This window comes from Enorma sp., assembly GCF_982429025.1.
This window is the reverse complement of the sequence record NZ_CEWCAA010000012.1, coordinates 1-52,067: the sequence shown is the minus strand read 5'-3', so window position 1 is coordinate 52,067 and position 52,067 is coordinate 1. Positions and strand designations below refer to the sequence as shown.

Here is a 52,067-nt window from a genome sequence, read left to right as displayed (position 1 = left end):
CATCTAACTGAGTGACGCTTCGCCGCGTTGTGCGGCAACCACGGGGCAACGCGCCCTACTCGCCATCTCCATCGCGCACACCGGTGTCGTGGTGCTCGATGGCATCCGCCACGGTGAAGCCCTGGTCCTCGCCAAGCGAGCGCCACTTGGGCGTTACGATGCGCTGCGCCGGGTACACGCCGCGGTGTCCCGCCACCAGATAGCTCACAAACGAGACGATAACGAAGTACGGAGCCGCCAAACCCCCGAAGAGGTCCACGCCGAGCAAGATCGTCGTCATGGGCACGTTGAGCGCCGAACCGAACACGCCCACCATGCCGAGCGCCGCACCGAACGCCGGCGTAACGCCAAGCGAATAGCCAAGCGCCGCGCCGAGCCAACCACCGAGCGAGGCCCCGATGCCGAAGATGGGCGTGACCTCGCCGCCCTGAAAGCCCGCCCCCAGCGTAAGCGCCGTCATGGCGAGCTTGAGCAACGCATCGACGGGCGTCGCGGCCCCCGTGAACCCAGCCTCCACAAGCCACGAGGAAAGTCCTCCGTAATCGTATAAGCCAAAGACCACATAGGTCCCGAGCACCACGAACGCGCCAACCAGCGCCGCTACCAAGTAGTTCGTGATATGGGCGGCATAGAATCGCTTGACAACGCGAATCGCCCCCGAGAACATGCGCGCCGCGATACCGAAGACCACCGCGGCCAGCACCGCGAACGCAAGCGAGGAAGGCCCGAGCTGCGGGACCATGCCGATGGAGTAGCTCTCGCGCGGGGCTCCGAGCGCCGTCGTCACGGCATCGCCGACAAACGAGGCGAGCAAACAGTACACGCCAGCGCGATATTGCAGCTTGCCCACGAAGCACATCTCCATACCGAAGAAAGCACCCGCAAGCGGCGTGCCGAACACCCCGCCGAACGCAGCGGAAATGCCCGCCATGAGGAGATCTTGATGATCGTATTCGCCAAGCTTGAAGAGACGCGAAACGGCATCGGCAATCGTCCCCCCAATCTGGACCGCCGTGCCCTCTCGGCCCGCCGAACCGCCGGCAAGATGCGTGGCAACCGAGCACACAAAGGTGAACGGTGCCATAACGGGCGGAATGCGCCTGCCAGAGACCGCGCAATCAATCACCAGGTTATTTCCGCGCGCAGCGTCCTTGCCGTACCTGCGATAGAGCCACGCGGTGAAGACGCCAACCGCCGGCAGCAGCGCGAAGCAGATGAGATGGGCTTCGCGAAAACCCGTAACCGCATCTAGGCACGTGAGAAACGCCCAAGCAGCAACGCCCATGAGCGCTGCGACAAGCGCGACGAGCGAGAAGAGACGCAGGCTCTGCCATGCGTTGCGAGCCCCTCGAATCGTATCCTCGGCGAACACATGCTCGCGAGCTCGCAGGTAGCCACCGATGGCGGCAGATGTACGAGCAGGTGCCCCGGCTCCGTCGAACTCAGAGACGGATCGCTCTTCCATACCGGCTGCGGTGTCGCTCTCCTTCATTATTGCGCCCCTAGAAAACGAGGTGCTTGGCTGCGTTGTACACGCAGATGAGCACGATGACGACCATGAGCCCGCTGAAGAGCTTGTCCACGTGGCGCTCGTCGATATGCTTGTTGATGGCGCGCCCGCAGATGCCGCCCAAGATGCCGCAGCAGATCATGCCCGCGATGAGCAAGGGGTCGATGACAGAGAAATCGACGGTAGGAATGCTCGTGACGGTACTCGTCGCCTGCGAGCACAGGATGATGAAGAGCGAATTCTGCGCCGCCTGCTTTGTGCCCATGCTGAAGAAGAAATAGAGCACGACGAGGTTGATGGGGCCTCCGCCGATGCCAAGGAACGACGACATGACGCCGAGTGCGAAACCGATGACCACACACGCCGCAGCACCCGAGATGCTGAGCGTGGAGATACGGCTCTTGTTGAGGTTATAGACGAGCGTCCCGATCGTGATGATGCCGAGGGCGACCGCCTGAACGGCACCTGCGAGCTCGGGCGTGGGAAACAGCCCCTCCACGATATCGAAGAGCTGCTTTCCCGCGAGGCCGCCCACCGCTGCTCCAACCGCCAGGGGCACCGCCGTCTTGCCCTCGATGGAAGTTGCGCCCGAGAGACGGTTGCGCAGCACCGAATAGCAGGTCATGGCCAAGACCGTGCAGCCCGAGAGGAAGTTGATGGTACCGGGCAAGAGCGCACCCGAGGCATCGAGTACGGGCTTGATGATCACGCCGCCGCCGATGCCGCAAATGGCCCCGATAATCGAGGCGCCGAAGCTGATGATGAAGAACAGGGCGTACATGAAACCTCCCGTTACCCGAGCCATACGGTTTCCCAGTATAGCGCGGATAACGGGAGGTCCAGAAACTTCGTCCTACGCAAAATGAGGACAGAGGAGATTTTACCCGAGCAGACCAGCTACCTATGCGGCGCGGTAAACGCGGCGTGGCTGCTCCTCGCCGCGGACGGCGGCGGCGGTCACCACGACCTTGGCCACGCCCTGCTCGCTCGGCAGGTCGAACATCGTGCGCTGCAGAACGTCCTCGCAGATGGAACGCAAGCCGCGGGCACCGGTCTTCCGCTCGAGCGCGAGCTTGGCCACGGCGCGCAACGCCTCGGGCTCAAACTCGAGCTCGCAGTCTTCGAGCTGGAACATGCGGCGGTACTGCTTCACGATGGCGTTCTTGGGCTCGGTGAGAATCGAGACCAAATCGTCTTCGTCAAGCGCCTCGGTGTGCGTGATCACCGGCGTGCGTCCGATGAACTCCGGAATCATGCCGAAGCTGTTGAGGTCCTGCGGCAGAACCTGGCTCAAGAGGTCGTTCTCGTCGGTGGAGGTGGGGCCGGCGAGCTCGGAGTTGAAACCGATGCCCTTGTTGCCCACGCGGTCCGCAATGATCTTGTCGAGCCCCACGAACGCGCCGCCGCAGATGAAGAGGATGTTCGTGGTATCGATCTCAAGGAGCTCCTGCTGGGGGTGCTTGCGCCCGCCCTGGGGCGGCACGCTCGCCACGGTACCCTCGAGGATCTTGAGAAGCGCCTGCTGTACGCCCTCACCCGAGACGTCGCGCGTGATGGAGAGGTTCTCCGCCTTGCGCGCCACCTTGTCGATCTCGTCGATGTAGATGATGCCCACCTGGGCGCGCTCGATGTCGCCGTCGGCTGCGGTGATGAGCTTCAGGAGGATGTTCTCCACGTCCTCGCCCACATAGCCTGCCTCGGTGAGCGCCGTGGCGTCCGCGATGGCAAAGGGCACCTCGAGGATGCGCGCGAGCGTCTGCGCTAAAAGCGTCTTGCCCGTACCCGTGGGGCCCAGAAGCAGGATGTTCGACTTGGCGAGCTCGACATCGGCCAGATCGTCCGCCGGAGCAGCATGTTTTCCGAGCGGAGCCTGGGGGGTGCGCCCGTCGCTCGAGTCGAACGCCCCCTCGGCAGCCCCGCCCTCGAGCACGCGGCGGTAGTGGTTATAGACCGCTACCGACATAGCGCGCTTCGCGTCCTCCTGGCCCATCACGTACTGCGAGAGCTCATCGTAAATCTCATGCGGCGTGGGCACGCGGGTGATGACCTGACGGCCCGAGCCCTCCGCCTCCTCATCAACCGCCTCGACCTCAGGCGTCGCGAAGGCATCTGCGCCGAAGGCGTTCTCCCCCATCATGTAAGGATAGCCGGGGTTCTGCTGCATGAAATCGTGGGCGAGCGATTCCTCGAGGATCTCGACGCATGCCGAGACGCACTCATCGCAGATAAAGGTGTTGTTGGGCCCCTTCACGAGCTTGCGCACCTGCCCCTGCTCCTTCCCACAGAAGGAGCAGCGGATGGTGCCGCCTTGCGATTCGCCCTGGTTGCCGGTCATGCCGGAGCGGGGATCCATGGCCATTATTCTGCACCCTTCGCAGCCTCGGAGCGGTTCGCGATAATCCGGTCAACGAGGCCGTACTCGAGGGCGTCGGTGGCGCGCAGGTAATGGTCGCGCTCGGTGTCCTGCTTGACCTTGTCGAACGGCTGGCCGGTAGCATCGGCGAGAATCTGGTTCAAGTTCTTGCGGATGCTCTTGATCTCCTCAGCCGCGATCTCGATCTCGGTCTGCTGCCCCTGAGCGCCGCCGCTCGGCTGGTGAATCATCACCATGGAATTCGGCAGGCAGAAGCGCTTGCCCTTGGCGCCACACGCGAGCAGCACCGCCGCCATGGAGGCGGCCATGCCTACGCAGATGGTGGAGACGTCGGGCTTGATGAAGTTCATGGTGTCGAGAATGGCAAGACCGGAGTACACCTCGCCGCCGGGAGAGTTGATGTAGAGCGAGATGTCCTTCTCGGCATCCTGGCTCTCCAGGTGCAAAAGCTGGGCGATCACGAGATTCGCGGTCACGGAGTTGATCTCTTCGCCCAGAAAGACGATACGGTCGTTCAAGAGGCGGGAATAGATGTCGTAGCTGCGCTCGCCGCGCGGGGTCTGCTCGATGACATAGGGCACGAGCGCGGAATCGGTTCGAAGTAGCGCCATGGGGCTCCTTTCTTCATGCGTTTCAAAGACGTACGGTGCCCGGCCTGCTTGCGGGCCTGGCACCGTACGGAAGACGCCGGTTTACCGGTATGATACTGTACCCAGAACACGGGCTGCTACACCAACGGGCAGCTCGCCGAAAAACATCGGCAAACGCCCCGGCAGCGGAAGCGAGCTACTCGGCAGCGCTCTCGGAATCGTCGGCGGTATCGCCCTCGTCCTGCTTCGCGCTCTCGTCGACCTCGGTAACCTGGGCGTTCTCGACCAGCCAGTCGCAAGCCTTGGAGCGACGGATGGAGTCGCGGATGGCGGGCATGCGGCCCTCGGCGATGAAGCTCGCCTTCGAGGCCTCCACGTCCTCGACGCCGGCGTTCTCGAACTCCTTGTCCACGTCCTCGTCGGTGACCTCGACCTTGAGCTCGCGGGCCAGAGCATCGAGCGCGAGGGACTCGCGGGCCACGTCGTTGGCCTGACGATGCAGGTCGGCGATGAACTGGTCGGAGGTGATCTGCGAGGCCTGGAGCCACTGGTCAAGGCTCATGCCGCGCTGGGCAAGGTTGTTCAGGAAGGTCTGGCCGAGCTCCTGGAAGACGGACTGCTCGTAGTCGGCGTCCATCTCCTCGAGCTCAAGGCGCTCGGCGAGCGCGGCAACAGCGCGGTTCTCCTTGAGGGACGGCAGGCGGGAAGCCTTGTCCTGCTCGATCTCGATCTTCACGGCGTCACGCATGGCGGCGATGTCATCGAAGCCGAACGCGCTCTTGGCGAGCTCGTCAGTGAGCTCGGGCACCACGCGGGCCTTGATGTTCTTGACGGTGAACTCGGCGCTGGCCTCCTCGGGCTCCTCATCGCCCTCGGCCTCAGGCGTCCAGCTGACCTCCTTGACCTCGTCAACCTTCATGCCCTTGAGGGCCTCCTCGACAGCCTCGGGAAGCACGCCGGAGCCCATGGCGAACATGCGGTCATCGCCGGCAAGCTTCTCGGCACCCTTCACGTCCTTGACGGAGAGGGTGATGAAGTCCTCGGCATCGATGCCGCGGTCCTCGACGTCCTCGAAGCGGGTCTGATAGCCCATGAGCATCTCGACCTGAGCGTCGATCTCGGACTCGGTGACCTCCGCCGGGGGCATCTCGATCGCGACGGGCTCATAGGAGCTGAGCTCGGGCGTGGGACGGAGCGTGTACTCAACGGAGAAGGTGTACTCCTCGCCGTCCTTCACGATCTCCTCGACCTTGAAGTCGCCGTCCTTGACGGGCACGATATCGAGCTCGTTCAGGATGGCGGGAGCCGCCTCGTTCACAACGGCCTCGGTGGCGTTGGCCAGGGCAAACTGCGCGCCAAGCGTACTGTCGATGACGGGACGCGGGGCCTTGCCCTTGCGGAAGCCCGGGAAGCGATACTGCTTGGCAGCTTCCTTGTACGCCTGCTTGATCGCGCGGTCGACGTCTTCAGCGGCGATGGTGACCGTAGCGGTGAGCTTGCCGTTCTCGACATCAGATGCAGAGATGTTCAACGTTCCTCCTCTTACCTTGCCAGCGTATCGTTGGGTGCTGGAAACCCTGGTATACCTAAAATAAGCCGCCTGCGGCCAAAGCGCGGAGCGCCTGCGCGCTGGTGCGGGCGAAAGGACTCGAACCTTCACGGGAAGCCCACTGGAACCTAAATCCAGCGCGTCTACCAATTCCGCCACGCCCGCAATGTGCGCACAGCCTTAGCATGATACCAGATAACGCCTGCTTGCAACTGATGAACGTGAAGCTGCACAAATGAGACGGTTGCGGGGAGCACGCTCAGCCGCCGCTCCCCCGTTCGGGCGCCCTTCACGGATGTTCGCCGCATGTTTCGGCCCTAGATGCGTAAGAGCGCCCGAACGCAGGGACGTATCACGCAAGAGCTTCCACACGGGGGCATGCCGCTGACGCAGCGCTACAGGTCGAACATATAGGAGCCGCACGCGTTGACGATACGCGTGCCGGCGGGATGCTCGATCACGCGATCGATGCGCCCGTACTCCATATGGATGTGCCCGTGAACGAGATAGGCTGGCCGCAGAATCTCGATCGCGGTGTTGAAGGCATCGAAACCGGTGTGCGCGTAATCGTCCATGTCGCCATAGCCATACGGCGGCGCATGGGTCACCACGATATCCACGCCGCCGGTGAGCTTCGCCTGAAACGCAAGGCGTATCACCCTCCGGCGCATCTCCTGTTCGGTAAACCCGTAGACGCGCTCGTTATAGCGCATGGACCCGCCGAGCCCCATGATGCGCACGCCCGCCACCTCGCGAATGCGGCCGTCGATGCCATCGCAGCCCTCGGGCGCGTGCGAGCGATAGGCGGTATCGTGATTTCCCGGTACGTAGAGAAGCGGGAGATTGGCCATCGTAACCACATGCTCGAGGTATCGTGCCGGCAAATCGCCGCATGAAAGGATCATGTTCACGCCGCGCAGGCGCTCCGGGTCAAAGCCCGTCGTCAGCCAGCTCTGCTCAACATCTGCGATGGCGAGGATCTTCATGCGAGTGTTCCCTTATGCGGCAGCTTCGCGATATCGACGGGGATGAGCCCGCTGACCTCGACCTTCTCCAAGCCTTCCTCGGAAAGCTCTCGTTGCTCGGGCAAGCGGCCCACCACGTTCGCATTGAGCCAGCTCATGCGCACGATCTCTTCGCTCGAAAGGCGGCCCGCCTCGGCGGCCTTCACCGGGCCCTCCTGGCTTGCAAGCTCACCGGCAAAGGGATCGATGCGCCGCGTGAGCACCGACTGCCGCAGCACCTCGATGAGCGCCCGCTGGCCATAGGGCAGTCCGTCCGAGAGCCCCACATCGAGCACGCCAGAAGACATTCCCCACCAGTAATTGAGCGCAAGGCCCGAAAGCTCGCTCTGTTCCTTGTGCCACGTCTCGCTGCGGATAGACTGCACGATGAGCTGGTAGTAGCGCCCCCATTTCAGCACGGGCTCGGCAAGGTGCGTGGTCGTTCCGTCTTCCTCCACGCGGTAGAGCCCCCATGCCTCGTCCGGGTCCGCCGGGTTGGGATAGTCTCGCGCCGAGACAATCCGCACCTCGTCCTCGGCAAGCTCACGCTTCCAATCGTAATCCTTCGCCGAGAACCACTTGAGATAGACGGTCACGAGCGGGTCGACCATGGCCGCGCCGATGGCGAAGGCGTTGATCTCAGACACGCTGCCGAAGACCGGGGTCTCGGCGACATACCCGACCTTATGGTTTTCCGCCATGCTCGCTGCGAGCGCTCCAAGCAGGAACTTCGCCTCGTACAAGCGGATGCTGAACGTGCGCACCGCGCTATGCGAGAGGCTCACCGAGCAGTTGATGAACGTGCATTCCGGATGCGCCACCGCGGCACGCAGGCTGTCGCGCATCTGGGTGGGCGCGATGGTCACGATGAGATCGGACCCCTCGGCCAGTGCGTCGTCCACGGCAAGGTCGAAATCGGTCGCATCGACGCAATCGCGGTAGGCTCGGGTCGAGATGGTCGCCCCCAGGCGCCGCTCAAGCTCGAAGCGCCCCTGCTCATGGAGGGCCGTCCAGCCGTCAACGAGCGGGTTTTCCCCGTAGATGAACGAAGCCCGGAACGGCTTCGAGCGCACGACATCCTTATAGAGGTTCTTAAGCTCGGGAATGATGGCGGCGCGGCTTGTGCGCGGGTCTTCCAGATAGGCCACCTTGCCGCCGTCGCGCTTGACGACGAACTCGTCCCACATGCGCTTGACGTGCCGATCGACCTCGCTCGGCAGCGCGCGCACCGCCTCGTCATAGCCGAAGACGCCAAGGTAGGCAAGGAAGGCCTCCCCCGCCGTGAGCCCCAGATGCTCGCCCCCGCGCTTGCGGAAGGCGCCGAGGAACGTCTCGAACGCGGAGCTAAAATCGCGCACGACCTCCTGCGGCCAGGCATGCTCGAGGTCCTGCCCCGCAAATGCCGCCAGCCGCACGTAGTCGCCCTCGCGGGTGAACACGATACCGTAGATGGGCGCTACGCTGAAGAAGCGCATGAACTCCTGGTAGATGCGATAGGTCTCAGTATCGGAGGGCATAGGCACCACGCGCGTAACGGACGCGAGAATCGTCGGCTGCCCCAGATAGCGCAGAACGGAAACGCGCTTATTGCCCTCCTGCACATAGAAGCGCTGCATGAACTCATAGACGACGATGGGGTCGCGTATACCCTCAGCGCGCTGCGAGTCGATGAGGTCGCTCCACTTCATCGAGAACTCGGAGCCGCTCTCGGGCAGGGGCATGAAGTTCGTCGCGAAGGTGTTCTGACGCCCGCGCGTGCGCGTGCCCGCGATGAGGTCGATATCGATCTCCATCGTGCCCATGGGGACCTCGCCCTGGTACCCCTCGCCCTTGAGGATATCGTCGAGGGCGGGCAGGTACGGGTAGCGGCCCGCAGAAACGTCCGTCTGAAGCTGCTTATGGCCGAGCTTGCGCGCACGGCGATAATCGTCGAGCATCTTCCCCACCTCACTCGTTTCGCGGTCCGGCACCACCGGCGGCAGCGCCCCCACCGATTAGCGCGCTCGAACAGCCCGCAGGCAGACGGCGCGCGACCACCCCCTGCTAGGCGTCGACACGCTCGAAGCGATACATCACCGCAGCATTCGCGTCGAGCCCCACCGGCAAGGGGAATCCAGCATCCATGAGAGCGTCGGCCGGATAGACCACGCCCGTGTCCAGATTCCGATAGAGCGCTCCCGGGGTGAGGCCGCGCGGAACGACATAGTTCGCTACGCCGTACCCGTTAACCGAGAGCAGCACTGCGCTCACCACGGCACGTGACCCGTCCTCGGCAACGTACTCCCACGCGCACACGGCATCCGTAAGCGGTGAGCTCAGACGGTAGAACAGGCCCTCGCGCACCAGGTCCTCGACCTCGTGATAGCGCTTCACCTGATTGCGGATGTGCTCGCAGGCGCGCTCGGGCAGCTTGAGCAGATCGAGCTCGTAGCCGAAGCCGCCCCCCTGCATGGCAACGATGCCGCGCGTCGTGATGGGCGTCTCGCGCCCGTTGACCTCGTTGGGGCATGCCGAGACGTGCGCGCCCATGGCAGACGCCGGGAACCCGAACGAGGTGCCGTACTGGATGGTCAGGCGATTGATGGCATCGGTGTTGTCACTCGTCCAGATCTGCGGCGTGTAGTAGAGCATGCCCGCATCGAACCGGCCACCGCCCGCAGAGCAACCCTCGAAGAGAATCCGGGGATAGCGCTGGACGAGACGCTCGAGCAGGTCGTACAGGCCGAGCATGTAGTCGTAGAGCACCTTGCCCTGATCGTTCGATGCGCGGGAATAGGTGTCCACGATGCTGCGGTTGTAATCCCACTTCACGTACTCGATGTTGGCCTGATCGAGCACGGCGCAAAGCTGCGCATAGAGGTTGTCGCGCACCTCCTCGCGCGAGAGGTCGAGCACGAGCTGATCGCGACCGAGCACGGGGCCCTTCCCCGGCACCGCAAGCACCCAGTCGGGATGTTCGCGGTAGAGCTCGCTGTCCTCGCTCACCATCTCCGGCTCCACCCAGATGCCGAACTTGAGCCCCAGGGCGTTCACGCGGTCAACGAGTTCCTTCAGGGTGCCGCCGAGCTTCCCCTCATTCACCGTCCAGTCGCCGAGCGCCCGGAAATCATCGCGCCGCGTGGAGAACCAGCCGTCGTCCATGACGAGCATCTCGATACCCAGGCTTGCGGCCTGTTCGGCGAGGCGTACCAGGCTCTCGCCCGTGAAATCGAAATAGAAGGCCTCCCAGCTGTTGAGCAGCACCGGACGCGGACGGTCGCGCCACATGCCGCGGCATACGTGCTTGCGGATGCAGCGGTGGAAGTTTTGGGAGACGCGCTCGATGCCCGCATTCGAATAGGTCATGATGACCTCGGGCGCGACCAGCTGCTCGCCCGGAGCAAGCGGATAGGAGAACCGATCGTCGGAAAGGCCCATCTGCATGCGCGTCTGGTTGTACTGCTCGCAGGTGACCTCGGCCTCGAACCCACCGCTATAGACGAAGTTCATGCCCCAAGCACGACCCGTAGATTCCGTTGCCCGCTCATCGCAGAGCACCATCACCGGGCTGTACTGGTTGGAAGACATGCCGCGACGACTTCCCACCGAGAAGGTCCCATGGCCAACATGGTGGCGATCCGGGGTGCGCTCCATGGCATGGCGCCCATAGAAGGAGATCACGTCGTACTCGCCGTGCACGAAGTCGAGGCATGCCGTCTGGGCACGGTCGACCGTTACGACGCCGGTGCCTTCGTTCTTGATGATCGCGGCGCGCGTGATGATGTCTATCTCGGGGAGGACGCCGTATAGCAACTCAACGGTAATGCCCACGCGCTCGTCGGCAAGGCGGATGACGAGCGTCTCAGCTCCATCCGACTCATCCTCGCTATAGACCGCGGGAAGCCCGGGAAGGTCGTACTTGCCGGGCCGAATCTCGTAATCGCGGTAGCGAAGGTCGCAGCCGAACGCGCCGTGGTCGTCGCGAACGACCAGCAAGGGGCTCCTCATGTCTCCCGCGCCTTGGAAGGGGTACTCCTGGGGCAGCACGTCGAGCGAGTACGTGCGGTCGTGAACATCGTAGGGGCAGCCGCACATTCCGCTCCGGTCGGCGTAGGTCACCAAATAGGCCATATAGCCGTCCGTGCGTGCCCCGTAATACAGATGCAGCAAAAAGCCGTACGAATCGGCCTGCATCTGGTACGTCGAGTTCTTGGTATTGATGGTGAAGATCTTTGTCTCTTCGTCAACGACGATCGGCATGATACCTCCCCTTTAGTTGATGCTCACGCGGTGTGGGCGCCCAAGGGGAAGCAGCCGCAGCCGCCACCCGAACGACACCTCGGTCAAGCAGGCAAAACCCTGCCCGTTGCATTATAAACGCGCATACCTCGCAATAAATCGCAGAGTGAACCAACACAAGCTTAGCAAACTTATCGGGCTGGCGCGGCCCAGCGTTCGGCGAGGTGCGGCTCGGAGGGCCCGGCGTCCGGCGAGAGGCGATGTTGGGCAGGGCGTGGCATGCGAAATAGCTTGGCGCCTCTCGGAGCGCAGCATTCAGTGAGGCAGAATCGAGCGGGTCGCAGCGTGCAGCGCGAGGGCAGCGCTTGACAACGTGCGGAAAACCGCGGGTCGCAGCGCGGCAATCCAGCCCCGTCACTCGATATGTGATGAAACTGTGACTAAGTTATGGAACCGTTTCCATGAACTATCTACCAACGTTATTTAGCCTATAGTACAGATTTATGGAACCGTTTCCATATCACAGGTATAAGGAGGGGCATGAACATCAGGGACATCGCGAAGCGTGCCGGCTACGGCGTCAGCACGGTCTCGCGCGTCATCAACGGCCAATCCAACGTGAGCGACCAAGCACGCGAGCGCATCCTCGCCGTGATGGACGCCTGCGGGTACGAGCCCAACACCAACGCGCGCTACCTCAAGATGCGCTCGCCCTCCCCTGTCGCCGTCTTCGTCATGGGAACGAGCAACCGGCTCTTCGGCGACATCCTCGCCCGCATCCAGGCGCGATTCTGGGCCCTGGGCGAAGAGGTAGCCGTCACGCACCTGGAAGACGATGCCAACGAGGTCCAGTTCGCCATCGGCTACCAGCAGACGCGCCATCCCAAGGCGATGCTGTTCCTTGGTGGCGAGCGCACCTACTTCCGCGAGGCCTTCGGCCAGATTACGGTTCCGAGCGTGCTCATCACCAACACCGCAGAGGGCCTGGGCTTCGAGAAGCTCTCGAGCGTTACGATCGATAACGAGGCAGCCGCCGCGCGCGCGATCGATTACCTCCATGCCGCCGGCCACCGCCGCATCGGCATCCTCGGCGGCACGCGCTCCCCGGAACAGATCGGCGGACGCCGTCTCGAGGGCGCGGAGAGCGCGCTCATGGCCCACGGCATCGTCTTCAGCCGCGACCAGGATTATGAGCCCTGCGACTTCACCGAAGAGGCGGGATACCGCGCCATCGGAAGGCTTCTCTGGCGCTCCCCGGACCTTACCGCCGTCCTCGCGCTTGGAGACGTCATCGCCTTTGGCGCCATTCGCTCCATCTACGACCGAGGGGGCAGCGTTCCCGACACCCTCTCCATCATGGGCTTCGACGGCACCGCGCTCTCGCGCTACTCCGTCCCTCGCATCACCACCGTGCGGCAGGATACCGATGCCCTCGCAGACCGCAGCGTGGACCTGCTCCTCCAGGGCATGCAGGGGCCCGCGCAAGCCCTGCACGAACTTGCCCCCTTCAACATCCTCGAGCAGGAGAGCGTGGGCGCGCCCAACACCAGCGGCGTCGCGGACCTTCTTGCCGCCGCTCGCGATACGCACCGGCCGCACCGCTAGGAGAAGGGAACCGTCCTCATGAGAAAAGCCGGAATCCTCATGCCCATCACCGCGCTTCCCTCGCCATGGGGCGTGGGCACCATGGGAGCAGAAGCGCGCTCGTTCATCGACTTCCTCGCCGAGGCAGGCGTATCGGTCTGGCAGGTTCTGCCCATCGTGCCCACGAGCTTCGGCGATTCGCCCTACCAATCGTTTTCCACGTATGCGGGCAACCCCTACCTCATCGACCTCGACGACCTCGCCGCCGAGGGGCTTCTCGACCGCGCGGAGTACGCCGGCCGCACCTGGAGCTCCCAGGCCGACCGCGTGGACTACGGCGCGCTGTACGAGGCGCGATTCGATGTGCTCGCCTGCGCAGCGCGGCGGCTTACCAGCATGCACCCCGACGAGTTCTGCGCCTTCTGCAAGCGCGAGGCCTCCTGGCTGGATGGCTATGCCCTCTTCATGGCCCTCAAGGAAGCCCATGGCGGCGCCTCGTGGAACACCTGGGAGGCAGCGCTCCGTCATCGCCAGCCCGTCGAGCTCGCTCGCGCGCGCATGGAGCTCGCCGACCGCGTGCGATTCTGGCAGGCGGTCCAGTGCCTGTTCTTCCGCCAGTGGGAGAGCCTGCGCATCTACGCCAGGACCGCAGGCATCCGCATCATGGGAGACCTCCCCTTCTATGTAGCCCTCGACAGTGCGGACGTCTGGGCGCACCCCGAGCAGTTCCAGCTCGACGAAGAGCTGCGCCCCACCGAGATCGCCGGCGTTCCCCCCGACGGGTTCTCGGCCATCGGGCAGATCTGGGGGAACCCGCTCTTCGCATGGGACCGTATGAAAGCGGAGGGCTACGCTTGGTGGATCGACCGGATCTCGTTCCAGCTGCGCCTCTACGACATCCTGCGCATCGACCATTTCCGCGGCTTCGACTCCTATTTCGCCATCCCCACCGGGGCGGCAACCGCTGCGGGAGGACGCTGGCGGAAAGGCCCGGGCAAGGCGCTCTTCCAAGCGCTGAGGCTTGCCGTGGGCGATGTGAGCATCGTGGCAGAAGACCTGGGATACCTCACCCCGTCGGTGCGCCAACTCCTCGACGACACCGGGTTCCCCGGCATGAAGGTGCTCGAATTCGCCTTCGACACGCGCGATTCCGAGGCCGGAGACGACACCTATCTTCCGTTCGCGTATCCCGAAAACAGCGTGGCCTACGTTGGCACCCACGATAACGACACCGCGCTCGGATGGCTCGCCAACGCACCCGCGCCCGATACCCGCACGGCACGCGAGTACCTCCGTCTCGACGACCGCGAGGGCGAGGGCTGGGGCATGATGCGCGGCATCTGGGCGAGCGCCTCGGAACTCGCCGTCGTGCAGATGCAAGACGTGCTGGAACTCGGCAGCGAGGCGCGCATCAACACTCCTTCAACCCTTGGAGGCAATTGGACTTGGCGGGCGCGTCCCGGCTTTGCGAGCAGATCGCTCGCAGCGCGCCTGCGCCACCAACTTCACCTCTACCACCGCATTCCAGCCGATGAGGCGCGCGTGGCAACCGCCGCGAACGGCGCCGCAGAACCCACGAGCAAGGAGGACTAACATGGACCTCGAAACCAGCCTGGCAAGCACGCTCGACGCCATGGGGACGAACCTCGACCAAGCAAGCCCGGAACAGCTGTTTTGCGCGCTTCTGCGCGTTACCCGCGACGTCGAGCTCAAGCAGCAACCGGCGCAGGGCGACCGAAAGCTCTACTACTTCTCCGCCGAGTTCCTCATCGGCAGGCTCCTCCGGGCAAACCTGCAGAACCTCGGCTTGCTCGACGATGCCGAGCGCATACTCGCCGAGCACGGGACCTCACTCGCCGAGGTCGAGGACCGCGAGCCCGAGCCCTCGCTCGGCAACGGCGGGCTGGGGCGCCTAGCGGCATGTTTTCTCGACTCCATCGCCTCGCTGGGCCTTCCCGGCGACGGCGTGGGGCTCAACTACCACTTCGGCCTCTTCCGCCAGGACCTTTCGCAGGGCGTGCAGCTCGAGAAGCCGAATCCCTGGATTGAGCCGGATTCCTGGCTCATCGAGACGGGCTCCTCGTTCACGGTGCCCTTCGGCTCGGGCGACCTTTCGGCCCGTATGTTCGACATCCAGATTCCCGGCTACAAGAACGGCGTGTGCAACCGCCTGCATCTCTTCGATGTCATCGACCCTGCGCCCGCACCCGAAAACGGCATCGCGTTCGATGCATCCGATGTGGCGCATCAGCTCACCTCGTTCCTCTACCCCGACGATTCCACCGAGGAAGGGCGTCTTTTGCGCGTATACCAGCAGTACTTCATGGTCTCGGCGGGGGCGCAGCTCATATTGAGTGAGCTTGCGGAGCGCGGGCACCAGCCTTCAGAGCTTGACCGCTACGTGGCAATCCACATCAACGACACGCACCCCTCGATGGTCATCCCCGAGATGATCAGGCTCCTCATGGAAGACGGCATGCCATTCGACCAGGCGGCCGATGTGGTCGAGCGCACCTGCGCCTACACGAACCACACCATTCTCGCCGAGGCGCTCGAAACATGGCCCATGCGCTTCATCGAGCAAGTGGCCCCCGGCATCGTGCCCATCATCCGCAAGCTCGATGAGCGCGCCCGATCCCGCAGCAACGACGAGCGCGTTGCCGTCATCGATTCGAGCGACTGCGTGCACATGGCCCATATGGACGTTCACTTCTGCCATGCGGTGAACGGCGTGGCGGCGCTCCACACCCATATCCTCACGAGCTCCGAGATGCGCCCCTTCGCAGAGCTCTACCCCGATAAGTTCTCCAACAAGACCAACGGCATCACCTTCAGGCGTTGGCTCCTCGACGCCAACCCCGCACTCGCCCGCTGCATCACCGAGCGAATCGGCGATGGCTGGGTAACTGACGCCCAGCGGCTGAGCGGCCTGCTCTCGGTAGCCGATGCCGACGCGCTTACCGGCGAGCTCGAAGCGATCAAGCAGCACAACAAGCGCGCGCTCGCATCCTGGCTGCAGCGGACGCAGGGCATCAAGGTCGATCCCGAATCCGTCTTCGATATCCAGATCAAGCGCATGCACCAGTACAAGCGCCAGCAGATGAACGCCCTCTACGCCATCTGGAAGTATCTGCGCATCAAACGTGGAAACGTTCCCACGCGCCCCGTCACCATGATCTTCGCCGCGAAGGCCGCACCCGCCTACGAGCTCGCCAAAGACACCATCGCGCTCCTCCTCGCACTCTCGCGCCTCATCGAGCGCGACCCCGCGGTCTCGCCCTGGCTGCGCCTTGTGATGGTCGAGAACTACAACGTCACCGCGGCCGAGCACCTCATTCCCGCCGCAGACATCTCCGAGCAGATCTCGCTCGCGTCGAAGGAGGCCAGCGGCACCTCGAACATGAAGTTCATGGCAAACGGCGCCGTGACGCTCGGCACGCTCGACGGCGCGAACGTCGAGATCGCCAACCTCGTGGGCGCAGAGAACATCTATCTCTTCGGTCGCTCGTCAGAAGAGGTCATCAAGCTCTACGAGACGGATGGCTACCACCCATGGGACCTCTGGCAACACGATTCCGAGATGGCCGAGGCGATCGACTTCATCGTCTCGCCCGAGCTTCTCGCATGCGGCAATGCCGCCGCACTCGCTCGCGTGTACAGAGACTTCGTGGCGAAGGACTACTTCATGGCCCTGCTCGATGCTCGGGACTACGCGGCCACCAAGGAGCGCTGCCTCGCCGACTACGAAGACCGAGCGGCATGGGGGCGCAAGATGCTCGTGAACATCGCGACATCAGGTTTCTTCTCGTCGGACCGAACGATTCGCGAATACAACGACGAGATCTGGCATCTGGGTTAGCTGGGGCGTGCGCCCAACGGTTGAAAGGAGCTTTTCATGACCAACGCACATGCTGATTGGTGGAAGCAGGCGGTAGTGTACCAGGTGTACCCGCGCAGCTTCTACGACGCCAACGGGGACGGCCTAGGCGACATCGCAGGCGTCACGGCAAAGATCGATTACCTGGCCGCGCTTGGCGTCGATGCCATCTGGCTCTCGCCGTTCTACCCGTCTCCCCTTATCGATGGCGGATACGATGTGGCGAACTACCGCGACGTGGACCCGCGCCTGGGCACGCTCGAAGACTTCGACAAGATGGCTGAAGCCGCCCACGCCGCCGGCATGAAGGTGATCGTGGACATCGTGCCCAACCATACGTCCACCGAGCACGAATGGTTCCGCGCGGCGCTCGCAGCGGGCCCCGGCTCTCCGGAGCGCGACCGCTATATCTTCCGTCCGGGCCGGGGCGAGCACGGGGAGCTGCCCCCCAACGGTTGGAAGTCAACCTTCGGCGGCCCTGCATGGGAGCCGGTTGGCGACGGCGAGTGGTATCTGCACCTCTTCGCTGTAGAGCAGGCCGACCTCAACTGGAAGAACCCCGAGGTCCACGAGGACTTCAAAACCACCCTGCGCTTCTGGAGCGACCGCGGCGCCGACGGCTTCCGCATCGATGTGGCCCATGCTCTTGCCAAGGACATCGACAGCCGCCCGCTTGAAGACTGGCCCGACGACCCCGGCCAATCGAGCCTCGCGCAGAGCGGCAGCGACGACGAGAACCCGCTCTGGGATCGCCCGGAGGTCCACGACATCTACCGCGAGTGGCGCCAGGTGTTCAACGAGTACGAGCCGGCGCGCTTTGCAGTCGGCGAAGCATGGGTGGCACCCGAGCATCAGTGGATGTACGCCTCCACCGATGAGCTTGGCCAGGTCTTCAACTTCGAATTCGCCAAGAAGAACTGGTTCGCCGCCGACTTCCGGCTCGCCATCGAGGAGGGCCTCGATGCTGCCGAGCGCTCGAAGTCAACGACCACATGGGTCCTTTCCAATCACGATGTCCCGCGCCACGCAACCCGGTTCGCCCTTCCGCAGGTGCCTTCGAGCACCCACCACCAGATTGCAACCGACTGGCTGCTGCGCGACGGCACGACCTACTACGAGGACCGCGAGGCGGGCACCCGGCGCTCTCGCGCGGCGCTCCTCATGGAGCTCGGGCTCCCTGGATCGGTCTATCTCTATCAGGGCGAGGAGCTCGGCCTCTTTGAGGTCGCCGATATCCCGTGGGGGGCGCTCGAGGACCCTCAGGCGCAGATGACCGCCCACGGTGACGCCATCAAGGGCCGCGACGGGTGCCGCGTTCCGCTCCCGTGGACATCGCTCGATGCGACAGGCGACTTCGGCTTCTCCGGCCCTGCCGACCACGCCGCCCCGCACCTTCCGCAACCGGCGTGGTTCGCCCAGTTCGCCGTCGACGTCGAAGAGGGCGACGAGGCTTCGATGCTCAGCTTCTACCGCGCCGCACTCGCGCTTCGTCGCGCGCTGATCGTGCCCACGGGCGATACATCGCTCGCGTGGGACGAGGCCAACGCAGGCGACGTGGTTGCCTACCAGCGCCCGCTTGCCGACGGCCGCACACTCGTGAGCATGACGAACTTCGGAGCGGCGCCTGCAGCACTGCCCGCAGGAGAAGTGATCATCGCCTCCGCTGAGCTTGTCGACGGCAAGCTCCCCCAAGACGCTTCCGCTTGGATCGCCTGCGCCTAGAGACGCAGACGATACGCCGCGCGCCGGCAGGCATAGCACAGGCGCGCTCGACCCCGGGCTGCAAGCCGCTATCCATATGGCTTGCAGCCCGGTTTTTTCTGCCCAACGCAAAGCGCGCCCGCAGCTTCTCGGAGCTGCGGGCGCGCTGCATGAAGCGAGCGAATCTGTAAGCGCTACTTCACGGCACCGTTGGTGACGCCGCCGATGATCTGCTTCTGCGCCACGATGTAGAAGATGATCATGGGGAGCATGGCGAGCAGGTACGAGGCGAACGCGAGGTTGTAGTTGGTGGCGAACGCGGTCTGGAAGTTCATCTGCGCGAGCGGCAGGGTGTTCACGCCCGAGCCGCCCATGATGACGAGCGGGGTCATGACGTCGTTCCACACGGCCAGGCCGGTGATGACGGCGACGGTCGCATGCATGGGCTTCATGAGCGGGAAGATGATCTTCCAGTACGTCGTCCAGGTGCTCGCGCCGTCCACGCGCGCGGCCTCCTCGAGCGCCACGGGGACGTTACGCAGGTAGCCCGTGTAGAGCATCATGTTCATGGGCATGTAGAAGACCACGTAGAGCACCATGACGCCCACCATGTTGTCGAGGTGCATCACGGCGGTCTGCTTGACGAGCGGCATCATGAGGATCGCGAACGGCACGTACATGCCGGCGATGATGAAGTAGTAGGAAACCTTGAAGATCTTCTTGCGATCCATGTTGCGCCCGATGGCGTATGCCGCGAGGCTGTGCACGAGAATCGACACGACCACGGCCGCAACCGTGATGATGAGCGAGTTCATGAACGACCGGAAGAAGTCGGTGACCCGCATGGCCTCGATGAAGTTGTCGAGGCTCCACGTGCTCGGCAGCGACAGGATGCCCGCGATGTCGTTGGTCATCTCGGACGGATCCTTGAACGCGATGACGACCGCCATGTACAGCGGGAAGACGATGGTGATGAGACCCACGATGAGCAGGATGGTCACAGGCCAGTTGACCCGCTCCTTGACTTTTGCCTTTGCCATTAGAGCTGCTCCTCCTTACTGTTCAAGAACTTGGTCTGCAGGATCGAGACCACAGCGATGAGGATGAAGAAGATCACCGCGTTGGCGCACTGGAACCCGAACTGGCTGTTGTTGAGACCGTTCTGGTAGATAAGGTACGAGATGGACTCGGTGGACTGCGCCGGGCCGCCGGAGGTCATGGACACGATCTGGTCGAACACCATGAGCATGTCCTTCATGACGAGCACCATGTTGGTGGTGATGGAGGGCATGATGAGCGGGAACGTGATGTAGCGGAACTTGTCCCAGCCCGTCGCGCCATCGAGCGCGCCGGCCTCGTAGACGTCCTCGGGAACGGAGGAAAGCCCGGTGATGTAGATGATGGTCGTCTGCGCGCACGCCTGCCACACCAGCACGACCACGATCGCGACCCAGGCCCACTCGGTGCTCGCGAGCATCGAGGCGGTACCGGTGAGGGCCGGCAGGATGTAGGTGAAGAAGTAGCTGAAGACGTAGCCCACGACCAGGCCGCCGAGAATGCGGGGCACGAAGTACACGCCGCGGAGCGCGCTCTTGAACTTGATCTTGCTCGAGAGGCCTATCGCGAGCGTCAGGCTGATCACGTTCGTGAGGATCGTGGCAACGACAGCGACCTTGAACGTGAAGAGATACGAGTTGAGCACGCGCGAATCGGTGAACAGGTCGATGTAGTTCTGGATGCCCACGATGCTGAACGAGCCATAGCCCTTGGAGTCCGTGAAGCTGTAGAAGAAGCCCGTGATGAGCGGGATCGTATTGAAGAGAACGAAGATCACCAAGACGGGGATGAGAATCGCCATGAACGTGCGATTGCGCGCCGACCCGATCTTGGCCTTTGCGGTTTGAGCCATGTGTATACCCCCTTACTCCTGCGCGGCTTCCTGCACCTTGCGGATGACCGTCTTGTTGTAGCGCTGCCACAGCGAGTCCCAGTTCTCCAGGAACGCGTCCACGTCGCCGTCCATGAGGAAGGCCTGGAGCCGTGCGTCGCACGCCATGCCGGAGGGATACGAGTGGTCGGGATAGTCGATGACCTTGCCCGCATCGAGGAACTCCTGGATGTCGTCGAAGAGCGGGTCGAGTGTGAAATCGCCCTCGATGCAGGGGATGGCCTTCTGGTCGTCGCAATAGGTCTGGAGGTTGTCGGGCTCGTTCAAGAAGTCGATGACCTCATAGACCAGCTCGCGGTGATCCTCGTTCGCCACCGTCATGTTCCAGCATAGGTCCACGCCGGAAACGACGAGACGGTCCTCGGGATCGTCGGCGGCGGGCATGGCGAAGAGGCCCACGTTCATGTCGGGGTTGGCCGAGAGGATCTGGGGAACCGCGAACGAGCCGCAGGGGAACATGGCGCTCTGGCCGCGCGCGAACGCGGTGCAGGCGTCCTCATAGCTGTAGGCGAACGGGCCTTCCTCACCATACTGCAGCAGCTGGTAGAGCTTCTCAGCGGGCTCGCGATAGTAGTCGGCGAACTTCGCCTCGCCAGCGTTCACCTTGCGGATATGGTCTTGCGGCACCAGGTCGACCAAGATGGAGTTCCACGGCGAGAGGATGGTCCACGTATCGAGGAATCCGAGATACAGCGGCAGCACCTCGCCCTCCGCCTTGATCTCTTCGCACAGCGCGATGAACTCGTCCCAGGTCTCGGGGATGTCCCAGCCCTTCTCGGCGAACATGTCCTTGTTGTAGAGCATGCCCGCGGCGTTGGCGATGTAGGGCACGCCGTAGATGCCGTCCATGGGCACGTAGGTGACGCTCTTCATGATGTCCTGATAGGCCTGCTGCACCTGCGCCATGCCCGGATACTCGGTCATGTCGGCTAGGATGTTCGAGTCCACGAAGTCGGCGTACGAGGCGTCGCCGCCGATGGCCACCACGTCGGGGTAGTCCTCGCGCACGAAGCGCGTCTTCATGATGGTCACGGCATCGTTGGGGCTGGTGAAGTTGAGGTAGATATGGTCGTTCGACTCGTTGAACTCCGCCATGAGCGCCTCGAAGATGCTGACCGCCTCGCGCTTGTACGAGACGAATTCAACCTCGGTCTTGCCGTCCGAGCGTGTCTCGGAACAGCCGCCGAGCATGAGCGACGCCGCCCCCGCAGCCGAGAGCCCCAGGAGCGAGCGGCGCGAAATTGGCTTGGTAAGCATGCTTTGCCCTCCTCCCGAATGCTAGTGAACGATGGCGAGCTCGGTGTCCTTGTCGAACACGTGCAGCTTATCGATATCGAAGGCGACCTTGATGCGGTTGCCGGTGCGGACGGGGTTGCTCGCCGAGATATGGGCAGAGATCTGGCCGCCGTCCACGTCGCCGTAGATCATGGCCTCGGAGCCCAGGAGCTCGTAGACGGTCACCGTCGCGTCAATCTGTTCGGAGAGCGCCTTGCCCTCGGCGTACTCGTGCTCCTCCACCACGTCCTCGGGGCGGATGCCCATGACGACGACCTTGCCCGCGTACGGCTTGAGCGCCGCCGCCTTGGCATCGGGCAGGGTGACAGCGTTCGATCCAAAGGCAAGGGCCACCGCGCCGTCTTTCTCGACCACCGTGGCGTCGATGAAGTTCATCTGCGGGGAGCCGATGAAGCCGGCCACGAACAGGTTGCAGGGCTCGCTATACAGCTTGGACGGGGTATCGACCTGCTGCATCACGCCGTCCTTCATCACGACGATGCGGGTGCCGAGCGTCATGGCCTCGGTCTGGTCGTGCGTGACGTAGATGATCGTGGCACCCAGGCGATCATGCAGCTTCGAGATCTCGGCGCGCATCTGCACGCGGAGCTTCGCATCGAGATTGGAGAGCGGCTCGTCCATGAGGTAGACCTTGGGGCGACGCACGATGGCGCGGCCCATGGCGACGCGCTGGCGCTGGCCGCCGGAAAGCGCAGACGGCTTGCGGTCGAGAAGCTTCTCGAGGTCAAGGATGCGCGCGGCCTCGTGCACGGCCTTGTCGATGTCGGCCTGCGGGACCTTGCGGAGCTTCAACGGGAACGCCATGTTGTCGTAGACCGTCATATGCGGGTAAAGCGCGTAGGTCTGGAAGACCATGGCGATGTCTCGGTCGGCCGGCTCAACGTCGTTCACGACCCTGCCATCAATCTTCAGCGTGCCGGAGGTGATGTCTTCCAGGCCGGCAATCATGCGCAGCGTAGTGGATTTGCCGCAGCCCGACGGACCGACGAAGATGATAAACTCCTTGTCCTCGATCTCGAGATTGAAGTCCTTCACCCCCTCAAAGCCATTTGGGTACGTCTTGCCAATGTGTTCGAGCGAAAGTCCAGCCATCGAGCGACCCCTTCCATCGCAAGTCCTTGCTTTGTACATGGCGACAGACAAAGCGTTCCATGCAGCATGATAAAAAATATCTTTTTGCTAGAAATCCATGTATTTAGGTATATTTACATACAAATTTATTGTTTTCGCAGGTATATCGCGCTAATGAATTGTTGACAATATGCTAAGTTTTCGTTAAGTGGTAGCTATAATTACGTGAACGGCATAGCAGAAAGATTTGGCGCGAAGAATTGCCGCAGGTTATCTATCCTATCGAGATAAAACCGTCTATGATGGGGATGGAGTATCTCAATATAAGTCCGTATACCAAAAAACAGTTTATATTGCGATATTATATATCATAATACGCACTGTATAGCATTATGATATGTTACTAAGCAAGACCGTGAGCCAGGAGGCGAGACCGTGAGAGCACATGAAGTCGAGTTCTCGACGTTTGAAGGCGGTATTTTTACCGATCTCGTCCCGTATCAGTACGGACGCGAAGTATGCGTACCCGGCCACGCCTTCGGTCCCGCGCGCCGGAGTCACTATCTCTTTCATTACATCATCCAGGGATCCGGCTCGCTTACCGCAATCAACGAATCGGGGAGCCAGGCATTCTATGACATCAAATCCGGTGAAGGGTTCCTCATTTTCCCCGGGCAGACCACGACCTACGTCGCCGATCTCATCGACCCCTGGGAATATATCTGGATTGAATTTGACGGCTCGCATGTAAAAGCTTCGCTCGACCACATCGGGTTCTCCCCTACGAGCCCCATCTATCGAATGGCCGACCCAGCGGCTCGCGACGAGATGCTCGGCGCCATGAGACGCATACTCGAGCACAGAAACGACTCGCCCCTATATCTCGTGGGATGCACATACCTCTTCTTCGACGCATTCTTGCGGTCCGCAGAGTCGCATCGTATCCCTCAAACCACCAGGCTGCATGGCTTCTATATCGACAGCGCCCTTTCCTTTATCGAGAAGAACTACCAGGCAGATGTGAGCATCGAAGACATCGCCCGGTATATCGGGCTCAATCGAAGCTACTTCGGCAAGGTCTTCAAAGAGGGCATGGGCGTGTCGCCGCAGCAGTTCCTCATCGGATACCGCATGGAAAAGGCGTGCGAGCTCCTTAAGCTCTCATCGCTTTCCATCGGGGAGGTCGGGCGCTCCGTGGGCTATCCGAACCAGCTGCACTTCTCGCGGGCGTTCCGCAACACCTACGGCACATCCCCGCGCACCTGGCGCCAGCAGCACACCGTTCGCTAAGGTGAAATTCCCTCTGTCCTGATTTGCAAAATTCCCTCTGTCCTGATTTCACATGGCGGGGCGAGAGAAGACCTCTCGCCCCCGCTGCGTGCTGCCTACTGGCGCTCGTACCAGGCAAACTCCCAGGCGGGAAGCTCGAATGTCTCGAGCTCCGCCTGTTCGCCGGATATGAGGTTCCTATACCGCGCGCGCTCGGGCATCCAGATGGTCTTGCTCGAACCACTGAAGTTGAACACGGCATGAAGCGTTTCCTCGCCGCGCTCGCGCACGATCCAAAGGACAGCCGGGTCGCTATAGTCCTTCGGATACCATGCTGCCTCAGACCCGAAGACGGGGTCCTCGCGCCGGATGCGTTCGAGCTCGTCGAGCCCGGCGAAGATTTGGCTCTGAACCGTTCCCGCCTGCTCGATGTTCGCAACCAGCTCCCACGAAAACTGTCCGCGATGGATATAGCGCGAATCATCCGCTTTCTCGGGATCGTCCCGATAAGCATAGTCGTTAACCTGGCCGACCTCGTCTCCGCTGTAGATGATCGGCAAACCCGATTGCGTGAACATATAGGCGTGGAGCATGAGGTCCTTGCGCACGGCAACTTCCATAGCCTCGGCATTACCCTCGAAGCCCGCGGCCTCGATGCCGCACATGGAAGCCGTCGTGGCGCAGAAGCGCGCGTCTCCCGTAACCGGATCGGCGTTGTAGAGCGCCCCACGGCTCGGGCTTCCGGGGATGTTGCCCAAGAAGCAGTCGTTCAGGTACCGCTTATGCGGCACCTCCTCTTGGCCCCAACCTCTAAGCGTCTGGTAATCGAGGCCCCACCCTATGTCGTCGTGACAGCGCAGGTAGTTAAGGAAGGTGTACTCCTTGGGCAGGGTGCAGACCGTATCGAGCTGCTGGCGCAGGAGGCGCGTATCTTCTGTGGCTACGGTATGCCAGGTAGTCGCCATGGTCGTCACGTTGTACAGCATGTGGCACTCAGGCTTTTCAACGGTACCGAAGTACGGAACAACCTCGACGGGAGCCATCACGACCTCGCCCAACAACGCAACCCCGGGGCACACGACCTCTCCGATCATACGCATCATGCGCACGAGCGTATGGACCTGCGGAAGGTTGCGGCAGTTGGTGCCAAGCTGCTTCCAGATATAAGGAACCGCATCGAGGCGCATGATATCGATGCCCTGATTCGCCAGATACAGGAAGTTGTACATCATCTCGTTGAAGACGCGGGGGTTCCTGTAGTTGAGGTCCCATTGGTACGGGTAGAACTGCGTCATGACGCATTGCCCAAGCTCGGGCAGATAGGTCCAGTGACCCGGCGCCGTGGTGGGGAACACCTGCGGCACATCGCGAGAGTACTGGTCGATCACCTCTTGATTGGATTCGAAGAAGTACCTGCTCATGTACTCGCCCTCGCCCGCCCGCGCGCGGCGGGCCCATTCGTGCTCTTCGGACGTATGGTTCATCACGAAGTCCATGCACAGGCTCATGCCCCGTTCATGACAGGCGGAGGCGAGGTGCGCAAGCTCGTCCATCGTGCCGAGTCCAGGCTGCACGCGGCGGAAATCCTTTACCGCATAGCCGCCATCGGAACGGCTTTTGTCGGACGGGGTATCGAGGAACGGCATGAGGTGGATGTAGTTCACATGACAGCGCTCGAGATAGGGAAGCTTTTCCTCGACGCCCTTGATGGTGCCGGCGAAGTTGTCGATATACATCTGCATGCCGAGCATGTCCTGGCTCCGGTACCATGCGCCCTCCTGTTCGCGCGCGATATCGAGCTTCCGGAGCGCTTCTGAGCGCTCGTCCGAGAAGCGTCGCATACGGTCGATGAGCTCAGCAAACATGTCGCCGTTGTCGTAAAGCTCCATGTAGAGCCAGCGAAGCTCATCATGGTGGCGCGCGAGCCGGGATTCGAACGAGGAATCGCGCGCGGGCCGCGCGGGCGACTTCGTGGGCGCCGCTTTGCCGCGTGCGGCGGGCGCATTCGATGCGGTCATGGATTTCGGTGCGGCAATGGATTTCTTCGATGATGACGACATACGCTCCCTCGAAAACGAGACAAGGCGGCCTGAGCGTGCCGCCGGTTACAACGTCGAAGCGGTTCGAGCTTTCGAACGCGTATGTTTGTCGCCGCTAATTACTATAGCGCCCTTAGCCCGCGGCGAGCAAGATGATTTGCCCAACGAGATAGACGACGGGCGTAAGAAGGCACAGGACCACTCCGGCGATGGACGCCACCGTTCCGATGGAGCACGTCAGGTCGCGCCGATAGTCCTCTCGCCGCGCCTCCCGCGCGAGCCGGAATCCGACAACGGCGGCAACGGCACCGATGAGCTGGATCGGAATGAACGGGCAAAAGGAGACGGCCATCGCGGCAACTCCGATAACGATCGAGGCGATATCTTTTCGCATAGCTACCTTCCTCTGTGCCGAACCGAGCGCGATCGGAGCAGGCAAACGAGCGAACGCATGGCCCATTATACGACGCGAGGCCCAGATTGGGGCATGTCCGTCATAACCGCTGCTCGCTTTGCCTCCCCGGATGCGAGGTGCCGAAGAAAAAGGCTGGCACCCCTTTCGAGATGCCAGCCGAAACGAAAAGCGTGTCGAAAACCTAGACCTTTAGCACACGCCCTGAGCCATCATGGCATCGGCAACCTTCATGAATCCGGCGATGTTGGCGCCCATCACGAAGTTGCCCTCATGGCCGTATTCACGTGCCGTGTCGTCCACGTTGTGGAACATACCGCGCATGAGCTCCTCGAGCTTGCCATCGACCTCGTCGAACGTCCAAGAAAGATGCTCTGCGTTCTGGCTCATCTCGAGGCCAGACACGAGCACGCCGCCGGCGTTCGCTGCCTTACCGGGCATGAAGGCAACGCCGTGCTCCATGAGGTAGATGGTCGCATCCGGCGTGGTGGGCATATTGGCGCCCTCGCCCACAACCTTGCAGCCATTCGCCACGAGCGCCTGAGCGTCCTCGAGCGTCAGGGTGTTCTCGCGAGCGCACGGCAGAGCGACGTCGCACGGGAGCTGCCATACGCCGCGACCGTCTCCCTCGTGCCAGGTGGCACCAGGGCGCTGGTCGATGTACATGGCAAGGCTCACACCCTGATCATGGCCGGAACGCTTGGCGTTGTAGATGTCTTCGAGCACCTTGTAGTCGATGCCCTCGGGATCCTCGACCCAGCCCTTGGTATCGGAGCATGCAATGGTCTTGCCACCAAGCTGGGCGACCTTCTGGATTGCATAGATGGCGACGTTGCCAGAACCATGAACGACAACGCTCTTGCCCTCAAACGAATCACCCTGGCTCTTCAGATACTCATCCACGAAGTAGACCAGGCCGTAACCCGTGGCCTCGGTGCGCGCAAGCGAGCCGCCGAACGTCAGGCCCTTGCCGGTCAGCACGCCCGACCACTCGTTGCGAAGGCGCTTGTACTGCCCGAACAGGTAACCGATCTCGCGACCGCCCACGCCAAGGTCGCCAGCAGGAACGTCGGTGTTGGGACCGATGTGGCGGAAAAGCTCGGTCATGAAGGACTGGCAGAACGCCATGATCTCGCGGTTGGATTTACCCTTGGGGTCGAAATCCGAACCGCCCTTGCCGCCACCCATGGGCAGCGTGGTGAGCGCGTTCTTGAAAATCTGCTCGAAGCCCAGGAATTTAAGCATGCCGACGGTCACCGTTGGGTTGAAGCGCAGACCGCCCTTGTAGGGCCCGATCGCAGAGTTGAACTCGACGCGATAGCCGCGGTTGACCTGCACCTTGCCCGCATCATCGACCCACGGTACGCGGAACATGATGACGCGCTCGGGCTCGACCAAGCGGTCAAGCAGGCTCGCCTCCTCGAACTCGGGATGCGCCTCGACGGCAGGCTCGATGGTCTCGAGCACCTCGATCGCAGCCTGCAGAAACTCGGGCTGGTCGGCATAGCGCTCGCGCAGCTCGTCGATCACACGCTGGGTATAGCTCATGCGATTCTCCTATCGATGTGTTTCCCTCGCTACCGTTGGAAGCAACGGCAACGTTGTGGCCGCAGGAATTGTACTTCAACTGGGTTGCCGTACGGTCAATGCGCTGAATCGTAACGTGTCCGCAACACGCTCAGCACCGACACGAACCGGGCGCCCTTCTACTTTTCGTACAGCAACGAAAGCAAAGCAGGAAACAAAGGCCGCACGCCGTTCATCAAGAATCCACGAAGGCGACGAAAAAACGAGCCCGGCACCAAAAAGATGCCGGGTTCGAGCGATTACTGGAGCGGGCGACGGGAATCGAACCCGCGTCATCAGCTTGGAAGGCTGGGGTTCTACCATTGAACTACGCCCGCGATATGGTCGGGACGACAGGATTCGAACCTGCGGCATCGTGCTCCCAAAGCACGCGCGCTACCAGACTGCGCCACGTCCCGACGTCCAGAGCAAGCATTATAGAGGTTTCTCTTCATCTGGGCAACGCCCGGTTCGCGCTCCCCCAAGGAACGCACGCGGTGTACATGAGTCGCTCGGACGTATACTGTGAATGCAACCAACCCCGAGACCGCCTACCGCGCGGCTAAGGAGCACCATGAGCGAACACGACAGCAACCGTCGGAACGCGCCGGGAGCGGCGCTCGGCCGCACGCTCATCATCGCCAACCCCGTCGCGCAATCTGGCGCGGGAAAGCGCATCGCTGGCCAGCTGCAGCGTTTTCTCGCGCTCTACCACCACGACAACGCCTCGTTCGAGCTCGTGTATACCGAACACATGGGCCATGCCGTCGAGCTTGCCGAAGCGGCACGGGACTACGACTCGGTGCTCGCCCTCGGCGGTGACGGCGTGGTGCACGAGGTCGCAAACGGCATCATGCGCATCGGCGTAGAGCATCGGCCTGCGCTCGGCGTGGTGCCTGTGGGCTCGGGCAACGATTTCGCACGAACGCTCGGCCTCGACGATTATGGCGGAAAGGATTTCGCTCGCCTTCTCACATGCGAGCGCGTCTCCCTCGACGTGGGACGCGTAACCTACGTTCCGGCAACGGGAAACGGGAGCACCAAACCCCATGGTCGCGGGCGAGTGGGGCGGCATTGCACCCCCAACCCAGCCGAAAGCTCACCAGCACCCATACCGTCGGACATCCTACCTGCGGGAGAAATCACAGGCACCGCCAACGATACGGTGACCGAATACTTCGTCCAGACGCTCTCTTTCGGACTCGACGCGGCGGTCGCGATCGGTACCGTCGACCTGCGAGCCACGGTGGCGCTCACCGGGGCACCGCTCTACCTCATGAGCGGCGCAGGCGTTTTCCTTCGTTCCTTCAAGTCCTACCCCGTCCGCGTGTCCATCGACGGAGGAGCAGCCCAGGAGCTACGTACGTTCCTCATGGCCATACAGCTAGGGCCCACCTATGGCTCGGGCTTCCTCATCTGCCCTGAGGCAGACCCTGCAGACGGACGCTTCGATCTTTGCTATGCCAGCGGCAAGGCCACCCGCGCGCATGCACTCGCCCTGCTTCTGCGCGCGAAGAACGGCCATCACCTGAGCTCGCCCCTCATCCACACCGCCACCGCCCGGCATCTCGAACTCGCATTCGAGCGCGACGACTACCCCATCCAAGCCGACGGGGAACGCATACGCGCTCGCAGCATGACGGTCGACCTTCTCCCCGGAGAGCTCACAGTGCTGCGGCCGCTCTAGACGGCACCCTCCGCGATCAACGTGCCAAGAATGCCATCTTATGCGGGAAGGAACTCTATCGTTCCGGCACCGGCATCCATCGACCCCACGCGCGCGAGCGATTCGACACGGTAGCCGCGGGCGCGCAGGCGGTCTCCCCCGCCCTGAAACGCCTTCTCGATCGCGATGCCAATGCCCTGCACCTGAGCCCCTGCGAGCTCGCAGATTTCAAGCAGACCCTCGAGCGCTTTGCCGTTGGCAAGAAAGTCATCGAGAATGAGCACACGGTCCTTGGGCCCGAGGAAGCGCTTCCCCACGATAACGGGAAACTCGCGCTGCTTGGTGAAGGAGTAGATCGATGTTGCGTACTGCTCGCCATCAAGATTGATTGACTGCGCCTTCTTGGCGAACACCACCGGCACGTTCCCAAAGTGGCGCGCCGCAACGCACGCGATGCCTATACCCGAGGCCTCGATGGTCAAGATCTTGTTTACAGGAACCCCCATGAAGCGCTGTGCCCACTCGGCGCCCATGGCGTCGAAGAGCTCGACATCGCATTGGTGGTTCAAGAACGCATCAACCTTGAGAACATCACCGTCCTTGATGATGCCGTCGCGGCGAATACGCTCCTCCAGCTCCTTCATGGCGCCTCCTTGCCCTTGGTACGCTCGAGTACATCCATCCTACCGCATGCCGTACGCGAGGCGGCGAACACGCGTAGTGGCCTATGGCGCACCGATGCGCGCTCGGGGATCATCGCGAGCCGTCGGCATTGCCCAGCACGGCATCGAACCACGCGAGCACGTCACGATAGACCTGCGCGCGGCCGGGCTCGTTGAGAACCTCATGGCGCATGCCCTGGTAGATCATCTCATCCACATGGGCCATGCCAAGATCGCGGTACTGCTTTACGGCCGCGCGCACGCCGCGCCCGCAATCCCCCACCGGATCGTTCGAGCCCGCGATGAAAAGGAGCGGCAGCCCGCGCGGAATCCTGCAGGCGAGGTTGCGCTGCTGCGATGTTGCAGCAAGCTCCGTCACCGCCGCGTAGCCGCCCACGGTAAACATCTGGCCGCAGAGCGGGTCGCTCCGGTACGCCTCAACCACCGCAGGATCGGTCGAGAGCCAGTCATACGGCGTACGGGCGCCCTTGATCGCTCGGCCATATGCACCCACCACGAGCTCGTGGATAAGGCGGCTTTTGAAATGCTCGCCCCGCAGGCACGCAAGCACACGGCAGAGCGCGTTGCCCGCCCGGGCGAGCGCCGGCGGCTGCTGGCCCGTTCCACAGATGACGGCCGCAGAGACGCCCTCGGCGTGCTGGGTGAGGTACACGCGAACAATAAAGCTCCCGAGCGAGTGGCCAAAGAAGACGTACGGAATGCGGGCAGAAACGCCCTGCGCATGCAGGCGCCCGATGACGCGGCTACGCAGGGCGTGGACATCGGCAAGCAGGATGTCCACGCCGTCTGCGAGCGGAATGTGGCCGAGGTCGCAAGCAGCGGCGGCGGTGCGCCCATGACCCACATGGTCGTTCGCGCAGACGAGGTATCCCGCCGCGCAGAGCGCCTCGGCAAAGGGTGCATAGCGCTCGACGTGCTCGGACATGCCGTGCACGAGCTGCACCACGCCTCGCGGCGCGGCGCTGCCAGAAGACGCGGGCGCCCAGACAAGCGCCCGAACGGTCGAGCGCCCATCTGAACTCGGGTAGGTCAACGTCTCCGTGCGCACCGCGCCCCCTTCCCCAAGTATCAAGCGGCGCTACTGCAGCGCGTCAAGGGCCTGAGCCACATCGGCGATCAGGTCGTCGGTATCCTCGATGCCGCAAGATAGGCGCACCATATCGGGTGCGATGCCCGCAGCGGCGAGCTCCTCATCCGTCATCTGGCGATGGGTGGCGTTGGCCGGGTGCAGCACGCAGGTGCGGGCATCGGCCACGTGCGTCGCGATCTGCGCCACATGGAGGCTCTTCATGAACTGTTCCGCCGCCGCTCGGCCACCGGTAAAGCCGAAGCTCACCACACCGCAGCAGCCATTCGGCAGATATTTCTGGGCGAGCTCATGCCGCGGGTCGTCGGGGAGGCCCGGATACTTCACGAAGCGAACCTTGGGATGATCATGAAGGAACTCCGCCATGGCCTGGCCGTTCTTCACATGCTGCGGCATGCGAACGTGCAGGCTCTCGAGGCCGAGGTTGAGCAAGAAGGCGTTCTGCGGGCTCTGGATGCAACCCAGGTCGCGCATGAGCTGGGAGGTCGCCTTCGTGATGTACGCCGCGCCCTGGCCGAACTTCTGGGTGTAGACGACCCCGTGATACGTCTCGTCCGGCGTGGTGAGGCAGGGGAACTTGTCCGCATCCGCCTCCCAGTCAAAGTTGCCGGAGTCCACGATGGCACCGCCCACCGCAGCTCCGTGGCCGTCCATGTACTTGGTGGTGGAGTGCGTCACGATATCGGCCCCCCACTCGAAGGGGCGGCAGAGCACGGGCGTCGGGAAGGTGTTGTCCACGATGAGCGGCACGCCATGGGCATGGGCAGCCGAGGCGAAGCGCTCGATATCGAGCACGTCGAGCGCGGGGTTGGCAACGGTCTCCCCGAACACCGCCTTCGTGTTGGGGCGGAACGCCGCCTCGAGCTCCTCATCGGTGCAATCGGGCGAGACGAACGTGCTCTCGATGCCCATGCGCCCCATGGTGTGGGCGATAAGGTTGTACGTGCCTCCATAGATGGCGGAGCTTGCCACCACATGGTCGCCCGCACCGACGATGTTGAAGAGCGCAAAGAAGTTGGCAGCCTGACCGGAGCTCGTAAGCATGGCGGCGGTACCGCCCTCGAGCTCGCAGATCTTCGCCGCCACGGCGTCGTTCGTGGGGTTTTGCAGGCGCGTGTAGAAATAGCCCGACTCGTCGAGGTCGAAGAGCCGCCCCATATGCTCGGACGTATCGTATTTCCATGTCGTCGACTGATAGATGGGGACCTGGCGCGGTTCCGCATCACCGGGACGATAGCCGCCCTGGACGCAGGTGGTGCCGAGATGCTCTGCCATATGAAGCTCCTTTGCACGTTCGTTTCGATGGGCGCGAAACGCCGCTGGGCGCCGCGCATACGTTCATAAGCTTACTCGCCTTCGCGCTCCCGCGTATGCCTGCATCTAGTTTTTACAGAGAGTCAGCAGGCGCGCTCCGGCGGGGCAGCGCTATCATGAGGGCGAAAGCCAGCGCCCGACTCCGCACGCTCGCACCCAGCAGCGAACGCTTGCAGGCGCCCGAGAGAAAGGAACCCCATGCCCTCCTGCGACCTCACAACCCGGTCTGACGAGCTTGCCGCCCGCGCGGTCGCGCTGCGCGCCGAGCTCGGCTACAACTGCGCCCAGGCGGTCGCATGCGCGCTCGCCCCAGAGATCGGCGCGGACGCGGAAGCCTGCTACGTGCTTTCCGAGGGGTTCGGCGGCGGCATGGGAGGCCATACGGAGACCTGCGGCGCCATCTCGGGCGGCGTCATGGCGCTCGGCCAGGTGAGCAGCGGGGGCACGGCGCTTTCTGGAACCACGAAGAAGCGCACGTACGAACTAACCCGGGAGCTCGTCGAGCGCTTCGGCGCAAAAAACGGCTCCACCATCTGCTGTGAGCTGAAGGGTGCGGGATGCGAGCACGGACCGCTCCGTAGCTGCCCGGGATGCATCGAGGACGCGGTGAAGATCACGGCCGAGATCATCGCGCGCCAAAGCGCTCCGGAAAACGCCGCCTAAATGCCGCTTAAAACTCATCGAACCGCGGGCCCGAGACCTCCACGCGCTCCCGCCCGGCCAAGCGCTCACGAAGCGCGGTGAGAAACGGCTGCTCATCCCCCGCCTTAAACACGATCGAAAGAGCAACCTCGTCGGTATACGCGGTGTCGGAAACCTTTCCGCCCGCCTGTTCAACCATATGAAGAACCTGCTCGTACTGGGAGTACGCGACGGTCACGACAACCGAGACGACTGAAGTCATCTCCACCAGCTTGCCCGCCTCGCGCGCCGCATCGATCGCAGCCTGCACCGCTGCACCGTAGGCGCGCACCAGGCCGCCGGGGCCCAAGAGCGTACCGCCGAAATAGCGCGTGGTCACGCAGCACACATCGCGCAGGTTGGCACCGCGCAGCACCTCAAGGGAAGGCATGCCGCTTGTGCGCTGCGGCTCGCCGTCATCGCTCGCCCGCTCGCGGCCGTCGGCCAGAATCCAAGCTGGCACGTTGTGGCGCGCATCGAAGTGACGCGAGCGAACCGCCGCGATGTGTTCCGCGGCATCTTCCTCACACTCCACATGCACGAGCTGCGCGATGAAACGGCTCTTGCGATCGACGACCTCGCCAACCGCCTCTTCGCCCGCGCGCACCGTACGATAGCTCTCCATGCTCGCCCGCCTATGCCATCTTGCCATTCGCTTCCAGGCTATCCTATCAGGAATACAACGAGCGCGCCCGCCTGCAGCAAGGAGCTGCGTCGGCGGGCGCGCTAAGAAAACGAAGATACCGTGCGCTTACGAGTTCTTCATCACGATCGTGTCGATCGTGTCGGCAACCTGCTCGCAATAGTCGACGCAGTACTCGAGGAACGAGTAGGTTTCGTGCCACGTGAAGACAACGATCGGGTCCGTGCAGGTCGTATGCAGGTTGCGCATAGACCTCATGTAGCAGTCGTCGGCCTCCTGCTCGATGGTGTTGAGCTCAACGACGTACTGGCGCAGCTTCTTCGACTTCTTGAATTGTGAGAGCTCACCCACGAGCGAGCGCATGAGCTCGCAGCTGCGGACCACGATGTCCACAAGCTCGAGCGCATCTGGGCGCATCTCGCGAATGTTGTTGAAGTACAGCCGATGCAGCACGCCCTCGATACGGTCGGTCACGGTGTCCAGGTACTCGCTGAGCTCGGCGATGTCCTCGCGCTCGATGGGCGTCACGAACGCCGTCACCAGCGCGTCGAGCACCTCGTGGCGCCGCTCGTCGGCCGCCTGCTCGATAGCGTGCATCTCATCGATCGCCTCTTCCAGGCGGTCGGGATCAAAATTGTGCATGATCTTCGAGAGCAACTGCGCAGCCTGATATGAATAGTCCGCGCTTGCGCAGAACGCTTCGAAGTAGAACGCGTCGTTTTTCCTTGCCATGGAATCCTCCGATTCTCGTTGTGCATCGCGTTTGCGATCTCAGCGCGGAACCAGCCGCGCGAACATACCGAACACCCTGGCTGCGCCGAGGGGGTGCAGCCGTCAAACGACCGCTAGAACACCATCATGAAGACCTTCGCCATCACGAAGCTGATGAGGCCGCAGCCGGGGAACGTAAACACCCACGTGAGCATCATGTCCTTCACCACCGAGAAGTTGATGGCGGACAGACGCTTGACCGCGCCGACACCCATGATGGCGCTCGTCTTGGTATGCGTCGTGGAAACGGGAATGCCCGTGAGGGTCGAAAGCAGGATGCACACCGCACCGGCGAGGTCGGCCGAGAAGCCCTGGAAGGTCTCGAGCTTGACCATATCCATGCCGACGGACTTGATGATCTTCTCGCCGCCCACGCTCGTGCCGACGCCCATGGTGATGCTACAGAGCATCATGAGCCAGATGGGGATGGCGGCGTTCACAAGATCGGGTTGGCCGTTGCAGAAGGCCACGCCCAGCAGCAGCACGCCGATGAATTTCTGACCGTCTTGGGCACCGTGCATGAAGCTCATGGCGGCAGCACCGAAAATCTGTGCGTACTTGAATGCCTTGTTGGTGCGTCGCCGGTCCATATTCGCGCAGATGATGGTCAACGCCTTGCAGATGCCCCAGCCCAGCGCGAAACCGAGGGCGAGGCTGAGCACCAAGCCGTAGATGACCTTGATCCACTCCTGGCCGTTTACGCCGTCGAGGCCGCCCTGGACGGCAAGCGCAGCACCGGTGAGGCCCGCGATGAGGCTGTGGCTCTCACTGGTGGGGATGCCAAAGATCGAGGCGCCCACGCTGTAGACGACGATCGAGAAGAGCGCGGCGCACAGGGCGACGAGGGCCATCTGCGTGTCCGTACCGAAATCGACCATGTTCGAGATGGTCGACGCCACCGACGAATTGATCATCGTCATGAGCAGCACGCCCAAGAAGTTGAAGACGGCGCTCATGATGATGGCGGGGCGGATATTGATGCTTCGGGTCGTGACAGCCGTCGCGATCGCATTGGGGGCGTCGGTCCAGCCATTGACGAAAATAACGCCCAAGGTGAGCAGAACGGTAACGGCCAAGATGGGGTTCGAGACCACCTGCGCGACAAATTGCGCGAGCGAGACATCCAACAGAGTTCTCCCTATTCAGCTTCACAGGAACGCTCCAGCGGGCATCCCCGACACGTACGCCGCTATTTTACCGTTTCTTAACGGTTTCTTGATGCATTTATGCAGATTAATCAGCCACGCGTAAACGGCTTCATGACGAGTATGCCGTTGAGCTGGCATTTTATATATGGATGTAAAGAGACCTTACGTTAGCTTTACATTTCCCTGATACAGCGCTTGCGCCATGAACACAGGATGCACCTCATCGCAGGCGACGCGCCCAAAAGGCATCATCGGGACCGTAAGCCTCATGGGCACCGAATCATCGTTGACAGGCACGGTGAGAAGGCGCGTCCACCGCCACAAGCGCGCGAGAGCAAAAGAACGAAGCGGGCCTATAAGCCGGGTTCTGTCGCGGACGGTCATTTATCTTGGCACGCACGTCACCGTGCGGCTCCTCGCACGCTACCCGGGCGCGGGCCGGGCCGACCCATAGCGCCCCTATTTGCGCTTGCTCCGGATGGGGTTTACCAAGCCGCCGCGTTGCCGCGACGCTGGTGGTCTCTTACACCACCGTTTCAGCTTTTCCCTTTACGCGCCGAGTCAGCACGCAGGTGGGAGTCTTCTTTTCTGCGGCACTTTCCGTCGGGTTGCCCCGCCTGGCCGTTAGCCAGCATCCTGCCCTGTGGAGCCCGGACTTTCCTCACGCCTGCGCCGGAGCGCAGGTCGCGCGACCGTCTGGCCCGCTTCGCGCGAGGTATTGTAGCATCTGACGCAAGCTACGGCGCGCAGGCCTCAAATCCACACGAGGCAAGCGCGACCCGTCGAATGCGAAATTACCTCTGTCCTGATTTCTCACTCAGTCCTGGTTTTTCAAGATAGCGGTAAGCGAGGGACCGTCGACACATCGGGTGGCAGCCGCACGCGCAGCGGGCGACCCGTTGAAAGCGATGCTTTCGCCCACCGCAGCGAAGAGCGGTAGATCCGAGCGGCTGTCCCCCACGGCGATGCACCGCGCAGGGTCGATGTCGCGCTCAGCGCAAACCCCAAGAGCGTAGTCGCGCTTGTCGTATTCATCGAAAACGCGCTTCACCCGGCCGGTAAAGATGCCATCTTCCTCTTCGAGCACCGGGCCACAGCACCCCGCGAACCCAAACCGGCGACAAAGATACTCCCCCACGACCGTCCAAGCCAGCGAAGCGAGATGCGGCTCCATACCAGCGCCGCGGCATGCGTCAACCGTTTCACGGATGCCCGCGATTAAAGGCAGCTCGTCTAGCCACGACTCGACCTCGGCACGGCGGTAACCGCGCCACGCGGCCGCATCGATCGCGCAAACCTCGCCGTTATCGATGCGCCCCTCCTCGTAGGCGCGCTCGGCGGCAGCCATCTGCTCAAGCGATCCCAAGCGCTTTGCAATAAACGAACCCGTGCTCGTATCCGGCACGAGCGTCCCGTCGATGTCGAAGAATATGAGCCGCTCCACCATCATGACCTCTCCAACCTTTACGCGAACATGCCCTGCCGAACGCATCAAGGCGTTGCAACCACCATAGCTCGAGTCTCGAATCGGCGCTTTTGTAAAAACTCAGCCCGGTATCTGAATTACTATACCCTCTGCATTCCTGAGAAAATGCTTTCAATGCGGGATGGCCTGCTCAACAGAACCAAAAAAGGCACTGATTCGAGGCTCAAGCTACCCCGTCGGCTTTTTTACTGCCGCATAGCAAGAATAGCCCAGTCACCGCGCGCAACTGCGCGCGCGAAGCCTTCGTTGCAGCTCGAAATATCCTCGTGATCTCTTAGCCGGAACAAAACTTCCGTCAAAGGACTTGATTTTGGGATACCTACTAACTATCCGCTCCAGGTCCATCGCATCTACCAGCAGTTTTCATGTTGCATCTAGCGGGTGTACTCGGGCGGTCTCCGAAAAATCGATCCTTTGACGCAAGTTTTGCCCTTGGCGCCGCGCGAGTGCGCCAATATCGCGAAATCCGCCGTCCCACACCCCCAACCCGCGCACAACCGGACGGGCATTCCATCCAGCCGCGGGAGCGAGAAACGATCTGTGCGCTACGGCGGCGGCCCGCACAGCCACGCGTTACAGCAGCGGCAGCTCAATCAGTCACGCGCTACAGCGGCAACCCGCACAGCCACGCGCTACGGCAGCGACAGCCCAAACAAAAACGGGGCCGCTGCCAAAGCAACGGCCCCGACCAAACGATGCGTTACATCAGCTTGCGGAAAAGGTTCTTGATATCCTCGACGCTCGCATCGCGCGGATTGCCGGGTGCGCAGGCGTCGGCATGAGCGGACTCGGAGAGGAAGTCGAGGTCCTCTTCCTTGAGGCCGTCCACCTTCGTGGGGATGCCCACATCCTGCCCGAGCTTGGCCACGGCAGCCACAGCGGCAGCGCGGTACTCGTCCTGCGACATGTCGTCAACGCCCGCAACGCCCATGGCACGAGCGATCTCGCGATACTTCTCGCCCGTTTCGGAAGCGTTGTACTCCATCACGATGGGCAGCGCCATGGCGCAGGCAACACCGTGCGGCGTGTCGTAGACCGCGCCGAGGATATGGGCCATGGAGTGCGCGATGCCAAGCCCGACGTTGGAGAAGCCCATACCCGCGATGTACTCGGCAAGGGCCATGCCCTCGCGGCCGCTGCCCGGCTCGCCGCTCTTGGCCTCGGCTACGGCGTCACGCAGGTTCTGAGCGATCAAGCGGATGGCCTCGAGGTGGAACATGTCCGTCATCGCCCATGCCGCCCTCGTGGTGTAGCCCTCGATGGCATGGGTGAGCGCGTCCATGCCGGTCGCAGCCGTAAGGCCCACAGGCATGGTGGCCATCATGTCGGGATCGACGACGGCAACCACGGGCATGTCATGCGGGTCAACGCAGACGAACTTGCGCTTGCGCTCAACGTCGGTGATGACGTAGTTGATCGTGACCTCGGCCGCGGTACCTGCCGTGGTGGGAACGGCAATGATCGGCGTGCACGGGTTCTTGGTGGGAGCAACGCCCTCGAGCGAGCGCACGTCCTCGAACTCGGGGTTTGCGATGATGATGCCGATGGCCTTCGAGGTGTCCATGGACGACCCGCCACCGATGGCGACAATGCAATCGGCGCCCGAAGCCTTGAAGGCCTCGACGCCATGCTGAACGTTCTCGATCGTGGGGTTGGGCTTGATATCGGAGTAGACCTCATAGGGAACCTGGGCGGCATCGAGGAGGTCGGTCACCTTGGCCGTGATGCCGAACTTCACGAGGTCGGGGTCGGAGGCAACGAAGGCTTTCTTGAAGCTGCGGGCCGCGATCTCGTTCGGGATCTCGGCGATTGCACCCGATCCGTGATACGACGTCTCGTTGAGCATGATGCGCTGAACCATTGGAGTCTCCTCTCTACGCCGACGTGCGATGCGCCGCGCCGGCAAACCTCGGGGCGTACCCGCGTCCCCGCATACGATTTCAATCTACCCGAACGCCCCTTCGCCTATTCCGCCGCGCCGGGCTACGAGCGCTACAATGAGGCCGTTGGAAACGCGTTCATAGGAGGTACCCATGTCCTTCGCCGACCTCACCCGCGCGCGCTATTCGTGCCGCTCCTACGAGGACCGCGCCATCGAGCCCGAGAAGCTCGCTGCAGTGGTGGAAGCGGGCCGCATCGCCCCTTCCGCCCACAACAACCACCCTACCCGTATCGTTATTTGCGACACCCCCGAGCTAAAGGAGAAGGCGGCGCATGCAGCTCACAGGTTCGCCAAAGACGGCAGCATCTTCGGTGCGCCCGTGGTCATCCTCGCCTGCGCGCGCACCGAAGATGCCTGGGTACGCCGGAACGACGGCATGAACTCGTCGCTCATCGATACCTCGATCGTGGTCGACGAGATGATGATGCAGGCAACCGAGCTCGGCTTGGGAACCTGCTGGGTTTGCATGTTCGATCCTGAGATCGCACGCCAGGAGTTCGGCCTTCCCGAAGGGGTCGAACCGGTATCGATGCTCACCATGGGCTACCCAGCGGACGAAATCGCCGAACCCGAGAAGCGAGAAGCCCGTTGCATCTCCCTGGAGCAATTCTGCGACGTAACGCGCTAGCGCAGACGAAGGCTGACAGGGGACGGAGGAAACCGCCGGCACTCCGCCCCCTGCCGGTGGGCCTAGAGACCCATCTCTTCCTTAAGGCGGGCGAGCTCCGCGTCAACGGCCGCCGTCGATGCGGAATCGGCATACTTCTTCTCCAGCTCGGCGGCAGCGTCCGCCGGCTCCGAAGAAAGCTCGCTCATGGCGTTGGAGCGGTCGAGCATCTCATCGGCCTTCGCCTCCATACGGTCGAACGCGCTCATGGCACCGGCCGCGCGGTCGCCTGCGGAGGACATCTTGTTGACCTTGTCCTGGGTCTTCGCAACGGCGACCTTCGCCTTGATGGCCTCGCGCCGGCTCTTCAGCTGCTCGATATCACCCACAAGTTTGTCATGCATCTCGCGCATCTTGGTTGCATTCTCGTGCGCGGCCTCCGCGGCAGCGCGCAGCCCCTCGCCCTTCGTTACGAGCTGCTGCTTCTTTGCCAAGAACGTTCGAGCATCGTCTTCATTGCCCGCCTCGAGCGCCGCGCGGGCGAGGCTGTCGTACTTCGAGATGTCGGCCTCGTTCTCCTTGACCTGCCGCTCGGTGCGCGCCTCCTCCGCCATGACGCCGGCAGTCTCCTGCTTGACCTCGGCAAGCGACTCGGTGAGGTCGCGGAGGTACTGGTCGACCATCTTGGATGGATCCTCAGCTCGGTCGAGCAAATCGTTCACATTTGCCTTGATGATATCGGTAAAGCGGTCGAGCATGCCCATGTGCACTCCTTTGACTCTTCGCCGGGCCCACCCCGGCGCTTCGGCGCCCATGGACGCCGTCTTGTACCTTCTACCCCCAGAGCGGGCACAGCATCACGCGCCGTCTCAGTCTTTCGGGTCCTGGTACTTCTTCTCCAAATCTTCGAGGTCCTGATCGCCGAACGTCTCGAGCGGTGTGTTGAGTACCTCTTCCATGCGCTTTGCTTCCCGCTCCTTCGAAGCGCGGTAGTTCTTCACCCCAAAGAACACGAGCCCGGCCACGATGACCACCGCTGCGCAAACGGCAACGTACACCATAGGCGATGTCGTGCGGCTCATGATGCGCGCTCCCGTGTCTTCGAAAGCCCGTGCGAAGATCTCGTCTTCGGATATCGAATAGTCTTGGTAGTACCTATCGAGGTAATCGGCGAGAATCCCGATCGCTTCGTCATCCATCACGGTCTTGGCTTGGCTACCAACCGTATAGCCGCAGTTGAACGACCCGTTGCCATCGTCGCAGAACACGAGGAGGAAGCCCGCTTCGTCGTCGAAGACCTCATCGTACAGCTCATCGGCGCGCTGGGAGAGCGCCTCGGTCGAGGTCTCGCTCCCATTGGGAAGGACCCACACGAACGGCTGCACGCCCGTCTCATCCTGGAAGGCGTCAAGCCCGCGCTCGATCGTTCCCGAGCTATAGATCCAGCCTCCATCTTCATCGCGATAATGCTGAGAGAGCTGGGTGGTAACCGCGCTAGCGGGCAGCGCCTCGCGATCAACCGTTGATGCGGAGATGTCTGCGCTCATGGCGGTAGACGTGCACGATGTCAAGCGAGTCGCAACGGTACCGAGAAGCGCCATGAGCACGACGACGGCGAGCGCCGCCACGATGATCGAAGCGCAACCGCATCCCGAACCACTCGAATCCCCGCCAGAACCCCTCCCGGAGCCCCCGGAACCGCGCCCCATGCCGTAGCCGGCCATGAACGGCCAGAAGCTACCGCCACCGTAAGAGCGCGGTCCATGCCAACGCGGCGCGCCGAAACCGCCCCCGAATCCGCCGAAGCGGGGGCCGCCCGAACGACCGCTCCTGCCGTGACCGCCTCCCCCGGAGAAGCCTCCCGAAGATCTGCCTCCGCCGGAGAACCCTCCGCTGCGGCCACCGCCTCCCGACCTGCCGCCAGACCTGCCCATACGCATCCCTTCGCCGTCGTTCTTCATGCAATGTCATTGGTTCCATTATGCCCAAAGGGAGCGGGAAAGGCGCAATCGAACGTGCACCCCCTTTTGGCAGGCAAAGCACCCCTGGCCACGACATGGAACGCTCGCGCCCCTCGACATGAAAAAAGGCACCGTCCGATGGGCGGTGCCTTTCGTCTGCGAAGCGCTTACCTCGTAAGTTGAAGCATATGCTAGTCCAGATCGTCCACGCCGAAGTTGTCGAGCGGCGCGAAGGGATCGGCGACCGGGGTGACGGGCGCGGGCTCGGGAGCCGGGGTAACCACCGGGGCAGACTGGAGCACCGGAGCGGCAGCCGCAGCGGCGGAGCCAACGGGCTGCGAAGAAGCCATGAGCTCGGGCGGGAAGGAGTTCTGAGCATCGTCCATGAAGTGCTGGAGCAGCTTCAGATACTCCTCCTTGAACTCCTCGCGCGAAGCCTTGAGACGATCGATCTCCTTCAGCTCCTCCTGCTTCTCCTGCAGGGCCTGGCGGATGACGTCGCGCGCCTTGGCATCGGCCTCGTTGCAGATGTGGTCGGCATTCTGCTGAGCCTCGGCAACGATGGCGTCCGCCGTCTGCTGAGCAGCGATGAGGGCCGCGGAAATCTGACGCTCGGAGGCGCCCATGCTCGACGGCTGCTGCACCGGCGCGGGCGCGGCAATCGTCTGAGCCTGCGCGTTCGCAAGCTGGTTCTGAGCATCGGCGAGCTGCTGCTCGGTCGCCGTCAGGCGATTCTTGAGATCGACGATCTTGGCAAGCATCGCGTCGACCTCGGTAGCGAGCTGCTCGAGGAAGACATCGACCTCAGCGGGATCGTAGCCGCGCTTGGCCTCGGAAAACGTCTGAGCCTGAATGTCGGCGGGTGTGATTGCCATGAGCACTCCTTTTCATCGCACGCAGGACCTTGCCCCGCTTGCGCCTAGACACTGCATCCTAAACGATTATACCTATTACCAGCCGTGACACGAGATTCAACGCAAGAACCGCAATAACGGGAGAGAAATCGAGGCCGCCCATCGGGGGGATAAACCGACGGAAGAGGCCCAGATAGGGCTCGCAAAGCGATTGAAGCACCATGCCGATATCGTGCACCAAGCTACCCTCGCGGATCGGGAACCACGAGAGCAGGATGTAGACGATAATGAGCATCTCGTAGAAATCGACGAGCGTAACGACGAGCTGCGCGACCGAGTAGGCGTTCAAGGTGAAAGTCGGAATCGTCAAGCACCCCCGCCTATTTGAGGAAACCGTCGTCGCGGAGCTTGGTCAGATCGGAATCCTTGACCTCGCAGCCGGCGGGCAGCACCATGAACACGCGGTCGCCCACCTCTTTGACGGAAGCGCCGAGGCCGCAGGCGAAACCATAGCTGAAATCGAGAACGCGCTTGGCTACCTCCGTGCGCACGCCCACGAAGACAAGCGCCACGGGCTGCTTGGTGCGCACGCGACGCACGACGGTCTCGACGTCGTCGTAGCTCTCCGGGCGCAGCACGTATGCCGGCAGCTGGGGAGTCGCGTTCAGGATAGAATTTGCATGCCGGTCGATGGCTGCAGCTTCGGGAGCCGGGGCGGCCGCAGCGTGCTCGCGCACCGAGGCAGCATAGCTCGAGGGCGTATCGTAGGCCCCGGGACGATAGGAATCCTGGCTCCGGGCGGGAGGATTGTACGTGGTGGCATGACGGTCCGCATCGCCCACGAGCTGGCCTGAGCGCGTGTAGACCGCGACGGACTCCGCCTCGCCGCGACGGGTCTGCCCGAGCATGCCATTCGAAGGCTCTGCGGGTTGCGCGGCATAGCCGCCGCTATACCCCTGCGCACCATAGGCGTCTTCCGCGGTCTGGTAGTCGTCCTGATAATCGCCGTCATAGTAATCGTTATAGCCGTCACCCTCGTCATAGCCGTCTTGGCCGTAGGAAGCTTGACCTTGGCCGAAGGGGAGCCGACTCTTGATGTCGTCTAAGAAGCCCATCTCTCAACCTCTCTGCATGCTGCGATTCGTGTACGGTTGCAGGTCTGAGTTGGCCTGACCTGCTTATCGTACCAGAACTGCCCTATTCTAGGCCCTTGTACCCCGCAAGATGCGACAACGATTCCGAAAATACCCCTTCCAATGCAATGTTCACACTCATGCTTGCCACATGCGCATGCGCCCGCGTGCAAAGAGCGGCTATGCGCCTAGGCGAGCGCGAAGGACGGATCGAACGCGACCCTACCGAGCCTGATGAGCGTGGACCCCTCCTCGATAGCCGCCTCGAAGTCCTCGCTCATACCGCAGGAGAGCTCGGCAAGGTCGACCGAGGGGTAGGATGCGGCCAACTCGTCGCGCAGGTCGCGTAGGCCGGCAAACGTCTCGTGAGCGCAGCGAGCATCTCCGCGGGGAGCCATCGTCATGAGACCGGTGATGCGAATACCCGGGAGCTGCGCAAGCTGGGAGAATGCATTTCGCAGATCATCGGGGGCAAACCCAGACTTCGAGGCCTCGCCCGAGACGTTCACCTCGATGAGAACCGGCTGCGGGCCGGCCAGCTCCCCCGCCTCGACGCGGCGTGCGGCACGGGAGGAAACCGCCTCGGCGAGGTGAAGCGAGCTGATGGAATGGATGCACGCGGCGCGACCGAGCACGGCGTTGATCTTGTTGGTCTGCAGGTTGCCGATCATATCGAACCTAAGCTCGCGAGCATCGGCACCGGCAACGCACCCGTCCTCGCCGGCGAGCACGGAGAGTCCCTCAAGCTTACGCACGAGTTCCTGAGGCCGATTCTCACCAAAGAAGCGATACCCCGCATCGATGGCAGCGACCACCTGCGGCACGTCGACCGTCTTGGAGACGGCCATCACCTTCACCGAGCCGGCCTTGCGCCCGCTCCGCGCAAGCGCCGCATCGACCCGCTCCATGATCGCCTCGCGCCGACGTGCGACGGCCTCGCGATACGCATCTAGCTCAGACATACCATGCACCTCTTGTCGTTGATAACCTCCCCATACTACCGCAGAGCGCGACCCTGCGAAGAGGATCGCGCTCGAACGCGCAATGTTTACGGTTTTGATGAACGCCGCCTCCGCATGGAGGTGCGCGCGGCACCTGTTCGGCGGGCGAGGCACTCAAGTGCTTACTCAGCCGGCATGGCTCCTGCGGCGCTTACTCAGCAGGCGAGACTTCCGCGGCGCCCTCGATAAGCTCGCGCACGCGTGGATCGAGCTCGTCGCGCGGGATGCGCGCCACGCAGAGCGCATCGGATGCTGGGTCGAGAAACGCGCCCTCTCCTGCCGGAACCCTCATCCCCTCGAGCTCGTCTTCATCGAAGGTGGCGATTTCCATCTGGTTCCACCGCTGGCCGGTGAGCAGAAACAGGATGCGCGCGGCCGCGTCGATGCTGTACTGCGCGCACCGGTCGAGATAGCGCGACGCCATGATTACGCGGCGCAGGTCGTCGTATGAGCTGTCGTCGCTCCCCTCGCCGAGATCGATGGCCGACATGCGATTGTACGAACGGAAGAACTCTTCGTAGACGCCGTGAGCAGACTCCTCCTGCTCGCTCAGCTCGCGCAGAAGACCGAGGTCGTTCAGCACGAGCACCGAGGCGGCCGTTCCCATGACCCTATAGACGGTCTTCGCCTCTTCCTCAACGAGCTCGATAAGCTCTGCCGGAAGCTCGATATCGGCCGAGACCCGCAGCTTTGCCGCACGTGCGGTGCGACGGACCTTATCGCACATGCGCTGCAGGCAGAAATCGGTATAGATGATGGTCTGGAGAAGCCTGAAATCCGATGCGACCGGACCTTGGGTAGCAATGAGGTTGTAGCAGACCGCCTCGAGGTTCGCGCAGCGCGCATCGATCTGGTACGTCTTCTCCCGCGTTGCGCCCGCAAGCTTCTTGTCTCCCGAGATGAATGCACGCACGGCATCGTGGAGGGCGAGGTCGATCGTCTCGTAGATCGAGAGCATCTCGTGGCGTGCCTCCACGAGCTGGCGATGGTACAGCTTTCGCATGGTCTACTCCTTACAAGCCAAACCGAATACAAGCAGGTCAAATACACCAGGGGCGGCAGCGCGGCACAGCCCGCGCAGCGAATCGCCGCAGGCGGGCAGGGCGCAATGCCCCCACCTCACTCTACGTGGCGCATGTAAGGAATGTGTAAGGAGCCGTTCGCCACCCGGCAAACGGTCGGGGGCACCGGGTCAGCGCATCACCGCGACCGCAGCATGACGCCCGCAGGAGCCGTTCTCGGCACGATAGGAGTAGAAGCGGTCGTTGTGGCGAACGGTGGAAAGACGCGTATCAAGAACCGAGCCTTCCGCCAAACCGGCACGAACGAGTGCTTGCGTGATGGCGCGCGCAAGGTCGAGCATCCGCGGGCCCGACGGGTTGATATCGGTGAACCGCTGGGAGAACTGCTCGATGAGCTCAGCGGAGACCTCGTACTCATCGCCCAGGATGTGCGGGCCAATATATGCACGCATATCGCTCGGTGCGCAGCCCGTGGCCTCACCCAATGCACGCGCCGCCGTTCCGGCGATTTCCGCATACGTGCCCCGCCAGCCCGAATGGACGACGGCAAAACCGCCCGGGCAGACAACGATCACGGGAACGCAGTCGGCAAAGCACAGCAGCACCGGTACGCCCGGAACGGTGCACACGACGGCATCGGCGCCCGCAGCGGCCTCAGCGCGAGCCTCACCGAGCGCTGCCGTATCCGAAGAGGACACGGTCACGACATGGTCGCCGTGAACCTGGTTGGGAACGATGAGGCGGTCAAGCGCCTTCTCGCATCCGAGCGTTGCAAGCACGCGGCGCCGGTTCTCCTGGACCGACTCGGGCGCATCGCCCACATGGCTTCCCAAATTCAACGAGGTGTAAGGGGGCTTCGAAACTCCGCCCGTCCGCTCGGTGAATCCGAATGCAACCGGGCCCTCGAGGGACCCCACCAACGCAACGCCCGTATCGTCTACCAAACGTTCAAGCTCCTGCATAGCGCCTCCCCAAGCGCGAGTCCATGTGTTCTGTTCATTCTACATGCCATCCAGCGCGGCGTCCCATATGACATCCCGCGCGGCCTTCTACAAGGCAGCCCGCTTGGCTCGTTCGCTCGATACGAGAAGCGCCAAGGCAATCAGCCCCGGCGCTCATGCAATGCAACCAATTGTGCCGATGCAGACGAATCCGTCCGCATCCGCGATGCAGGCTAGAAGTTGCCGCGCTTCAGGAAATCGGGAAGCTCGAACTGGTCGTTACCAAAGTTCGGGACCTCGGTGCCACCGATGGTGCGCGTCGAAGAAGACTGCTTGCTCTGCTGAGCGGGCGCGGAAACAGGCTCGCTCTTCTGGGTGCTCGCCTGGAAGAGCTGGTCCTGACGGCCGACGTTGGCATCGGAGAAGCCGGTGGCGATGACGGTGATGCGCACCTGATCGCCGAGCGACTCGTCCACCACGGTACCGAAGATGATGTTCGCCTCGGGGTCGACGGCGTTCGCCACGAGGTCGGCGGCGTCGTTGATCTCCTGGATGCCGAGGTCCTTGGAGCCGGCGATGGAGAGCAGCACGCGCGTGGCACCATCGATGGAGCTCTCGAGCAGGCGGCTCGAGATGGCCTGCTGGGCAGCGTCCACGGCGCGGTTGTCGCCGGAGGCGGTGCCGATGCCCATCATGGCGGTACCGGCCTGCTTCATGATGGTCTTCACGTCGGCGAAGTCGAGGTTGATGATGCCGGGCACGGTGATGAGGTCCGTGATACCCTGGGTGCCCTGGGAAAGCACGCCATCGGCCGTGGCGAAGGCCTCGAGCATGGTGGTCTTCTTCTCGGCGATGTCGAGCAGCTTGTCGTTCGGAATGACGATCATGGTGTCGACGCAGTCGGCCAGGGTACGGATGCCCTCCTCGGCGCTCGCCTTGCGCTTGCGGCCCTCGAAGGTGAAGGGCTTGGTCACGACGGCCACGGTCAGCGCGCCGATGTCGTTCATGGCGATGTCGGCCACGATGGGAGCAGCACCGGTTCCGGTGCCGCCGCCCTCGCCGCACGTGATGAACACCATGTCAGCACCCTCGAGTGCCTCTTGGATGTCGTCGCGGCTCTCGTCGGCAGCCTTGCGGCCAATCTCAGGGTTCGCGCCGGCGCCCAGGCCACGCGTCAGATCGGTACCGATGTGGACCTTGATGTCCGCATCCGAGATCGCGAGCGCCTGCGCGTCCGTGTTGATGGCCACGAACTCGACGCCGCGGATACCCTCCTCGATCATGCGGTTGACCGCGTTGGTTCCGCCGCCGCCGACGCCCACCACTTTGATGACGGCAAGGTAGTTGCTGATCTCGCTCTCGTGCATGTCGGTCCTCCGAATTCGGACTGCGGTTCCGGGTTAAACTCTAACGTTCAAGTTTACATTAAACGTCGAGGTAAATCGGCATATCTTTGCACAAAAATGCAGTTGGAGTCAAATGGTCGGAGGCGAAAATATGAAGCTCGCTGCATATTCGCAGGTCGGGCGGGGTGACATCATGCAACGCGGATTTCAGGGTGCGTGCTCGACGTGCAACGCCCCGCTCACAGAACACCACGGAGACACGAATGGGCCTGGGCGCAGCGCGGGTCACAGGACGGCGTTCAGGGTCTTGATAGACGCTCATCGCACCCGCTGGGCGTTTCTTGCGCCCCGCACGGACGTCCGGTCCCTCCCCGGGCGTGCTGAGGCAGCCCGGCGCGCAGCGGACGCGCCGCGGTAGCCCAGCGCCCCAGAGCGCGCAGCGGACGCGCGGCTCCTCCCTAAGCGCTCGGCGCGCTACGGTATGTCGGGCTCTCGGGGTTGCGGACATCGATATACGTAATGCCCTGCACCTGGTCGAGAAGCCCGGTAACGACCCGCTCCTTGAGCGAGACGTCGGTAGGCCCCCCGAGCGCGACCTCGATGCCATTCGAAAGGAAGACGGAGATGGCATCGACCGACTCGAGCGACAGGTAATCGATCTGCGCGAGGAAGTCGCTTGAGAAGCCGCTTACGTACTCCAGCCCCGCCGTGATGACATCCGAAGAAACCTTACTGCCTTCGGAGGGTTCGACATCGGATGCTATGTCGGTGAACAGCACCGCACCGTCCTGGCGTGCAAGCGCCAGCGCGGCGTTGAGGCCGGTTAAGGTTTGCGTACCGTCGGCGGCACTGCCATCGGAGCTCGAAGCGTTATCCGCCGAAGCTGCGTCGGAGCCCGAGGCGCCATCGGCTGAAGCCGTATCGGAATCTGTGGAGGAGCCGCCCTCGGCATCACCGGCAGCATCCGAATCAGAAAATGCACCAGAGGCGTCCGCGCCGTCACCGGACGACGAAGCGTCGCCGCCCGTGCTGTCAGAGGAAGCTCCAGCGCCGCCCGCACCGTCAGAAGAAGCAGACGCGTCTGCCGAGCCATCGCTCCCCTGCTGCAGGCTTGCCTGCGTGCCCGCCGTGCCCGAAACGACGTTCCCCTCGGCGTCTACCGTGACCGACAGCGAGATGGGCGCGATCCAGGTACCACTCGCATCGATTGCCCAGGCAACGTCGCTCGAGGTGATATAGGCGATTGCAGCGACCTTGTACTCAACCGGCGTGATGGTGATCGTATGCGGGAACGTGCGCTCGATCTGCACGCTCTCGACCCAGGGATTCTGCTTGAGCGACGTCTCGATCGCCGATGCATCGTAATTGAAGAGCGTCGAACCCTCGGGAACGTCCACCAAACGCTCGACCGTATCCTGCGTAACATGCTCGCTGCCGTTCACGACGACCTCCGTCACCGAGAAGATCGGCGAGTTGGTGACGACCACCCCGCCAACGACCAGCACCAGGAGCACCGCAGCGACCACCGCCACGATGCGCCCCGGAATCGCGACAGCGGGAAGCTTGATGCGACCGAGCACGGAGGCAAGGCCTGCGCGCCCCTCGCCCGGACCGCCGGAAGCGCGCACGGCGCCGCGTTTCGCAGCACCAGAAGGCTTCGGTGAGGGCTTCAAACGGGAGGCGCCCGAAGCGCCGAGCTTGGAACGAGATGCGGGAGACGCGGCCGCCGGCTGGCGCAGCGTTTTGCGCCCCGCGGCAGGGCGCGACGAGACGGACCCCGCAACAGGCCGCGACGAAGCCTTCGCCGCAGGCTTGGGAGCAAGACGGGACGCTCCTGCCTGCCTAGCGGTGCCCTGTGGTTTGACGGAGGCCTTTTGCTTGCCAGCTGTTCGGGTGCGCGGGGCCGCGGCCGACGAGCTCGCCTGGGCACGGGGGCGCGCAACGCCGCCCTTGCCTCCTGCTCCCATGCGGGGAGCGGAGGCCCCACGGGCAAAGCCGCCGCCGGCAGAGCCCGGCCGCTTTGAGACGGGCTGCTTTGACGCGCGGGGAGCGGGGCGCGAAGAAGGCGCGGGGGCCTTCGCGCGCTCCTTCGATGAGCCCGCTGTCGAGGCACGACGGAAGGTCGGCTTCGACGTATTAGAAGCCGAGGAACTTGACTTCCGTTTGGAGCTCAACGCCATACGTCTCTTGAACCTTTCCGCGCACCGTTCGAATCACGTTAAGGACGTCCGACGCCGTAGCCGCGCCCTTGTTCACAATAAAGTTAGCGTGAACGGGAGACACTTCCGCGCCGCCCACGCAAAAACCCTTCAATCCACAATCCTCGATCAGCTTGCCCGCGCTTCCATCGGGAGGATTGCGGAACACCGAGCCGCATGACGCCGCGGCCATGGGCTGCGTGCGGCGCCGCCGCGAGAGATAGCGATCCATCTTGGTACTGATGTCCTGCTTCGATGCGGGCGTGAGGCCGAGCGTCGCCTCGAGCACGATCTCTCCCGCAGGCAGGCTGCACGAGCGGTACCCCCAGGCAATCTGGTCGTGGTCGTAGCGGCAGATGCCCGTGCCAGGTCGGTACGTCATCACGCTCTTCACCACCGAGCCGATCCACTCGTCGCGCGTCCCCGCATCCATGTTGATGGCGCCGCCGAGCGTACCGGGGATGCCCACCGCGAACTCGAGCCCCGAAAGGCCCCTCGCGTAGGCATCGTTCACCACGCGCATGAGCACGGTCGCGGCACCTACCGTGAGCGTGCAGCCGTCCTCGGCGATGACCGTGCGGCCGAACTCGCGCCCCAGCATGATGACCACCCCGCGATAGCCATCGTCGGAGACGAGAATGTTGGACCCACGCCCCATGACCACCCAGGGCACGCCTTCCGCGTTCACGGTTTCGATGGCGCGCCTCAGCGCATGGTAGCTATGGCACGTCACGAGAAGCGACGCGGGCCCGCCGATGCGGTAGCTCGTATGGCGCGCAAGCTTCTCGTTCTCGAGCACGTCGGTATCGAGCGCCCCGATGAGCGCCATAGAGACGTTGAAGAGCCCCATAGGGCACTCACTACTCCTTGTTGGTGAGGTAGTCGATGAACTCGGGGCCCACCGTCGTCACGTCGCCTGCACCCATGGTGATGAGCAGGTCGCCCGGTTCCACGATGTCGCTGAGCGCCTCGAGAAGCTGCATGCGACCGGGAACGTAGGACACGCTCTTTCCAGGATGGTGCGCACGCACCGTATCGGCAAGCATCTTGCTCGTCACGCCGGGAATGGGCATCTCCCCCGCGGAGAAGACGTCGATGAGCACGAGCTTGTCGGCATCGGCGAACGCGTCGGCGAAATCGTCGACGAGCGCCTGCAGGCGGGAGTAACGATGCGGCTGGAAGACCACGTCCACGTTCTTGAACCCAAGGCCGCGCGCCGCAGCGAGCGTCGCCTTGATCTCGGTGGGATGATGGCCGTAATCATCGACCACGGTGATACCATCGATGTCGCCCACGCGGGTAAACCGGCGACGCACGCCGGCAAACCCGGAAAGCGCCTCGGCGGCAGCGTGCGCATCGAGTCCGAGCACCCATGCCACCACGAGCGCCGCGGTAGCGTTGAGCAGATTGTGCGTCCCGGGGTTGCTCTTGATAACCACCTCGTGGGTCGTGCCGTCGGGAAGCGCCACCGTGCAAGCACCCTCGAGAGCATGCTCGTGCGCATGCGGGGTGCAGACGACATCATTCGCCGCATCGGTGCCATACGTGACCACACGACGGCCCGTCGAGCGGGCG

43 protein-coding genes, 3 tRNA genes and 1 other RNA gene are annotated in these 52,067 nt (G+C 62.9%); 8 read left to right on the top strand and 39 right to left on the bottom strand.

All coding sequences use genetic code 11. From position 1 onward, the window contains the following. Positions 1-55: 55 nt before the first annotated feature. From AC1VS5_RS03685 to AC1VS5_RS03645, 9 genes are all read right to left on the bottom strand, one after another. A complete protein-coding gene (locus tag AC1VS5_RS03685) occupies positions 56-1,492 on the bottom strand; it encodes a chloride channel protein (RefSeq protein ID WP_481217725.1) in 1,437 nt (478 codons plus the stop codon). A 10-nt stretch (positions 1,493-1,502) separates the two neighbouring features. Beyond that, on the bottom strand, positions 1,503-2,291 hold the full coding sequence (locus AC1VS5_RS03680) for a sulfite exporter TauE/SafE family protein (protein WP_087185658.1): 789 nt from the start codon (positions 2,289-2,291) through the stop codon (positions 1,503-1,505). Between the two features lie 120 nt (positions 2,292-2,411). Continuing rightward, positions 2,412-3,869 (bottom strand): ATP-dependent Clp protease ATP-binding subunit ClpX, encoded by a 1,458-nt coding sequence (clpX, locus tag AC1VS5_RS03675; protein ID WP_275060775.1) that lies wholly within the window; start codon positions 3,867-3,869, stop codon positions 2,412-2,414. Next, entirely contained in the window at positions 3,869-4,495 is a 627-nt protein-coding gene (locus AC1VS5_RS03670; RefSeq protein WP_019128206.1) for an ATP-dependent Clp protease proteolytic subunit, read from the bottom strand. Before AC1VS5_RS03670 ends, clpX begins: the two co-directional genes overlap by 1 nt. Positions 4,496-4,670: 175 nt before the next feature. Beyond that, complete coding sequence (gene tig, locus AC1VS5_RS03665; protein ID WP_481217724.1) at positions 4,671-6,005, bottom strand: trigger factor; 1,335 nt, start codon at positions 6,003-6,005, stop codon at positions 4,671-4,673. A 99-nt stretch (positions 6,006-6,104) separates the two neighbouring features. After that, a tRNA-Leu gene (locus AC1VS5_RS03660) sits at positions 6,105-6,188 on the bottom strand. Between the two features lie 230 nt (positions 6,189-6,418). After that, a complete protein-coding gene (locus AC1VS5_RS03655; RefSeq protein WP_417061925.1) occupies positions 6,419-7,009 on the bottom strand; it encodes a metallophosphoesterase family protein in 591 nt (196 codons plus the stop codon). Next, positions 7,006-8,964, bottom strand: coding sequence for a BMP family ABC transporter substrate-binding protein (locus AC1VS5_RS03650; RefSeq protein ID WP_481217723.1), 1,959 nt, complete (start codon positions 8,962-8,964; stop codon positions 7,006-7,008). The genes AC1VS5_RS03655 and AC1VS5_RS03650 overlap by 4 nt, the downstream gene beginning before the upstream one ends. A gap of 106 nt (positions 8,965-9,070) precedes the next feature. Further along, positions 9,071-11,266 carry an alpha-galactosidase gene (locus AC1VS5_RS03645; protein WP_481217722.1) on the bottom strand — a complete coding sequence of 732 codons (2,196 nt, stop codon included), beginning with the start codon at positions 11,264-11,266 and terminating at the stop codon, positions 9,071-9,073. 519 nt (positions 11,267-11,785) lie between these two features. Between AC1VS5_RS03645 and AC1VS5_RS03640 the strand changes: the two genes are divergently transcribed. Genes AC1VS5_RS03640 through AC1VS5_RS03625 form a run of 4 tightly spaced genes read left to right on the top strand, consistent with a single transcriptional unit; the run spans position 11,786 to position 18,428 of the window. Next, complete coding sequence (locus AC1VS5_RS03640; RefSeq protein WP_481217721.1) at positions 11,786-12,850, top strand: LacI family DNA-binding transcriptional regulator; 1,065 nt, start codon at positions 11,786-11,788, stop codon at positions 12,848-12,850. Between the two features lie 18 nt (positions 12,851-12,868). Next, positions 12,869-14,422: a 4-alpha-glucanotransferase gene (malQ, locus tag AC1VS5_RS03635; protein ID WP_481217720.1), complete on the top strand. Its 1,554-nt coding sequence runs from the start codon at positions 12,869-12,871 to the stop codon at positions 14,420-14,422. Position 14,423: 1 nt separating this feature from the next. Beyond that, a complete protein-coding gene (locus AC1VS5_RS03630) occupies positions 14,424-16,688 on the top strand; it encodes a glycogen/starch/alpha-glucan phosphorylase (protein ID WP_481217719.1) in 2,265 nt (754 codons plus the stop codon). Positions 16,689-16,724: 36 nt separating this feature from the next. After that, positions 16,725-18,428, top strand: coding sequence for a glycoside hydrolase family 13 protein (locus AC1VS5_RS03625; RefSeq protein WP_481217718.1), 1,704 nt, complete (start codon positions 16,725-16,727; stop codon positions 18,426-18,428). Positions 18,429-18,601: 173 nt separating this feature from the next. Here AC1VS5_RS03625 and AC1VS5_RS03620 read toward each other — a convergent pair whose 3' ends face one another. Genes AC1VS5_RS03620 through AC1VS5_RS03605 form a run of 4 tightly spaced genes read right to left on the bottom strand, consistent with a single transcriptional unit; the run spans position 18,602 to position 22,743 of the window. Further along, the gene (locus tag AC1VS5_RS03620; protein ID WP_019128197.1) at positions 18,602-19,447 is read right to left on the bottom strand and encodes a carbohydrate ABC transporter permease; all 846 of its coding nucleotides are present in this window, start codon (positions 19,445-19,447) and stop codon (positions 18,602-18,604) included. Next, a complete protein-coding gene (locus AC1VS5_RS03615) occupies positions 19,447-20,316 on the bottom strand; it encodes a carbohydrate ABC transporter permease (protein WP_481217717.1) in 870 nt (289 codons plus the stop codon). The genes AC1VS5_RS03620 and AC1VS5_RS03615 overlap by 1 nt, the downstream gene beginning before the upstream one ends. A 12-nt stretch (positions 20,317-20,328) precedes the next feature. Next, on the bottom strand, positions 20,329-21,612 hold the full coding sequence (locus AC1VS5_RS03610; RefSeq protein WP_087185666.1) for an ABC transporter substrate-binding protein: 1,284 nt from the start codon (positions 21,610-21,612) through the stop codon (positions 20,329-20,331). A 21-nt stretch (positions 21,613-21,633) separates the two neighbouring features. Next, a complete protein-coding gene (locus AC1VS5_RS03605) occupies positions 21,634-22,743 on the bottom strand; it encodes an ABC transporter ATP-binding protein (RefSeq protein ID WP_481217716.1) in 1,110 nt (369 codons plus the stop codon). A gap of 414 nt (positions 22,744-23,157) precedes the next feature. On the opposite strand from AC1VS5_RS03605, the gene AC1VS5_RS03600 reads away from it, so the two are divergent. Continuing rightward, a complete protein-coding gene (locus AC1VS5_RS03600) occupies positions 23,158-24,012 on the top strand; it encodes an AraC family transcriptional regulator (protein ID WP_022350052.1) in 855 nt (284 codons plus the stop codon). A gap of 95 nt (positions 24,013-24,107) precedes the next feature. On the opposite strand, the gene AC1VS5_RS03595 is transcribed toward AC1VS5_RS03600, so the two are convergent. From AC1VS5_RS03595 to AC1VS5_RS03575, 5 genes are all read right to left on the bottom strand, one after another. Further along, positions 24,108-26,051, bottom strand: coding sequence for an amylosucrase (locus tag AC1VS5_RS03595; protein ID WP_481217715.1), 1,944 nt, complete (start codon positions 26,049-26,051; stop codon positions 24,108-24,110). Positions 26,052-26,163: 112 nt separating this feature from the next. Continuing rightward, positions 26,164-26,424, bottom strand: a complete 261-nt coding sequence (locus AC1VS5_RS03590) for a hypothetical protein (protein ID WP_144688144.1) — start codon at positions 26,422-26,424, stop codon at positions 26,164-26,166. Positions 26,425-26,634: 210 nt separating this feature from the next. Beyond that, entirely contained in the window at positions 26,635-27,990 is a 1,356-nt protein-coding gene (gene gdhA / locus AC1VS5_RS03585) for an NADP-specific glutamate dehydrogenase (RefSeq protein ID WP_481217714.1), read from the bottom strand. Positions 27,991-28,272: 282 nt separating this feature from the next. Then, positions 28,273-28,346 (bottom strand) — tRNA-Gly (locus tag AC1VS5_RS03580). A 4-nt stretch (positions 28,347-28,350) separates the two neighbouring features. Then, a tRNA-Pro gene (locus AC1VS5_RS03575) sits at positions 28,351-28,427 on the bottom strand. Between the two features lie 155 nt (positions 28,428-28,582). Here AC1VS5_RS03575 and AC1VS5_RS03570 point away from each other — a divergent pair. Then, positions 28,583-29,695, top strand: coding sequence for a diacylglycerol/lipid kinase family protein (locus AC1VS5_RS03570; RefSeq protein ID WP_481217713.1), 1,113 nt, complete (start codon positions 28,583-28,585; stop codon positions 29,693-29,695). A 38-nt stretch (positions 29,696-29,733) separates the two neighbouring features. Here AC1VS5_RS03570 and AC1VS5_RS03565 read toward each other — a convergent pair whose 3' ends face one another. From AC1VS5_RS03565 to AC1VS5_RS03555, 3 genes are all read right to left on the bottom strand, one after another. Next, the gene (locus AC1VS5_RS03565; protein WP_276765361.1) at positions 29,734-30,318 is read right to left on the bottom strand and encodes a xanthine phosphoribosyltransferase; all 585 of its coding nucleotides are present in this window, start codon (positions 30,316-30,318) and stop codon (positions 29,734-29,736) included. A gap of 109 nt (positions 30,319-30,427) precedes the next feature. Further along, positions 30,428-31,405, bottom strand: a complete 978-nt coding sequence (locus AC1VS5_RS03560) for an alpha/beta fold hydrolase (protein WP_481217712.1) — start codon at positions 31,403-31,405, stop codon at positions 30,428-30,430. A 30-nt stretch (positions 31,406-31,435) separates the two neighbouring features. Beyond that, positions 31,436-32,719, bottom strand: coding sequence for an O-acetylhomoserine aminocarboxypropyltransferase/cysteine synthase family protein (locus AC1VS5_RS03555; RefSeq protein ID WP_481217711.1), 1,284 nt, complete (start codon positions 32,717-32,719; stop codon positions 31,436-31,438). Between the two features lie 237 nt (positions 32,720-32,956). On the opposite strand from AC1VS5_RS03555, the gene AC1VS5_RS03550 reads away from it, so the two are divergent. Then, entirely contained in the window at positions 32,957-33,421 is a 465-nt protein-coding gene (locus tag AC1VS5_RS03550) for a C-GCAxxG-C-C family protein (RefSeq protein WP_329739694.1), read from the top strand. A 7-nt stretch (positions 33,422-33,428) separates the two neighbouring features. On the opposite strand, the gene AC1VS5_RS03545 is transcribed toward AC1VS5_RS03550, so the two are convergent. From AC1VS5_RS03545 to fucO, 6 genes are all read right to left on the bottom strand, one after another. Next, the gene (locus AC1VS5_RS03545) at positions 33,429-34,064 is read right to left on the bottom strand and encodes an IMPACT family protein (protein ID WP_287748047.1); all 636 of its coding nucleotides are present in this window, start codon (positions 34,062-34,064) and stop codon (positions 33,429-33,431) included. A 126-nt stretch (positions 34,065-34,190) separates the two neighbouring features. Next, positions 34,191-34,814 carry a DUF47 domain-containing protein gene (locus AC1VS5_RS03540; RefSeq protein WP_019128183.1) on the bottom strand — a complete coding sequence of 208 codons (624 nt, stop codon included), beginning with the start codon at positions 34,812-34,814 and terminating at the stop codon, positions 34,191-34,193. A gap of 113 nt (positions 34,815-34,927) precedes the next feature. After that, positions 34,928-35,980, bottom strand: coding sequence for an inorganic phosphate transporter (locus AC1VS5_RS03535; RefSeq protein WP_019128182.1), 1,053 nt, complete (start codon positions 35,978-35,980; stop codon positions 34,928-34,930). Between the two features lie 361 nt (positions 35,981-36,341). Then, an RNA gene (gene rnpB, locus AC1VS5_RS03530) (RNase P RNA component class A) lies at positions 36,342-36,709 on the bottom strand. Between the two features lie 109 nt (positions 36,710-36,818). Then, the gene (locus AC1VS5_RS03525) at positions 36,819-37,451 is read right to left on the bottom strand and encodes an HAD family hydrolase (protein ID WP_481217710.1); all 633 of its coding nucleotides are present in this window, start codon (positions 37,449-37,451) and stop codon (positions 36,819-36,821) included. 736 nt (positions 37,452-38,187) lie between these two features. Further along, positions 38,188-39,348, bottom strand: coding sequence for a lactaldehyde reductase (gene fucO, locus AC1VS5_RS03520; protein ID WP_481217709.1), 1,161 nt, complete (start codon positions 39,346-39,348; stop codon positions 38,188-38,190). A gap of 172 nt (positions 39,349-39,520) precedes the next feature. Between fucO and AC1VS5_RS03515 the strand changes: the two genes are divergently transcribed. Then, positions 39,521-40,057: a nitroreductase family protein gene (locus AC1VS5_RS03515; protein ID WP_276765770.1), complete on the top strand. Its 537-nt coding sequence runs from the start codon at positions 39,521-39,523 to the stop codon at positions 40,055-40,057. A 62-nt stretch (positions 40,058-40,119) separates the two neighbouring features. Here the strand turns inward: AC1VS5_RS03515 and AC1VS5_RS03510 are convergent, their stop codons facing one another. The 12 genes from AC1VS5_RS03510 to AC1VS5_RS03455 all read right to left on the bottom strand — a co-directional run. Further along, positions 40,120-40,800 (bottom strand): PspA/IM30 family protein, encoded by a 681-nt coding sequence (locus AC1VS5_RS03510; RefSeq protein WP_276765768.1) that lies wholly within the window; start codon positions 40,798-40,800, stop codon positions 40,120-40,122. A 105-nt stretch (positions 40,801-40,905) separates the two neighbouring features. Continuing rightward, the gene (locus AC1VS5_RS03505) at positions 40,906-41,997 is read right to left on the bottom strand and encodes a hypothetical protein (RefSeq protein ID WP_481217708.1); all 1,092 of its coding nucleotides are present in this window, start codon (positions 41,995-41,997) and stop codon (positions 40,906-40,908) included. Positions 41,998-42,188: 191 nt separating this feature from the next. Next, entirely contained in the window at positions 42,189-42,872 is a 684-nt protein-coding gene (locus AC1VS5_RS03500) for a DivIVA domain-containing protein (protein WP_417047230.1), read from the bottom strand. Positions 42,873-42,930: 58 nt separating this feature from the next. After that, positions 42,931-43,221, bottom strand: a complete 291-nt coding sequence (locus AC1VS5_RS03495) for a YggT family protein (protein ID WP_019128175.1) — start codon at positions 43,219-43,221, stop codon at positions 42,931-42,933. Positions 43,222-43,231: 10 nt separating this feature from the next. Further along, positions 43,232-43,966, bottom strand: coding sequence for a cell division protein SepF (gene sepF, locus AC1VS5_RS03490; protein WP_276765762.1), 735 nt, complete (start codon positions 43,964-43,966; stop codon positions 43,232-43,234). A gap of 206 nt (positions 43,967-44,172) precedes the next feature. Continuing rightward, positions 44,173-44,946: a YggS family pyridoxal phosphate-dependent enzyme gene (locus tag AC1VS5_RS03485; protein ID WP_287748066.1), complete on the bottom strand. Its 774-nt coding sequence runs from the start codon at positions 44,944-44,946 to the stop codon at positions 44,173-44,175. Between the two features lie 190 nt (positions 44,947-45,136). Then, the gene (locus AC1VS5_RS03480; protein ID WP_329739686.1) at positions 45,137-45,988 is read right to left on the bottom strand and encodes a phosphate signaling complex PhoU family protein; all 852 of its coding nucleotides are present in this window, start codon (positions 45,986-45,988) and stop codon (positions 45,137-45,139) included. A 189-nt stretch (positions 45,989-46,177) separates the two neighbouring features. Continuing rightward, entirely contained in the window at positions 46,178-46,969 is a 792-nt protein-coding gene (locus AC1VS5_RS03475; protein ID WP_481217707.1) for a purine nucleoside phosphorylase YfiH/LACC1 family protein, read from the bottom strand. A 212-nt stretch (positions 46,970-47,181) separates the two neighbouring features. Next, entirely contained in the window at positions 47,182-48,315 is a 1,134-nt protein-coding gene (gene ftsZ, locus AC1VS5_RS03470; protein WP_019128170.1) for a cell division protein FtsZ, read from the bottom strand. Between the two features lie 437 nt (positions 48,316-48,752). After that, the gene (locus AC1VS5_RS03465) at positions 48,753-49,922 is read right to left on the bottom strand and encodes a cell division protein FtsQ/DivIB (protein ID WP_481217706.1); all 1,170 of its coding nucleotides are present in this window, start codon (positions 49,920-49,922) and stop codon (positions 48,753-48,755) included. A gap of 508 nt (positions 49,923-50,430) precedes the next feature. Then, a complete protein-coding gene (gene murB, locus AC1VS5_RS03460; RefSeq protein WP_022350071.1) occupies positions 50,431-51,342 on the bottom strand; it encodes a UDP-N-acetylmuramate dehydrogenase in 912 nt (303 codons plus the stop codon). 10 nt (positions 51,343-51,352) lie between these two features. Next, on the bottom strand, positions 51,353-52,067 hold a 715-nt coding region (locus AC1VS5_RS03455), incomplete at its 5' end, for a glutamate ligase domain-containing protein (RefSeq protein WP_481217705.1).

Bases quoted from the DNA above. Each gene is read 5' to 3' on its own strand.
- AC1VS5_RS03685 (WP_481217725.1), bottom strand. From the start codon at position 1,492: ATGAAGGAGAGCGACACCGCAGCCGGTATGGAAGAGCGATCCGTCTCT.
- AC1VS5_RS03680 (WP_087185658.1), bottom strand. From the start codon at position 2,291: ATGTACGCCCTGTTCTTCATCATCAGCTTCGGCGCCTCGATTATCGGG.
- clpX (WP_275060775.1), bottom strand. From the start codon at position 3,869: ATGGCCATGGATCCCCGCTCCGGCATGACCGGCAACCAGGGCGAATCG.
- AC1VS5_RS03670 (WP_019128206.1), bottom strand. From the start codon at position 4,495: ATGGCGCTACTTCGAACCGATTCCGCGCTCGTGCCCTATGTCATCGAG.
- AC1VS5_RS03655 (WP_417061925.1), bottom strand. From the start codon at position 7,009: ATGAAGATCCTCGCCATCGCAGATGTTGAGCAGAGCTGGCTGACGACG.
- AC1VS5_RS03650 (WP_481217723.1), bottom strand. From the start codon at position 8,964: ATGCTCGACGATTATCGCCGTGCGCGCAAGCTCGGCCATAAGCAGCTT.
- AC1VS5_RS03645 (WP_481217722.1), bottom strand. From the start codon at position 11,266: ATGCCGATCGTCGTTGACGAAGAGACAAAGATCTTCACCATCAATACC.
- AC1VS5_RS03640 (WP_481217721.1), top strand. From the start codon at position 11,786: ATGAACATCAGGGACATCGCGAAGCGTGCCGGCTACGGCGTCAGCACG.
- malQ (WP_481217720.1), top strand. From the start codon at position 12,869: ATGAGAAAAGCCGGAATCCTCATGCCCATCACCGCGCTTCCCTCGCCA.
- AC1VS5_RS03630 (WP_481217719.1), top strand. From the start codon at position 14,424: ATGGACCTCGAAACCAGCCTGGCAAGCACGCTCGACGCCATGGGGACG.
- AC1VS5_RS03625 (WP_481217718.1), top strand. From the start codon at position 16,725: ATGACCAACGCACATGCTGATTGGTGGAAGCAGGCGGTAGTGTACCAG.
- AC1VS5_RS03620 (WP_019128197.1), bottom strand. From the start codon at position 19,447: ATGGCAAAGGCAAAAGTCAAGGAGCGGGTCAACTGGCCTGTGACCATC.
- AC1VS5_RS03615 (WP_481217717.1), bottom strand. From the start codon at position 20,316: ATGGCTCAAACCGCAAAGGCCAAGATCGGGTCGGCGCGCAATCGCACG.
- AC1VS5_RS03610 (WP_087185666.1), bottom strand. From the start codon at position 21,612: ATGCTTACCAAGCCAATTTCGCGCCGCTCGCTCCTGGGGCTCTCGGCT.
- AC1VS5_RS03605 (WP_481217716.1), bottom strand. From the start codon at position 22,743: ATGGCTGGACTTTCGCTCGAACACATTGGCAAGACGTACCCAAATGGC.
- AC1VS5_RS03595 (WP_481217715.1), bottom strand. From the start codon at position 26,051: ATGTCGTCATCATCGAAGAAATCCATTGCCGCACCGAAATCCATGACC.
- AC1VS5_RS03590 (WP_144688144.1), bottom strand. From the start codon at position 26,424: ATGCGAAAAGATATCGCCTCGATCGTTATCGGAGTTGCCGCGATGGCC.
- gdhA (WP_481217714.1), bottom strand. From the start codon at position 27,990: ATGAGCTATACCCAGCGTGTGATCGACGAGCTGCGCGAGCGCTATGCC.
- AC1VS5_RS03570 (WP_481217713.1), top strand. From the start codon at position 28,583: ATGAGCGAACACGACAGCAACCGTCGGAACGCGCCGGGAGCGGCGCTC.
- AC1VS5_RS03565 (WP_276765361.1), bottom strand. From the start codon at position 30,318: ATGAAGGAGCTGGAGGAGCGTATTCGCCGCGACGGCATCATCAAGGAC.
- AC1VS5_RS03555 (WP_481217711.1), bottom strand. From the start codon at position 32,719: ATGGCAGAGCATCTCGGCACCACCTGCGTCCAGGGCGGCTATCGTCCC.
- AC1VS5_RS03550 (WP_329739694.1), top strand. From the start codon at position 32,957: ATGCCCTCCTGCGACCTCACAACCCGGTCTGACGAGCTTGCCGCCCGC.
- AC1VS5_RS03545 (WP_287748047.1), bottom strand. From the start codon at position 34,064: ATGGAGAGCTATCGTACGGTGCGCGCGGGCGAAGAGGCGGTTGGCGAG.
- AC1VS5_RS03540 (WP_019128183.1), bottom strand. From the start codon at position 34,814: ATGGCAAGGAAAAACGACGCGTTCTACTTCGAAGCGTTCTGCGCAAGC.
- AC1VS5_RS03525 (WP_481217710.1), bottom strand. From the start codon at position 37,451: ATGATGGTGGAGCGGCTCATATTCTTCGACATCGACGGGACGCTCGTG.
- fucO (WP_481217709.1), bottom strand. From the start codon at position 39,348: ATGGTTCAGCGCATCATGCTCAACGAGACGTCGTATCACGGATCGGGT.
- AC1VS5_RS03515 (WP_276765770.1), top strand. From the start codon at position 39,521: ATGTCCTTCGCCGACCTCACCCGCGCGCGCTATTCGTGCCGCTCCTAC.
- AC1VS5_RS03510 (WP_276765768.1), bottom strand. From the start codon at position 40,800: ATGGGCATGCTCGACCGCTTTACCGATATCATCAAGGCAAATGTGAAC.
- AC1VS5_RS03505 (WP_481217708.1), bottom strand. From the start codon at position 41,997: ATGAAGAACGACGGCGAAGGGATGCGTATGGGCAGGTCTGGCGGCAGG.
- AC1VS5_RS03500 (WP_417047230.1), bottom strand. From the start codon at position 42,872: ATGGCAATCACACCCGCCGACATTCAGGCTCAGACGTTTTCCGAGGCC.
- sepF (WP_276765762.1), bottom strand. From the start codon at position 43,966: ATGGGCTTCTTAGACGACATCAAGAGTCGGCTCCCCTTCGGCCAAGGT.
- AC1VS5_RS03485 (WP_287748066.1), bottom strand. From the start codon at position 44,946: ATGTCTGAGCTAGATGCGTATCGCGAGGCCGTCGCACGTCGGCGCGAG.
- AC1VS5_RS03480 (WP_329739686.1), bottom strand. From the start codon at position 45,988: ATGCGAAAGCTGTACCATCGCCAGCTCGTGGAGGCACGCCACGAGATG.
- AC1VS5_RS03475 (WP_481217707.1), bottom strand. From the start codon at position 46,969: ATGCAGGAGCTTGAACGTTTGGTAGACGATACGGGCGTTGCGTTGGTG.
- ftsZ (WP_019128170.1), bottom strand. From the start codon at position 48,315: ATGCACGAGAGCGAGATCAGCAACTACCTTGCCGTCATCAAAGTGGTG.
- murB (WP_022350071.1), bottom strand. From the start codon at position 51,342: ATGGGGCTCTTCAACGTCTCTATGGCGCTCATCGGGGCGCTCGATACC.